Source organism: Quadrisphaera granulorum (assembly GCF_003149145.1).
Classification (GTDB): Bacteria; Actinomycetota; Actinomycetes; order Actinomycetales; family Quadrisphaeraceae; genus Quadrisphaera; species Quadrisphaera granulorum.
In genome coordinates this window covers 115,344-170,085 of the sequence record NZ_QGDQ01000003.1, presented here as the reverse complement: position 1 = coordinate 170,085, position 54,742 = coordinate 115,344, and the positions used below count along the sequence as shown (strand labels likewise).

The window sequence follows — 54,742 nt, the reverse complement described above, 5'->3', positions numbered from 1 at the left end:
GAACCGCTGCTCGGGTCCGTGCTGCCCCCGTCGCGGTGGGGAGCGGTCCTGGAGGGACTCCTGCCGGCTGCGGCAGCTTCCCGACTCGTGGCCGCGCCCCCGGTGGCGGCGGGCACGCCGTGGCTCGTCGGCTCCGCCGTCGCGGGGGGTGCCCTGCTGGCCGCGGTGAGCGCGCTCGTACTGCTCGCCGCCGTCCGCGGGGCCCGTCGCGACGCCTGAGCTCCGGCGACCGACGGGCCCGGCGGCTCAGGCGTCCTTGTCAGCCCTCGTTGTCCGCGGTCCTTGTCAGTGGTCGTTGTCAGTGGTCGCTGTCAGCGGTAGTTGACGAACTGCAGGGCGACGTCGAGGTCGGCCGCCTTGAGCAGCGCGATGACGGCCTGGAGGTCGTCGCGGCTCTTCGCCGAGACGCGCAGCTCGTCACCGGTGACCTGCGTCTTGACGCCCTTGGGGCCTTCGTCCCTGACGATCTTCCCGATCTTCTTCGCGTCCTCCTGGCTCAGTCCCTCCTTGAGGGAGGCGTCCAGGCGGTACTCCTTGCCGGACAGGCGCGGCTCGCCCGCGTCGAGGGCCTTGAGGGAGACGCCCCGCTTGATGAGCTTGGTCTGCAGGACGTCGAGGACGGCCTTGACGCGCTCCTCGCTGTTCGCCGTCATGGCGATGGCCTCGGTGCCGCTCCACTCCACCGAGGCGCCGGTGCCCTTGAAGTCGTACCGCTGGGCGATCTCCTTCGCGGCCTGGTTGAGCGCGTTGTCGACCTCCTGCCGGTCGAGCTTGCTGACGACGTCGAAGGACGACTCGCTGGCCACGTGGCCCACCTCTCTGGTGCGGTGCTGGTGCCGGGCCTCCGACGGGGGCGCGCCGCCGCGTCGGGGGAGCGCACCGCGCACGGCGGAGGGCTTGCTATCGTAGGCAGCCGCGGCAGGTTGCCCGAGCGGCCAATGGGAGCTGACTGTAAATCAGCCGGCAATGCCTTCGCAGGTTCGAATCCTGCACCTGCCACGCGAGTCCGCGGGTCTGCGCGGCCCCCCGCCAGGGGCCGTGTAGGCTCGCGGTAGCCGGCCCCGATAGCTCAGTCGGCAGAGCGTCTCCATGGTAAGGAGAAGGTCTAGGGTTCGATTCCCTATCGGGGCTCCACGGCTGGTCAGCGGCGCAAGCGGCAGGCCAGCTCCCCTGGCGGGGTAGCTCAGTCGGCGAGAGCGCACGACTCATAATCGTGAGGTCGAGGGTTCGAGTCCCTCTCCCGCTACGCGCTGCACGTCTCCCCTCGTGTGCTGGTTGGTCATCCGTGGCCGCGGCACCGCGTAGACTGCTGCGCCGAACCCGTGCCGCCGCACTCTGTGCGGACGGCTGTCGCAGATGTGAGAGGACGGCCTGCCGTGGCCAGCAAGTCGACCGACGTCCGGCCGAAGATCACCCTCGCTTGCACCGAGTGCAAGGAGCGGAACTACATCACCAAGAAGAACCGGCGTAACGACCCGGACCGCCTGGAGATGAAGAAGTTCTGCCCGCGCGACGGCCGCCACACCACCCACCGCGAGACCCGCTGACCCTGCTGTCGCACGACAGCAGCGACGCGCACACCGTCCCGCTCGACTGACGCGCACGCGGTGCCGAACCCCGCCGACCAGATCGGCCGCACGTGGCCGCCCGGAGACACCTACGAGGTGACCCGGGCGGCCATTGCTGCGTTCGCGGAGGCCACCGGCGCCACCCACCCCGCGTACGTCGACGTCGACGCCGCGCGGGAGCTCGGGTACGCCGACGTCGTCGCCCCGCCCACCTTCCTCGTGGGGTTCGCGCAGTCCAGCGACGCACGCTTCGTGGACGACCCGGCCTCCGGGGTCGACTTCTCCCGTGTCGTGCACGGCGAGCAGCGGTTCACCCACCACCGTCCCGCGGTGGCCGGTGACCGCCTCGTGGCCGCGCTCACCGTCGAGTCCGTGCGTCGGATGGCCGGCAATGACCTCGTGACCACCCGCAACGACATCACCACCGTCGACGGCGAGCCGGTGTGCACGTCCACGTCGATGCTGGTGGTCCGTGGCGAGTGAGCCGGGCGTGAGCGGGGGACTGGGCGTGCCGAAGCTGTCCGAGGTGTCCGTCGGTGACCAGATCGGATCGACGACGATCCACCTCACCCGCGCCGACCTGGTCCGCTACGCCGACGCCAGCGGTGACCAGAACCCGATCCACCAGTCCGACGAGGTCGCGCGATCGGTCGGACTGCCCGGTGTCATCGCCCACGGGATGCTGACGATGGGGGCGGCGGTCCGCGTCGTCGTCGACTGGTGCGGCGATCCGGGCGCCATCGTCGACTACGGCACCCGCTTCACCGGTCAGGTCCCCGTCGACGCCGAGACGGGCGCCGACCTCGAGGTCAGTGCAGTGGTCGGCGCCGTCGACGCCGAGGCCGGCACGGTCCGCGTCGACGTGTCCGCCACCTGCGGCGGCTCCCGCGTGCTCGGCCGCGCCCGCGCCGTCGTCCGCCTCCCCGCCTGAACTCCTCGGCCGACGTTTCGGTCGACGATCCGGTCGACGGTTCAGCCTCAGCTCATGACGGGCTGCCGACGAGCCGGTGTCACGCCAACGGTGCGTCGGCCGTCGTCGTCCCGATCACCAGCTGCACCGGCAGCTGTATCGGTTCCGGGAGCCCACCCGCGAGCAGCTCCGCCACCATCCGCCCGGCTGCCCGCCCCCGCTCAGCCGCCGGCTGATGGACGGTGGTGAGCCGGTCGGCGCCGAGCCAGGGCGTCTCCACACCGTCGTAGCCGGTCACGGACAACTCGCCCGGTACCCGCAGCCCGAGTGCGCGAGCGGTCGTGACCACGCCGACGGCGAGCAGGTCCGACTGCGCGACGACGGCGGTCGGGCGTCGTGCGGCGGGCAGCAGCTCGCCGCGGGCGTCGCAGAGGAGAGCGCGCGCTGCACGCTCGCCCTCCTGGCGGGAGTTGGTCGCGGTCTCCCATGCGGGGAGGGGTCCCGCGCCGTCGCCGCGGAGCACGTCCTCGGTGCCCGCGAGCCGCTCCCAGGCGTCGTTGTACCCGCGCTCCGCACGCCGGGTGCCCTCCAGCCACCCGCTGCGGCGCTGGGGTCCCCAGGGGAGTGCCACGACGGCGACCCGCGTGTGCCCCAGCTCCGCGAGGTGCTGTCCCACCGCGCGGGTGGCGCCGCGGTTGTCGAGGTCGATGAGGTGCACCCCCGCGCGGTAGGGCCCCTCGATGCCGACCACGGGCACCCGCCGGCGCAGCAGGAGGTCGAGGGCCGGGTCGTCGTCGCCGCCGCAGGTGGCGAAGACGACGGCGTCCAGAGGCGTCTGCTCGACGATCGCGAGGCGGGCCGCGTCGTCTTCCACGCCCCCGATGAGCAGCAGTCCCGCGCCCAGCGCGCCGACCTCGTCGGCGAGGGCGTCGAGCTGGACGACGGCGAGCGGATCGGCGAAGGCGTACCCGAGACGATCGCCGACGACGACGCCGACCACGCGCGAGCGGCCGCGCCGCAGCGAGCGCGCCAGCGGGTCCGGCCCGGCGTAGCCGAGCTCGGCGGCGGCGGCCAGCACCCGCGCACGCGTCCCGGGCAGCACGCGGGGGTCGCCGGCGAAGGTCAGGGACGCCGTCGACGTCGACACCCCCGCACGCGCGGCGACCGCCTTCAACGTCGGCTTGGGCGCCGGCGCGCCGGATGCCCCCGCGCCGGGTGCCTTCGCGTCGCCGTGACCTGCGTCGCCTTGACCCGTGTCGCGCACAGGTGCGAGCCTACTCATCGAATCGATTCGATCCGGGGTGTGCGCCGCGAGGCCGAGCCCCCGTCGCTGGAGCACCCGTGGACACCTCCCCCTCCGCCCACCACCGGAGCGCGCCGCCGCGCTCGGCGCCCACTCCGCAGGTCCGCGCCGCGCGCATCGCCGTCTTCGTCGTGTTCGCCCTCAACGGCATCGCCTTCGCCACCTGGGCCTCGCGGTTGCCCACCACCCGCGACGACCTGGGGCTCTCGCAGGCGCAGCTGGGCCTGCTGTTGCTGTGCATCGCGGTGGGCTCCGTGACCGCTCTGCCGACCGCCGGACCGTTGGCCGCGCGGATCGGCACCATGCGCCTCGTGCGGCTGGCCACGGTCGTCGGTCTCGGAGGGCTCGCCTGGGCCTCCTTCTCCGCCTCCGCGCTGCACTCCGTGCCGCTCACCGTGGTCGGCATGGTCCTCATGGGCGTCGGCATCGGAGGCTGGGACGTCGGCATGAACCTCGAGGGCGCGCTCGTCGAACAGCACCTGGGGCGCGCGATCATGCCCGCCTTCCACGCGGGCTTCAGCGGCGGCACCGTGGTCTCGGCGGGCCTGGGCGCAGCGATGGCTTGGGGCGAGGTGCCGGTCTGGGTGCACGCGCTCGGCGTCGTCGCCGTCTCCCTCGTGGTGCTCTGGTGGGCCAGCGGCCGGTTCCTGCCCGAGGCCGCCCCGGAGGGCGCAAACCCCACGACGACGGGCCGAGCCGCGACCAGCGACCGCGGACCCGACCAAGGGGCCACTGCGAGCCCCGCGGCCAGCGCCGTCCCCGCGCCGCTCAGCGCGCTCGGTGCCTGGTGTGAACCGCGCACCCTGCTGATCGGTGTCCTCGTGCTGTCGGCGGCGTTCACCGAGGGCACCGCCAACGACTGGATGGCCATCGCCCTCGTCGACGGCTACGGCGCCTCGGCGGCGGTCGGCGCGCTCGGCTTCGCGGTGTTCCTGTCCGCGATGACCGCCGCCCGCCTCGGCGGCCAGTGGGCGCTCGACAGGTGGGGCCGCGTACCGGTGCTGCGCGTCACTACCGGCCTGGGGGCCGTCGGCGCGCTGCTCGTCGTGTTCGGGGAGTGGCTGCCCCTGGCGCTCGTGGGCGCCGTCCTGTGGGGGGCCGGCGCGGCCCTGGGCTTCCCGGTGGGCATCAGCGCCGCTGCGGACGACCCCCAGCGCGCGGCCGTGCGCGTGAGCGTCGTCACCACCATCGGGTACACCGCGTTCCTCGCCGGACCACCCCTGCTCGGCTTCCTCGGTGAGCACGTGGGCGTCCTCGACGCGCTGCTCGTGGTGGCCCTGGTCGCCGTGCCCTCCCTGCTGGTGAGCCGCGTCGCCAGTCCCACGGCCGGATCCCCGGGACAGCGCCGCGACGAGGCCGCGCGCACCCCCTAGCCCGTTCCGCCTAGCCTGCTGCCGTGACCTCCCCCGCCCCCGTGCAGGGCTCAGCGCAGCATTCCGTGCAGGGCTCGACCCAGGGCTCCCCGCAGAGTCCCGAGCCGGAGCGCGCCCGCCTCGCCGACCTCACCACGCTGCGTGTGGGCGGCCCCGCCGCGCGCACCGTCGTGGCGACCACGCGCCAGCAGGTCATCGAGGCCGTCAGCAGCGCCGACGCCGCGGGCGAGCCGGTGCTCGTCGTGGGTGGCGGCTCGAACCTCGTGGTCGGGGACGACGGCTTCGACGGCACCGTCGTCGTCGTCCGCACCCGTGGGGTCGAGCTCGAGTCGGGAGACTGGTGCGGCGGCGCCTTCCTCCACGTGGATGCGGGGGAGGACTGGGACTCCCTCGTCGCCCGGGCCGTCGCGAACGGCTGGTCGGGCGTGGAGTGCCTCTCCGGTATTCCGGGCACCGTCGGCGCCACACCGGTGCAGAACGTCGGCGCCTACGGCCAGCAGCTGTCCGACGTGCTCGCCAGCGTGCAGACCTGGGACCGCAAGGACGGGCGCCTGCGCACCATCCCGGCCTTCAACTGCAAGCTCCGCTACCGCGACTCGCTCTTCAAGGACGAGCCCGGCCGCTACGTCATCCTCGACGTCGTCCTCCAGCTGCCCATCAACGACCTGGCCGCCCCCGTGAAGTACGCCGAGCTCGCCGCTCAGATGGGCGCCGAGCCGGGGGAGCGCCGCCCGCTGGCCGAGGTGCGCGAGGCGGTGCTGGCGCTGCGGCGCCGTAAGGGCATGGTGCTCGACGCCTCCGACCACGACACCTGGTCGACGGGATCCTTCTTCACCAACCCCCTGCTGACGCCCGCGCAGGCCGCGGCCCTGCCCGAGGACGCCCCCCGCCACCCCGACCCCGCCAGCGGGCTGGTCAAGACCTCGGCCGCCTGGCTCGTCGAGCGCGCCGGCTTCCCGCGAGGCTCCGGTCTCGACGGGGCGCTGCCCTCGTCGTCCCCGGCCACCCTGTCCACCAAGCACACCCTTGCGGTGACCAACCGCGGCTCTGCCAGCGCAGCCGACGTGCTCGGCCTCGCCCGCGCCGTACGCGACGGGGTCCGCGAGCGGTTCGGGGTGGAGCTCGTGCCCGAGCCGGAGCTCGTCGGCTGCGCCCTCTGACGCCGGGAGCCGCCTCCGCGGTCCGTCCCTGGTGGCGCGTCGCCCCTGCGGTGTTCGCCTGCGCGTGGGGCGGCAACCACTTCACGCCGCTGCTCCTGCTCTACCGCCAGGCGGAGGGCTACTCCGCCGTCGTCGTCGACCTGTTCTTCGGGGTCTACGTGCTCGGGCTCGTGCCGGGCTTCCTCCTCGCCGGGCCGCTGTCGGACCTGCTGGGCCGCAAGCGCCCGACCGTCGTCGCGGTGGTGGTCGGCATGGCGGCCAGCGCGGTGCTCGCCGCGGGGGCCGGCGGGGTGGTGCTCATGTGCGCCGGCCGCTTCCTCGCGGGCCTCAGCGTGGCGGCCGCGATGGTGGTGGGTACCTCCTGGGTCAAGGAGCTGTCGGCGCCACCGTTCGAGGACGGCGCCGACCCTGCCCGTCGGGCGCGCCGCGCCGCGCTGACGCTCACCGCCGGCTTCGGGGCCGGGGCCGGGGTCTCCGGGGTCCTTGCCCAGTGGGGGCCCGTGCCCACGGTGCTCCCGTATGCGGTGCAGTCCCTGCTGGCACTGGTGGCTCTGGTGCCGCTGCTCACCGCGCCCGAGACGCGCCCACCGCTCGTCCGCCCGGTCGGCCAGGCGCTCTCGGCGGCGGCGCTGCTCGCCGACCTGCGCATCCCGCCGCGGGCCCGGCGGCGGTTCGTGGGCGTGGTGCTGCCGGCCGCCCCGTGGGTGTTCGGCGCTGCGGCGCTCGCCTACGCCGTGACGCCGGCGCTGGTGGTCGGACGTGTGGGCGGGCTCGCCGTGGCGAACGCGGCGTTGCTGTGCGTGGTGGGGTTGGCGGTAGGGGCGCTCGTGCAGCCCTGGGTGCCGCGCCTGAGCGTGCTCACGGGCGGCAGGCAGCTGCTCGTGGGGCTGGGAGCCGCGGTGGTCGGGACGCTGCTGTGCGCGCTCGTCGCCGCACGGCCCTCGGTGCCGCTGGCGTTGCTGGCCTCCGCGGTGCTCGGCGTGGCGTACGGCGTGGTGCTCGTGGCCGGGCTGGTGGAGGTGCAGGCGGTGGCCACCCCGCGCGACCTCGGTGCGCTCACCGGCTGGTACTACAGCGCCACCTACCTGGGGTTCCTCCTGCCGGAGGCGCTGTCGCTGGCCGCCCCGTTCGCTCTCGCGCCGGTGCTGCTGCTCGGCGTGGCGGCGCTCGCGCTGGTCTCCGCCGGCCTCGCGGCGGCGGGCCTGCGCCGGCCCGCCGCCTGACGGTTGGTCTGTCGGCCCGCCCTCAGCGAGCCTCGCCGAGCACCCGCTGGATGCGGCTGACGCCCTCGACGAGGTCGTCGTCGCCCAGGGCGTAGGACAGCCGCAGGTACCCGGTCGGCCCGAAGGCCTCACCGGGGACGACGGCGACCTCGGCCTCCTCGAGCAGCAGCGTCGCCAGTTCCGCGCTCGTGGTGGGGACACGGCCGCGGATCGTGCGGCCCATCAGCGCCTTCACCGACGGGTAGGCGTAGAAGGCGCCGCGCGGGGTCGGGCAGTCGACCCCGTCGATGGCCGAGAGCATCTCCACCATCGTGCGGCGACGACGGTCGAAGGCCTCCCGCATCTGCGCCACCGCGTCGAGCGGCCCGGTGAGGGCAGCGATCGCCGCGCGCTGGGAGACGTCGGCGACGTTGCTCGTGAGGTGGCTCTGGAGGTTGGTGCCGGCCTTGACGACGTCGCGCGGGCCGATCAGCCACCCCACGCGCCAGCCGGTCATCGCGTACGTCTTGGCGACGCCGTTGAGCACGAGGGTCGTGTCGGCGAGCTCGGGGACGACGACCGGCATCGACGGCGCGGTGGCGCCGTCGTAGAGGAGGTGCTCGTAGATCTCGTCGGTGACCACCCAGACGCCGTGCTCGAGCGCCCACTCGCCGATGGCGCGCACCTGCGCCTCGTCGTAGACGGCGCCGGTCGGGTTGGATGGCGAGCAGAACAGCAGCGCCTTCGTGCGCGGCGTGCGGGCCGCCTCGAGCTGCTCCACGGTGACGAGGTAGTCCTGGTCCTCGCCGGCGAACACCTCGACCGGCACGCCGCCCGCCAGGCGCACGGCCTCGGGGTAGGTGGTCCAGTAGGGGGCCGGGAGGATGACCTCGTCGCCCGGGTCGCACAGCGCGGCGAACGCGGTGTAGACGGCCTGCTTGCCGCCGTTGGTGATGAGCACCTGCTCCGGGGCCACCTCGTAGCCGGAGTCGCGTGCGGTCTTCGCGACCACCGCGGCCTTCATCTCCGGCAGCCCGCCCGCGGGGGTGTACCGGTGGTTCTTCGGGTCGCGGCAGGCCGCGGCCGCCACCTCGACGATGTCGGCGGGAGTGGGGAAGTCGGGCTCGCCCGCGCCGAAGCCGATGACGGGCCGGCCCAGGGCCTTGAGTGCCTTCGCCTTCGCGTCGACGGCGAGCGTGGCCGACTCCGCGATGGCGGCCAGGCGGGCCGAGACCCGTCGCGGCTGGCCTGCGGGGTGACCGGAGGAGGGGGAGGACGGCTGGCTGGAGGCGACGGCACTCACGGAGACGATCCTCTCGCAGCCGGCCGAGCCGGTCACGCCCACCCTCGGCAGTGGGTATGCTTGCAGACCGGTAGTCGCGTGCTGCCTGCGTCCGGGCGTCCGACAGACCCGGATCCAGCACGAGCAGGGCCGGCCACCGAAGGGCAGTGGCGCAATTGGTAGCGCACCGGTCTCCAAAACCGGCGGTTGCGGGTTCGAGTCCCGCCTGCCCTGCGAGGAAGACAGCAAGACCAGCGAGCGAGACACAGCAGCACAGCAGCTAACGCGGAACGCCGGCGCACGCCGGCCGAGGAGGTGCGACCGACGTGACGGACACCCAGCCCGGCAGCGCCTCCGGGGCGACTGCGGCGACGAGCCGTCGCGGAGGTCCCTTCGCGCGGCTGCTCGTGTTCCTGCGCGAGGTGGTCGGCGAGCTCAAGAAGGTGGTCTACCCCACCCGGGACGAGCTCGTGACCTACACCTCGGTGGTGCTGGTCTTCGTCGCCGTCGTCATGACGTACGTGTCCCTGCTGGACCTCGGCTTCGGGCGCCTCGTGTTCTGGGTGCTCGGCGCCGGCTGAGCGCTTCCGCAGCGCGTCCGACCACCAGCAGCACCCGCAGACAGGAAGCAGGCCCTCCCATCGTGTCCCAGCAGTCCTACGACGCCCGCGAGACCTTCGACGCCGACGCCGCCGACGAGACCCTCGAGGTGGACGGCGCCTCGGCGCCCGCGCAGGACGAGGAGCAGGACCACACCGAGCCCGAGGCCGTCACGGACGAGGCCGCCGAGGCAGACTCCACCGACGAGGAGCCCGAGGTGTCGGAAGGCGCCGACGCTCCCGACGAGGACGACGACGTCGACCCCGTCGAGGAGTTCAAGGCGCAGCTGCGCCGCGCCCCGGGCGACTGGTTCGTCATCCACTCGTACGCGGGCTACGAGAACCGCGTGAAGAGCAACCTCGAGAACCGCATCGGCAGCCTCAACATGGAGGACTACATCTTCCAGGTCGAGGTGCCCATGGAAGAGGTCCGTGAGATCAAGAACGGCCAGCCGAAGCTCGTGCGCCGCGTGCGTATCCCGGGCTACGTGCTGGTCCGGATGGACCTCACCAACGAGTCCTGGGGTGCGGTGCGTCACACCCCCGGCGTCACCGGCTTCGTCGGCAACACCCACCAGCCGGTGCCGCTGAGCACCGACGAGGTCTTCTCGATGCTGGCGCCGGCCCTGGAGCCGAAGGAGGGCACCAAGGCCACGGCCAAGGCGGCCCCGGTCACCGAGGTCGACTTCGAGGTCGGCGAGTCGGTCACCGTCATGGAGGGCCCGTTCGAGACGATGCCCGCCACCATCTCGGAGATCAACACCGACCGTCGCACCGTGCAGGTGCTGGTCTCCATCTTCGGCCGGGAGACGCCGGTCGAGCTGTCCTTCGGCCAGGTCGCCAAGATCTGACCGGCTGCCGCACCGCGGCGCTCCGGCACCACGACGCCCCACGTCCACGAGGTAGAGAAGAGCCATGCCCCCCAAGAAGCGGGTCTCCGGACTCATCAAGCTCCAGATCAACGCTGGCGCGGCCACCCCGGCCCCGCCGATCGGCCCCGCGCTGGGCCAGCACGGCGTGAACATCATGGAGTTCTGCAAGGCGTACAACGCCGCCACCGAGTCGCAGCGCGGCAACGTGGTCCCCGTCGAGATCACCGTCTACGAGGACCGTTCGTTCACGTTCATCCTCAAGACCCCGCCGGCTGCGGAGCTCATCAAGAAGGCCGCTGGCGTGGCCAAGGGCTCCCCGACGCCGCACACCACCAAGGTCGCCTCGCTCACGAGCGACCAGGTGCGGGCGATCGCCGAGCAGAAGCTCCAGGACCTCAACGCCAACGACGTCGACGCCGCGATGAAGATCATCGCTGGCACCGCGCGCTCGATGGGCATCACCGTCCAGGGCTGAGCTCGCCCCTGCGTCACCCAGCGTCACCCCGGCAGGGCACTGCCGGCCCAGCACCCCAGCAGTCGTGGGAGGCCCGCAGCGAACCGGGCCGCCTGACCACAGAGAGAAGAGACCCGTGAAGCACAGCAAGGCCTACCGCGCCGCCGCCGAGAAGGTCGACCGCGAGGCGCTCTACAGCCCGCTCGACGCCGTGAAGCTGGCCAAGGACACCTCGGTCACCAAGTACGACGCCACCGTCGAGGTCGCCTTCCGCCTCGGGGTCGACCCCCGCAAGGCCGACCAGATGGTCCGCGGCACCGTCAACCTGCCCCACGGCACCGGCAAGACGGCCCGCGTCCTGGTCTTCGCGGTGGGGCCGCGCGCCGCGGCCGCCGAGGCTGCCGGCGCCGACATCGTCGGCGGTGACGAGCTCATCGAGCGCGTCGCCGGGGGCTTCCTCGACTTCGACGCCGCCGTCGCCACCCCGGACCTCATGGGCAAGGTCGGCCGCCTCGGTCGCGTGCTCGGTCCCCGCGGCCTCATGCCGAACCCCAAGACGGGCACCGTGACGATGGACGTCGCCAAGGCCGTCACGGAGATCAAGGGCGGCAAGATCGAGTTCCGCGTGGACAAGCACTCGAACCTGCACTTCATCATCGGCAAGACCTCCTTCTCCGAGGCCGCGCTGGTGGAGAACTACGCCGCCGCCCTCGACGAGGTGCTCCGTCTCAAGCCGGCCGCCTCCAAGGGCCGCTACATCAGCAAGGCCACCATCGCGACGACGATGGGCCCGGGTATCCCGGTGGACCCGGCCCGCACGCGCAACCTCCTCGAGGACGGCGCGGCCGTCTCGGCCTGACACCGCCTCGCGCCCTCATGGGCGCACGACGGCCCCGCGCTGGCATCTGCTGGCGCGGGGCCGTCGTCGTCCTCGGCTCCCTCCCGAAGGCCCCGGCGTGCTCGCGTGGTCCGGGACACCTGCCGTCGCGTAGTAGGCTTGACCTACCGAAGACCGCCGGTCGCGGCTGCCTGTTCCCAGTCAGTCGCCGAAGGTCCCGCTCTCGCGGGAGTCCAGCGCAGGTGAGCGAGATCCAGCAGCACCCCGACCACGCGTCGGGTCGTGCCGCCTGCGAGCCCCGTGCGCCGAGCGCCGGGGCTCTTGTCGTCTGTGGGCCGGGACCGCCGGCGGCCGGGTCGCGCCACCGGGAGACCGGTGGGTGGCCCGCCGCACGACTGACACGCACCCCCGGAAGGAGGATCGTGCCCACCGCTGAGAAAGAAGCAGCCGTCGCAGAGCTCACCGAGCTCTTCCGCGAGGCGAACGCCGGCGTGCTCACGGAGTACCGCGGCCTGACCGTTGCGCAGCTCAAGCAGCTGCGCCGCGCGATCGGCGACCACGGCAGCTACAACGTTGTCAAGAACACCCTCACGGCCATCGCCGCGAAGAACGCTGGCGTCGACGCGTTCGACGGCCAGCTCGCTGGCCCGACCGCGATCGCGTTCATCACCGGTGACCCGGTGGAGGCCGCCAAGGGCCTGCGCGCGTTCGCCAAGACCAACCCGGCGCTCGTCATCAAGTCGGGCTTCCTCGAGGGCAAGCCGCTCACCGCGGCCGAGGTCTCGGCTCTGGCCGACCTCGAGCCCCGCGAGGTGCTCCTGGCCAAGATGGCCGGCGCCCTCAAGGGCTCCCTCAACCGCGCCGCGTACGTCTTCAACGCGCCGCTGTCGAAGGCCGCCCGCACCGTCGACGCGCTCCGCGCCAAGGTCGAGGCCGGTACCCCGGCCGCGAGCGACGCGCCGGCCGCCGACGAGGCCGCCCCCGCGGCCGACGAGGCCTGACGGCCCCGAGCGAGGGGCCACGTGCCCTCCGCCCTGCACCACCCCAGACACGCACGACCAGACTGAACAAGGAGAGCCACCATGGCCAAGCTGTCCGCTGACGAGCTGCTCGACGCCTTCAAGGAAATGACCCTCATCGAGCTCTCGGACTTCGTGAAGAAGTTCGAGGAGGTCTTCGAGGTCACCGCCGCCGCCCCCGTCGCGATCGCCGCCGGTGGCGCCGCTGGTGGCGCTGCCGCCGCCGAGGAGGTCGAGGAGCAGACCGAGTTCGACGTCATCCTCGAGGCCGCCGGCGACAAGAAGATCCAGGTCATCAAGGAGGTGCGCGCCCTCACGAGCCTCGGCCTGAAGGAGGCCAAGGACCTCGTGGACGGCGCCCCCAAGCCCGTCCTGGAGAAGGTTGCCAAGGACGCCGCCGAGAAGGCCAAGGCGCAGCTCGAGGGCGCTGGCGCCACCGTCTCCGTCAAGTGAGACGGGTCTGGGTCGTCCTCGCGGGCGACCCGGACCACCCCGGTGCCTTCGCGGCGCCATCGCACCACCCTGCGCAGCGGCGCCGGCCCCCTGGGACCGGCGCCGCTGCCGCGTTCCGAGGCGTGACCAGCCCCCGGCGTGAGCCGCCCCACGCCGTGCTGGGGCCCGACGACCGCGCGCCTGCTTGACGGGGGGCAGTGGCGGGGGCATTCTCATCGCCGGAGCAGCTGCCGTGAACCGCCACGGGCCCCTCGATGAAGAGACTGACCCGTAGCGGCATCGCTCCGGGTAGCCGCTGGCGACGGCGGCTGGACTTGTGTGAGGCGGCGGTCTACGATAGCCCCTTGCGCACACTCTTGCATGCCCTGATTCCGGTCCACACCGGATAGGGGTTCGCTGGCATGCGCCCGCACCGTCCGCAGGCCCGTGGAAGGACTCCTCTTGGTCGCCTCGCGCACCTCGCTCCGCCCCAGCTCCAACGGTTCCACCTCGACCGCCCGCCGTGTGTCGTTCGCGAAGATTCGTGAGCCCCTCGACGTTCCCGACCTCCTGGCCCTGCAGACCGAGAGCTTCGACTGGCTCCTCGGCAACGAGCGCTGGCGTGAGCGTGTCGCCGCAGCCTCGAAGGAGGGGGAGGTTCCCAACACCTCCGGCCTTGAGGACATCTTCGAGGAGATCTCCCCGATCGAGGACTTCTCGGGCTCGATGTCGCTGAGCTTCCGCGACCACCGCTTCGAGCCGCCCAAGTACTCCCTGGAGGAGTGCAAGGAGCGGGACATGACCTACGCCGCGCCGCTGTTCGTGACGGCCGAGTTCATGAACGCCACCACCGGCGAGATCAAGAGCCAGACGGTCTTCATGGGCGACTTCCCGCTCATGACGCCCCGCGGCACCTTCGTCATCAACGGCACCGAGCGCGTCGTGGTGTCCCAGCTCGTTCGCTCCCCGGGCGTCTACTTCGAGCGCACCATCGACAAGACCTCCGACAAGGACGTCTACACGGCCAAGGTCATCCCCAGCCGCGGGGCCTGGCTGGAGTTCGAGGTCGACAAGCGCGACATGGTGGGCGTCCGCGTCGACCGCAAGCGCAAGCAGTCCGTCACGGTCCTCCTCAAGGCGCTCGGCTGGACCGACGCGCAGATCCTCGAGGAGTTCGGCCAGTTCGAGTCCATGCGCGCCACCCTCGAGAAGGACTCCACGTCCGGCCAGGACGAGGCGCTGCTCGACATCTACCGCAAGCTGCGTCCGGGCGAACCGCCGACGAAGGAGGCCGCCCAGACCCTCCTCGACAACCTGTACTTCAACCCCAAGCGTTACGACCTCGCCAAGGTGGGTCGTTACAAGATCAACCGGAAGCTGGGTCTCGAGGAGCCGCTGAAGGCGGGCACGCTCCGGGTCGAGGACGTCGTCGCGACGATTCGCTTCCTCGTGACGCTCCACGCCGGTCAGCGGACGATGAAGGGCACGCGGGGCGGCCAGGAGGCCGACATCCGCGTCGAGGTCGACGACATCGACCACTTCGGCAACCGTCGCCTGCGTGCTGTCGGCGAGCTCATCCAGAACCAGGTCCGCACGGGTCTGAGCCGGATGGAGCGCGTCGTGCGCGAGCGCATGACCACCCAGGACGTCGAGGCCATCACGCCGCAGACGCTCATCAACATCCGTCCCGTCGTGGCCTCCATCAAGGAGTTCTTCGGGACGAGCCAGCTGAGCCAGTTCATGGACCAGACCAACCCGCTTGCGGGCCTGACCCACAAGCGCCGCCTGTCGGCGCTGGGCCCGGGCGGTCTGAGCCGTGACCGCGCCGGCATGGACGTGCGTGACGTCCACCCCTCGCACTACGGCCGCATGTGCCCGATCGAGACCCCCGAAGGCCCGAACATCGGCCTCATCGGCTCCCTGTCGAGCTACGGCCGCATCAACCCGTTCGGCTTCGTCGAGACGCCGTACCGGCGCGTCGTCGAGGGCGTCGTCACCGACGAGGTGCACTACCTCACCGCTGACGAGGAGGACGAGCACGTCATCGCCCAGGCCAACGCGCCGCTGGGCGAGCGTGGCGAGTTCACCGAGGCCCGCGTGCTCGTGCGCGCCAAGGGCGGCGAGGCGGAGTTCGTGCCGGCCCTCGAGGTCGACTACATGGACGTCTCGCCGCGCCAGATGGTGTCCGTCGCCACCGCGATGATCCCGTTCCTCGAGCACGACGACGCCAACCGCGCGCTCATGGGCTCGAACATGCAGCGCCAGGCCGTCCCGCTGGTGCGCGCCGAGGCGCCGCTCGTGGGCACCGGCATGGAGCTGCACGCCGCGGTCGACGCCGGTGACGTCATCGTCGCCGAGAAGCCCGGGGCCGTGACCTCGGTCAGCGCCGACCTCGTGACCGTCGCCAACGACGACGGGACGACGTCGACCTACCGCCTCGCGAAGTTCCGCCGCTCCAACCAGGGCACCTCCTACAACCAGCGCGTGCTGGCGGTCGAGAGCACCCACGTCGAGCGCGGCACCGTGCTGGCCGACGGCCCGTCCACCGACCAGGGCGAGCTGGCGCTGGGGCGCAACCTCCTCGTGGCGTTCATGCCGTGGGAGGGCCACAACTACGAGGACGCGATCATCCTCTCCCAGCGGATCGTCCAGGACGACGTCCTGAGCTCGATCCACATCGAGGAGCACGAGGTCGACGCCCGCGACACCAAGCTGGGCCCGGAGGAGATCACCCGCGACATCCCCAACGTCGCGGAGGACGTCCTGGCCGACCTCGACGAGCGCGGCATCATCCGCATCGGCGCCGAGGTCGTCCCCGGCGACATCCTCGTCGGCAAGGTCACGCCCAAGGGCGAGACCGAGCTCACCCCCGAAGAGCGCCTGCTGCGCGCCATCTTCGGTGAGAAGGCACGCGAGGTGCGCGACACCTCGCTCAAGGTGCCCCACGGCGAGACCGGCACCGTCATCGGCGTCAAGGTCTTCGACCGCGAGGACGGCGACGAGCTGCCCCCGGGCGTGAACCAGCTGGTCCGCGTCTACGTGGCCCAGAAGCGCAAGATCACCGACGGTGACAAGCTCGCGGGCCGCCACGGCAACAAGGGCGTCATCTCCAAGATCCTGCCCATCGAGGACATGCCGTTCCTCGAGGACGGCACCCCCGTTGACATCGTGCTGAACCCGCTGGGCGTGCCCGGACGCATGAACGTCGGTCAGGTCCTCGAGCTGCACCTCGGGTGGATCGCCAAGCAGGGCTGGAAGATCGAGGGCAACCCGGAGTGGGCTGCGCGTATCCCCGAGGTCGCCCGCGAGGTGGCCCCGAACACTCCGGTCGCCTCTCCGGTCTTCGACGGTGTCTCCGAGGACGAGATCACGGGCCTGCTGGGCTGCACGACGCTCACCCGCGACGGCGAGCGTCTGGTCGACGAGTCGGGCAAGGCCCGGATGTTCGACGGCCGCTCGGGGGAGCCGTTCCCGTACCCGGTCTCGGTCGGCTACATGTACATCCTCAAGCTCCACCACCTGGTCGACGACAAGATCCACGCTCGCTCGACCGGTCCCTACTCCATGATCACGCAGCAGCCGCTGGGCGGTAAGGCCCAGTTCGGCGGCCAGCGGTTCGGCGAGATGGAGGTGTGGGCCCTCGAGGCGTACGGCGCCGCGTACGCGCTGCAGGAGCTGCTCACCATCAAGTCCGACGACGTGCTCGGCCGGGTCAAGGTCTACGAAGCCGTCGTCAAGGGCGAGAACATCCCGGAGCCGGGCATCCCCGAGTCCTTCAAGGTGCTCATCAAGGAGATGCAGTCGCTCTGCCTGAACGTGGAGATCCTCTCCAGCGACGGCACGAGCATCGAGATGCGGGAGACCGACGACGACGTCTTCCGCGCCGCGGAGGAGCTCGGCATCGACCTGAGCCGCCGCGAGCCGTCGAGCGTGGAAGAAGTCTGACGACCTCCTCTGCCTTCGACCCGGCGCGGCCCCCGCTGGGGGGCCGCGCCGGCGCCTCCCTCTCCCAGCACCCCAGCTCTGCTCCCCGGGGAGCACCCCTGAGCACCACCGAGAGGACATCCGTGCTCGACGTCAACTTCTTCGACGAGATCCGCATCGGCCTGGCCACCGCCGACTCGATCCGCACCTGGAGCCACGGCGAGGTCAAGAAGCCGGAGACCATCAACTACCGCACCCTGAAGCCGGAGAAGGACGGGCTCTTCTGCGAGAAGATCTTCGGCCCCACCCGTGACTGGGAGTGCTACTGCGGTAAGTACAAGCGGGTCCGCTTCAAGGGCATCATCTGCGAGCGCTGCGGCGTCGAGGTCACCCGCGCCAAGGTGCGCCGCGAGCGGATGGGCCACATCGAGCTCGCCGCTCCCGTCACCCACATCTGGTACTTCAAGGGCGTCCCGAGCCGGCTCGGATACCTCCTCGACCTGGCCCCGAAGGACCTCGAGAAGGTCATCTACTTCGCGGCCTACATGATCACCTGGGTGGACGACGAGTCGCGCTCGCGCGACCTGCCGTCGCTGCAGGCCCAGATGGAGGTCGAGAAGAAGCAGGTCGCCGACCGTCGCGACAGCGACGTCGAGGCCCGCGCGCAGAAGCTCGAGGCGGACCTGGCCGAGCTCGAGGCCGAGGGCGCCAAGGGCGACGTGCGCCGTCGCCTCCGTGAGTCCGCCGAGCGCGAGATGAACGCCATCCGTCGTCGCGCCGACGCCGAGATCGAGCGCCTCACCCAGGTGTGGGACCGCTTCGCCAAGCTCAAGGTCGCCGACCTCGAGGGCGACGAGGTGCTCTACCGCGAGCTGCGCGACCGCTACGGCCTCTACTTCGAGGGCGGCATGGGCGCTGCGGCGATCCAGAAGCGCCTGGCCTCCTTCGACCTGGAGGCCGAGGCCGAGTCCCTGCGCGAGACCATCGCCACGGGCAAGGGGCAGCGCAAGACCCGCGCGCTCAAGCGCCTCAAGGTCGTCTCGGCGTTCCTCACCACGACCAACTCGCCGCTCGGCATGGTGCTGGACGCGGTCCCGGTGATCCCGCCGGACCTGCGCCCGATGGTCCAGCTCGACGGTGGCCGCTTCGCCACCTCCGACCTCAACGACCTGTACCGCCGTGTCATCAACCGCAACAACCGCCTCAAGCGGCTGCTCGACCTCGGCGCGCCCGAGATCATCGTCAACAACGAGAAGCGGATGCTGCAGGAGGCCGTCGACGCGCTGTTCGACAACGGCCGCCGCGGCCGCCCGGTCACGGGCCCCGGCAACCGTCCGCTGAAGTCGCTGTCGGACATGCTCAAGGGCAAGCAGGGTCGTTTCCGCCAGAACCTGCTCGGCAAGCGCGTCGACTACTCGGGCCGTTCGGTCATCGTGGTCGGCCCGCAGCTCAAGCTGCACCAGTGCGGTCTGCCCAAGCCGATGGCGCTGGAGCTGTTCAAGCCCTTCGTCATGAAGCGCCTGGTCGACCTCAACCACGCCCAGAACATCAAGTCGGCCAAGCGCATGGTCGAGCGCGCCCGCCCTGTGGTGTGGGACGTCCTCGAAGAGGTCATCACCGAGCACCCGGTGCTGCTCAACCGCGCGCCCACGCTGCACCGTCTGGGCATCCAGGCCTTCGAGCCCCAGCTGGTCGAGGGCAAGGCCATCCACCTGCACCCGCTCGTCTGCGGCGCGTTCAACGCCGACTTCGACGGTGACCAGATGGCGGTGCACCTGCCGCTGAGCGCCGAGGCGCAGGCCGAGGCCCGCGTGCTCATGCTCTCCAGCAACAACATCCTCAAGCCGGCGGACGGCCGCCCCGTGACGATGCCCACCCAGGACATGGTCATCGGCCTGTTCCACCTCACCTCTGTGGTCGAGGGCGGCGTCGGCGAAGGCCGCATGTTCGGCTCGGTGGCCGAGGCGATCATGGCCTTCGACGCCAAGGTGCTCGACCTGGGCGCGAAGGTGCGGATCCGCCTGGAGGGCGTCGTCCCGCCGGCTGGCACGGTGCTGCCGGACGGCTGGACCCAGGGCGACCCGCTGGTCCTCGAGACCACGCTGGGCCGCACGCTCTTCAACGAGGCGCTGCCGACGGACTACCGGTTCGTCGACGCGGTGGTCGACAAGAAGCAGCTGTCCGCCATCGTCAACGACCTCGCCGAGCGCTACCCCAAGGTGCAGGTCGCCGCGACGCTGGACGCCCTGAAGGCGGCCGGCTTCCACTGGGCCACCCGCTCGGGGACGACGATCGCCATCTCCGACCTGGTGTCGCCGGACAACAAGCAGGCCATCCTCGAGGAGCACGAGGCACGGGCCGAGAAGGTCCAGCAGCAGTACGAGGCCGGTCTCATCACCAACGACGAGCGCCGCCAGGAGCTCATCGAGATCTGGACCGTCGGCACCAACCGCGTCGCGGAGGACCTCGAGTCCTCGATCGACCCGAAGAACACCATCTTCCGGATGGTCACCTCGGGAGCGCGAGGCAACTGGATGCAGATGCGCCAGATTGGTGGCATGAAGGGCCTCGTGGCCAACCCCCGCGGCGAGATCATCCCGCGGCCGGTGAAGTCCTCCTTCCGTGAGGGCCTGTCGGTGCTGGAGTTCTTCATCTCCACGCACGGTGCCCGCAAGGGCCTGGCCGACACGGCGCTGCGCACCGCCGACTCGGGCTACCTGACCCGTCGTCTGGTGGACGTCTCCCAGGACGTCATCGTCCGCGAGGACGACTGCGGCACCTCGCGCGGCCTCACGCTGCCGATCGGCACCCGTGGTCAGGACGGCGTCCTGCGCCTGCTCGACACGGTGGAGACCAGCGTCTACGCCCGCACCCTGGCCGCCAGGGTCACTGTCGACGGCGAGGTGCTGGCCGAGGCCGGCGCCGACGTCGGCGACGTCCTCATCGACGCCCTCGTCGCCCGCGGCGTCGAGGAAGTGAAGATCCGCTCGGTCCTCACCTGCGAGTCCAAGGTGGGCACCTGCGCGCTCTGCTACGGCCGCTCGCTGGCCACCGGCAAGCTCGTGGACATCGGCGAGGCCGTCGGCATCATCGCCGCGCAGTCGATCGGTGAGCCCGGCACGCAGCTGACGATGCGTACCTTCCACGTCGGTGGTGTCGCGTCCGAGGGCGGTGACATCACCCATGGTCTGCCGCGTGTCCAGGAGCTCTTCGAGGCGCGCACCCCGAAGGGCCAGGCGCCGATCGTGGAGGCAGTGGGCCGGGTGTCCATCGAGGACGCCGAGCGCACCCGCCGCATCACGGTCACGCCGGACGACGGCTCCGAGGAGGTCTCGCACCTCGTCAGCAAGCGCGCACGTCTGCTCGTGGCGGACGGTCAGCGCGTCGAGGTGGGCCAGCAGCTCGTCCAGGGCTCGGTCGACCCCAAGCAGGTGCTCCGCATCCTGGGCCCGCGAGCGGTGCAGAAGCACCTCGTCGACGAGGTCCAGGCGGTGTACCGCAGCCAGGGCGTGGGCATCCACGACAAGCACATCGAGGTCATCGTGCGGCAGATGCTGCGCCGCGTGACGATCATCGAAGCCGGTGACGCCGAGCTGCTGCCCGGTGAACTGGCAGAGCGTGGTCGCTTCGAGGCGGAGAACCGTCGCGTCGTCGCCGAGGGTGGTACGCCGGCGGCTGGCCGTCCGGAGCTCATGGGCATCACCAAGGCCTCCCTGGCCACGGAGTCGTGGCTGTCCGCGGCCTCCTTCCAGGAGACGACCCGGGTGCTCACCGAGGCGGCGCTCAACGGCCGCAGCGACCCGCTGCTCGGCCTCAAGGAGAACGTCATCCTGGGCAAGCTCATCCCGGCGGGTACCGGTCTGGCGCGCTACCGCGACGTCAAGGTCGAGCCCACGGAGGAGGCGAAGGCCGCGATGTACGCGATCCCGAGCTACGACGACACCGACTACGAGGGCTACTTCGGCGCCGGCTCCGGCCAGGCCGTGCCCCTGGAGGAGTACGACATCGGCGGCTACGGCCGCTGAGCCAGCACCCTGCGGCGGTTCCCCTGGTGAGAGGGGCCGCCGCCGGGGTGATGTCGGGACGCCCCCGACGACGGGACACCCCGTCGTCGGGGGCGTTTTGACTGGTGTATCGGGCACCGCGTAGTCTCGTCAGAAGCCCGGGCGCGCCCGGGCCTCCGTGCGCCAAGACCGTGTCGCTCTTCCAGGGCCCGCTGTCCGGGCCGGGTCCGGCGGGTCGACCCCGCCAGGCAGTCGGACGTGCCCGACCACGGGGGCCAGGCAGTACGAGCGGTGGTGGGAGTCATCTCCAGCCGCCGGCAGCCCGCGACACAGCCAGACGCACGTCACTACCCACGGAGACTCAGTGCCCACCATTCAGCAGTTGGTCCGCAAGGGCCGCCAGGACAAGGCCACCAAGACGAAGACACCGGCCCTCAAGGGGAGCCCGCAGCGGCGCGGGGTGTGCACGCGCGTGTACACGACCACCCCGAAGAAGCCGAACTCCGCGCTGCGCAAGGTCGCGCGCGTGCGCCTGTCGAGCCAGGTCGAGGTCACCGCCTACATCCCGGGCGAGGGCCACAACCTCCAGGAGCACTCCATCGTCCTGGTCCGTGGTGGTCGTGTGAAGGACCTCCCGGGCGTCCGTTACAAGATCGTGCGCGGTGCGCTCGACACCCAGGCCGTCAAGAACCGCAAGCAGGCCCGCAGCCGCTACGGCGCCAAGAAGGGGAACTGATGCCTCGCAAGGGACCGGCCCCGAAGCGGCCGCTCGTCGTCGACCCGGTCTACGGGTCCCCGCTGGTCACCCAGCTCGTCAACAAGATCCTCGTGGACGGCAAGAAGTCCGTCGCCGAGCGCATCGTCTATGGCGCTCTCGAGGGCACTCGTGAGAAGACCGGGCAGGACCCGGTCGTCGCGCTGAAGAAGGCCATGGACAACGTCCGTCCGGCCCTCGAGGTCAAGTCCCGCCGCGTCGGTGGTGCGACCTACCAGGTCCCGATCGAGGTGCGCGCCGGTCGCTCCACGACGCTCGCGCTGCGCTGGCTCACCAGCTACGCGCGGTCGCGTCGTGAGAAGACCATGACCGAGCGCCTGATGAACGAGATCATCGACGCCAGCAACGGCCTGGGAGCCGCGGTCAAGCGCCGCGAGGACACCCACAAGATGGCCGAGTCGAACAAGGCGTTCGCGCACTACCGCTGGTGATCTTCCGTCCGCGCCGCCCACCGGGCGGCGCGGACGTCCTCCACCACTCCCTAGGGCCCCTTGCGGGCCGGACAGGCAGGACCACAGCGTGGCACTCGACGTGCTGATGGACCTCACGAAGGTCCGCAACTTCGGCATCATGGCGCACATCGACGCCGGCAAGACCACGACGACCGAGCGGATCCTCTTCTATACGGGGATCAACTACAAGATCGGCGAGGTCCACGACGGGGCCGCCACGATGGACTGGATGGAGCAGGAGCAGGAGCGCGGCATCACCATCACGTCCGCCGCGACGACCTGCTTCTGGGAAGGCACCCAGCTCAACATCATCGACACGCCCGGTCACGTCGACTTCACGGTCGAGGTCGAGCGCAACCTCCGCGTCCTCGACGGCGCTGTCGCCGTCTTCGACGGCAAGGAGGGCGTCGAGCCCCAGTCCGAGACCGTGTGGCGCCAGGCGGACAAGTACGACGTTCCGCGCATCTGCTTCGTCAACAAGATGGACAAGCTCGGTGCGGACTTCTACTACACGGTGCAGACCATCAAGGACCGCCTCGGCGCGACGCCCCTGGTGATCCAGCTGCCGATCGGCTCCGAGAGCACCTTCATCGGCTGCATCGACCTGGTGCGCAACAAGGCACTCGTCTGGCGCGGCGAGGTCGACAAGGGTGCCGCCTACGAGGTGGAGGAGATCCCCGCCGAGCTCGCCGAGAAGGCGGCGGAGTACCGCCACCAGCTCATCGAGACGGTGGCCGAGTCCGACGAGGCGCTGCTCGAGAAGTACCTCGGCGGCGAGGAGCTCACGATCGACGAGATCAAGGGCGCCATCCGCAAGCTGACGATCTCCTCGACCCTCTACCCCGTCCTGTGCGGATCGGCGTTCAAGAACAAGGGCGTCCAGCCCATGCTCGACGCCGTCGTCGACTACCTGCCGACCCCGCTCGACGTGCCGAGCGTCGAGGGTCACAAGCCGAACGACGAGGAGACCGTGCTCACCCGCGCGGCGAAGTACGAGGAGCCCTTCTCGGCCCTCGCCTTCAAGATCGCCTCGCACCCGTTCTTCGGCAAGCTGACCTACATCCGCGTCTACTCGGGGCGGATCTCCTCCGGTGCTCAGGTCGTCAACTCGACCAAGGGCAAGAAGGAGCGCATCGGAAAGATCTTCCAGATGCACTCCAACAAGGAGAACCCCGTCGACGAGGCGGCAGCGGGTCACATCTACGCCGTGATCGGCCTCAAGGACACGACGACCGGTGAGACGCTGTGCGACCCGTCGGCGCCCATCGTGCTCGAGTCGATGACGTTCCCCGAGCCGGTCATCTCCGTGGCCATCGAGCCCAAGACGAAGGCCGACCAGGAGAAGCTGGGCACCGCGATCCAGAAGCTTGCCGAGGAGGACCCGACCTTCCAGGTCCAGCTCGACGAGGAGACCGGTCAGACCATCATCAAGGGGATGGGCGAGCTCCACCTCGACATCCTGGTCGACCGGATGCGTCGCGAGTTCAAGGTCGAGGCGAGCGTCGGCAAGCCGCAGGTCGCCTACCGCGAGACCATCCGCCGCACCGTCGAGAAGATCGACTACGTGCACAAGAAGCAGACCGGCGGCTCGGGCCAGTACGCGAAGGTCCAGATGAAGTTCGAGCCCCTGGACACCTCCGACGGCCAGATGTACGAGTTCACGAACGCCGTGACCGGCGGTCGCGTGCCTCGCGAGTACATCCCCAGCGTCGACGCCGGCATCCAGGACGCGATGCAGCTCGGCGTGGTGGCCGGCTACCCCCTCGTGGGCATCAAGGCCACCCTGCTCGACGGCGCCTACCACGAGGTCGACTCGTCGGAGATGGCCTTCAAGGTGGCTGGTTCGATGGTCCTCAAGGAGGGTGTTAAGAAGGCCGACCCGGTGCTTCTGGAGCCGGTCATGGCCGTCGAGGTGCGTACGCCCGAGGACTACATGGGCGAAGTCATCGGCGACCTCAACTCCCGCCGTGGCCAGATCCAGGCCATGGAGGACATCAGCGGCGCCAAGATCGTGCGTGCGCAGGTCCCGCTGTCGGAGATGTTTGGCTACGTCGGTGACCTGCGTTCCAAGACGCAGGGACGCGCCGTCTACACCATGACGTTCGACAGCTACGCCGAGGTCCCGCGCAACGTGGCCGAGGAGATCATCAAGAAGGCCCGCGGCGAGTGACCTGACGGCTTCGTCAGGTCGCCCGTTAGCATCAGCATCAGACAGCTCTCGAGGAGGAACACCCAGTGGCCAAGGCCAAGTTCGAGCGGACCAAGCCCCACGTCAACATCGGGACGATCGGGCACATCGACCACGGCAAGACGACGCTCACCGCGGCGATCTCCAAGGTCCTGCACGACAAGTACCCGGACCTGAACCCCTTCACGCCGTTCGACCAGATCGACAAGGCGCCTGAAGAGAAGCAGCGCGGCATCACGATCTCGATCGCTCACGTCGAGTACCAGACCGAGTCGCGCCACTACGCGCACGTCGACTGCCCCGGGCACGCCGACTACATCAAGAACATGATCACCGGTGCTGCCCAGATGGACGGCGCGATCCTCGTGGTCGCGGCGACCGACGGCCCGATGCCGCAGACCAAGGAGCACGTGCTCCTGGCCCGCCAGGTCGGCGTCCCCTACATCGTGGTGGCCCTGAACAAGGCCGACATGGTCGACGACGAGGAGATCCTCGAGCTCGTCGAGATGGAGGTCCGCGAGCTGCTGTCCTCCTACGAGTTCCCCGGTGACGACCTGCCGGTCGTCCGCGTCTCGGCGCTGAAGGCGCTCGAGGGCGACGCCGAGTGGGGCGCCAAGCTCCTCGAGCTCATGGACGCGGTGGACTCCTCCATCCCGCAGCCGGAGCGCGAGGTCGACAAGCCGTTCCTCATGCCCATCGAGGACGTCTTCACGATCACCGGCCGCGGCACCGTGGTGACCGGCCGCATCGAGCGCGGCATCCTCAAGGTCAACGAGACCGTCGAGATCGTCGGCATCAAGACCGCGTCGCAGTCCACGACCGTGACCGGCATCGAGATGTTCCGCAAGCTGCTCGACGAGGGCCAGGCCGGCGAGAACGTCGGGCTCCTGCTCCGCGGCCTCAAGCGCGAGGACGTCGAGCGCGGCCAGGTCGTCTGCAAGCCGAAGTCGATCACGCCCCACACCGACTTCGAGGCGCGCGTCTACATCCTGTCCAAGGACGAGGGTGGCCGTCACAACCCGTTCTACTCGAACTACCGTCCGCAGTTCTACTTCCGGACGACCGACGTGACCGGCGTCATCACGCTGCCCGAGGGCACCGAGATGGTCATGCCGGGCGACAACACCGAGATGACCGTGGCCCTGATCCAGCCGATCGCCATGGAGGAGGGCCTGCGCTTCGCCATTCGCGAGGGTGGCCGCACCGTGGGCGCCGGCCAGGTCGTCAAGATCATCAAGTAATCTCAGCCCCGCGAGGGGCGAGGTCGACACGAGAGGCCCGGGAGCATGGCTCCCGGGCCTCTCGTGTGTTGCCCGGGGGAGCGCCGTGGAGGTTCCCTGCCGCGCTCCGCGCCCACCCCACTGGCTGTACGCCTGTCGCTCCTGCCGCCGGCCCTCTGGGTCGCCTCGCCCGGATTGGACCGGGGAGGGGGGAGTCTGGCAAGATAAGTGGGTCGTCCGGCGTGCGCGCCCCTCGCTCTTGAGCGGGGGGCGCCCCGTTGCTGGCCCCCACGGGCCGCAGCTGCGGATCGCCGACGCCCGGGAAGCCGGGCACGACAGCAGACCTCCACAGGTGGCAGCGCGCCAGTGCGCTCGAGGCAGGGCGACACGCCCGACCTCGGGGGCCGGTGGCCGCCCCGTGGCACAGCGGGACGAGAGAGGGACGGGCCATGGCGGGACAGAAGATCCGCATCCGGCTGAAGTCGTACGACCACGAGGTCATCGACAGCTCCGCGCGCAAGATCGTCGACACGGTCAGCAACGCCGGCGCCACGGTGGTCGGCCCCGTGCCGCTGCCGACCGAGAAGAACGTGTACGTCGTCATCCGCTCGCCGCACAAGTACAAGGACAGCCGCGAGCAGTTCGAGATGCGCACGCACAAGCGGCTGATCGACATCATCGACCCGACGCCGAAGGCGGTCGACTCGCTGATGCGCCTCGACCTCCCCGCCGACGTCAACATCGAGATCAAGCTCTGAGCCTGGTCACGGAACAGACAGAGCTGCGAGGAGAACGACGATGAGCACGACCACCGACGCGCGCCGCCGCGTCGCGGGCCTGCTGGGCACCAAGCTCGGGATGACCCAGGTCTGGGACGAGGCAGGCCGCCTCGTCCCGGTGACCGTCATCCAGGCCGGCCCGTGCGTGGTGACGCAGGTGCGCACCCCCGAGACCGACGGCTACGACGCGGTACAGATCGCCTTCGGGGCGATCGACCCGCGCAAGGTGAACAAGCCGCTGTCCGGCCACTTCGAGAAGGCCGGCACCACGCCCCGACGTCACGTCGCGGAGCTGCGCACGCCCGACGCGGGCCAGTACGAGGCCGGCCAGGAGCTGACCGTCGAGCTGTTCAGCGCGGGCCAGCGCATCGACGTCGCGGGGACCACCCGCGGCAAGGGCTTCGCGGGTGTCATGAAGCGCCACGGCTTCGCCGGTGTCTCGGCCAGCCACGGTGCGCACCGCAACCACCGCAAGCCGGGGTCCATCGGCGGGTGCGCCACCCCCGGTCGCGTCTTCAAGGGCCTGCGCATGGCCGGCCGCATGGGCGGCGAGCGCCAGACCACGCAGAACCTGCTCGTCCACGCCGTCGACGCCGAGCGCGGCTACGTGCTCGTCAAGGGCGCCGTCCCGGGGCCGCGTGGCGCCGTCGTCGTCCTCAAGACCGCGGCCAAGGCCGCTCAGGAGGGCTGAGCCCCATGACCACCACCACTGAGACCCTGGACGCGGCCCCAGCGGACCGCACGGTCGACGTCATCGGCCCCGACGGCTCCGCCGCCGGTTCCGTGACCCTTCCGGGCGCCGTCTTCGACGTCCAGACCAACGTGCCGCTCATCCACCAGGTCGTGGTGGCGCAGCTGGCCGCCGCTCGTCAGGGCACCCACGCCACGAAGACCCGCGGTGAAGTCCGCGGCGGTGGCAAGAAGCCCTACAAGCAGAAGGGCACCGGCCGCGCCCGCCAGGGCTCGACCCGCGCCCCGCAGTTCGCCGGCGGTGGCGTCGTCCACGGCCCGCAGCCGCGCGACTACTCGCAGCGGACGCCCAAGAAGATGAAGGCTGCCGCCCTCCGCGGTGCCCTCTCCGACCGGGCCCGTCACGAGCGCGTGCACGTCCTCTCCACCGTCGTGGCGGGCGAGGCGCCGAGCACCAAGAGCGCCATTGGGCTGCTCTCGGGCCTGTCCCAGCGCACGCAGCGCCTCGTGGTGCTGGAGCGCGGCGACGAGCTCAGCTGGAAGAGCCTGCAGAACGCCGCCGGCGTCCACCTGCTGTTCGCTGACCAGCTCAACACCTACGACGTCCTCTGCTCGGACGACGTCGTGTTCACCTCCGGCGCGCTGGAGGCCTTCCTGGCCGGCGCCACCCGCAGCGAGGAGGCCGCGCGATGAGCGAGACCACCACGACGACCGCCACGGCCAGCCCGTTCGCCGGCGTCGGCAAGGACCCGCGCGACGTGCTCGTCGCCCCGGTCGTCTCCGAGAAGAGCTACGCGCTGCTCGACCAGGGCAAGTACACGTTCCTGGTCGACCCGCGCGCCAACAAGACCGAGATCAAGGTCGCCGTCGAGAAGATCTTCGGCGTCAAGGTGGACTCGGTCAACACCCTCAACCGCGAGGGCAAGAAGCGCCGCACGCGTACCGGCACCGGTAAGCGCAAGGACACCAAGCGCGCCATCGTCACCCTGCGCGAGGGCACCATCGACATCTTCGGGGGAGGGGCCTGACATGGGCATCCGCCAGTACAAGCCCACGACGCCGGGCCGCCGCGGCTCATCGGTCGCCGACTTCGTCGAGATCACGCGCAGCGAGCCCGAGAAGTCCCTCGTGCGCCCGCTGCCGAAGAAGGGCGGCCGCAACTCCAGCGGTCGTATCACGACGCGGCACCAGGGCGGCGGCCACAAGCGCGCCTACCGCGTCATCGACTTCCGCCGTCACGACAAGGACGGCGTACCGGCGACGGTCGCTCACATCGAGTACGACCCCAACCGCACGGCTCGTCTCGCGCTGCTGCACTACATCGACGGCACGAAGCGCTACATCCTGGCGCCGACGAAGCTGAAGCAGGGCGACCGGATCGAGAACGGCCCCGAGGCCGACATCAAGCCGGGCAACAACCTGCCGCTGCGCAACATCCCCGTCGGCACCGTGGTGCACGCCGTGGAGCTGCGTCCCGGTGGCGGCGCCAAGATGGCCCGCTCTGCCGGCGCCTCGATCCGCCTCGTGGCCCGCGAGGGCGGCACCGCGCAGCTGCGCATGCCCTCCGGTGAGGTCCGCACGGTGTCGGTCGAGTGCCGCGCCACCGTTGGCGAGGTCGGCAACGCCGAGCAGTCCAACATCAACTGGGGCAAGGCCGGCCGTATGCGCTGGAAGGGCAAGCGCCCGACCGTCCGCGGTGTCGCGATGAACCCGATCGACCACCCGCACGGTGGTGGTGAAGGCAAGACCTCCGGTGGTCGCCACCCGGTCAGCCCGTGGGGCCAGGCCGAGGGCCGCACCCGCCGCCCCGGCAAGGCCAGCGACCGCCAGATCGTCCGTCGGCGCACCGCCGGCAAGAAGCGCTGAGCGCGCAGAGACTGAGGAGCAGCTGAGCTATGCCGCGCAGCCTGAAGAAGGGCCCGTTCGTCGACGACCACCTGGTCAAGAAGGTGGACGCCCAGAACGAAAAGGGCACCAAGAACGTCATCCGCACGTGGTCGCGTCGTTCGATGATCATCCCGGACATGCTCGGGCACACGATCGCTGTCCACGACGGCCGCAAGCACGTGCCGGTGTTCGTCACCGAGGCGATGGTCGGGCACAAGCTCGGCGAGTTCGCCCCCACCCGCACCTTCCGCGGGCACGAGAAGGACGACCGCCGGGGCCGTCGCCGCTGACGCAGGTCAGCAGGTGACGAACTCCCCGACACAGCCGAGACACGAGGCAGGACGAGACATGGAAGCCAAGGCGCAGGCGCGGTACGTCCGCGTGACGCCGCAGAAGGCGCGGCGCGTCGTGGATCTGATCCGCGGACGTCGCGCCAGCGAGGCGCTGGCGGTGCTGAGCTTTGCTCCGCAGTCAGCCAGCGAGCCGGTGCTCAAGGTCGTGCAGAGCGCGATCGCGAACGCCCGCGTCAAGGCCGACCGCGCGAGCGAGGCCTTCGACGAGCGCAGCCTGGTCATCAGCGCTGCGTACGTCGACGAGGGCGTCTCGCTGAAGCGGTTCCGTCCGCGGGCCCAGGGCCGCGCGGGCCGGATCATCAAGCGCACCAGCCACATCACCGTGGTGGTCGCCCCCGAGGCCGAGAAGGCCGGCGCGGGCGCTGGCCACAGTGAGCAGTCGCAGACGAGGAGGGCCCGCTGATGGGGCAGAAGGTCAACCCGAACGGGTTCCGCCTCGGCATCACCACCGACCACCGGTCGCGTTGGTTCGCCGACAGCACCCGTCCCGGTCAGCGGTACCGCGACTACGTCAAGGAGGACGTGGAGATCCGCCGGCTCATGTCGAAGGGCATGGACCGGGCCGGCATCGCCCGCGTCGAGATCGAGCGCACCCGTGACCGTGTGCGCGTCGACATCCACACCGCACGCCCGGGCATCGTCATCGGTCGCCGCGGCGCCGAGGCCGACCGCCTGCGCGGCGAGCTGGAGAAGCTCACGGGCAAGCAGGTGCAGCTGAACATCCTCGAGGTGAAGAACCCCGAGGCCGAGGCGCAGCTGGTGGCCCAGGGCATCGCCGAGCAGCTCGCGAGCCGGGTGTCCTTCCGCCGTGCGATGCGCAAGGGCATGCAGTCCGCGCAGCGCGCCGGCGCCAAGGGCATCCGTGTGCAGTGCTCGGGCCGCCTCGGCGGCGCCGAGATGAGCCGCTCGGAGTTCTACCGCGAGGGTCGTGTGCCGCTGCACACGCTGCGCGCGTACATCGACTACGGCTTCTACGAGGCCAAGACCACCTTCGGCCGCATTGGCGTGAAGGTCTGGATCTACAAGGGTGACCACACCCAGCGCGAGCTCGCCGCCCAGGCTGCGACCGCCCCTCGCGGCGCGCGTCCCCCGCGCGGTGACCGTCCCCAGCGTGGCGACCGTCCCCAGCGCGGTGACCGTCCCCAGCGTGGCGAGGGCCAGCCCGCCGCCACCACCGCTCCGGCCGAGGCCGGGGCGTCCGCACCCGGATCGGAGGGCTGACCCGTGCTGATTCCTCGGCGCCTCGCGCACCGCAAGCAGCACCACCCCACCCGCCGTGGCCAGGCCACGGGCGGCACCGCGATCACGTTCGGTGACTTCGGCATCCAGGCGCTGGAGCACGGCTACGTGACCAACCGCCAGATCGAGTCCGCTCGTATCGCCATGACCCGCCACATCAAGCGTGGCGGCAAGGTCTGGATCAACATCTACCCGGACCGCCCGCTGACCAAGAAGCCCGCCGAGACCCGCATGGGCTCCGGCAAGGGCTCGCCCGAGTGGTGGATCAGCAATGTCAAGCCCGGACGCGTCATGTTCGAGCTCTCCGGCGTCCCGGAGGACATCGCCCGCGAGGCCATGCGCCGCGCGATCCACAAGCTGCCGATGAAGTGCCGCTTCATCACCCGTGAGGGAGGGGTGGCCTGATGGCCGTCGGTTCGAAGGGCCTCGAGCCCACCGCCCTGCGCGGTTTCGAGGACGAGCGCCTCGTCGAGGAGCTGCGCAAGGCCAAGGAGGAGCTGTTCAACCTCCGCTTCCAGTCGGCCACCGGGCAGCTCGAGAACCACGGGCGGCTGCGCGCCGTCCGCCGGGACATCGCCCGGATCTACACGACGATGCGCGAGCGCGAGCTCGGCATCGGGGAGGTCGACGCCCAGTGAGTGACGCAGTGAACGAGACCACCACCGAGGCAGCGCAGACAGCTGCTCGCGGTTACCGCAAGACGCGCCGCGGCTACGTGGTCAGCGACAAGATGACCAAGACCGTGGTCGTGGCCGTCGAGGACCGCGTGAAGCACCCGCTCTACGCGAAGGTCATCCGCCGCACCGTCAAGGTGAAGGCGCATGACGAGAACGAGACCGCCGGTATCGGCGACCTCGTGAGCATCGCCGAGACCCGTCCGCTGTCGGCCACCAAGCGGTGGCGTGTGGTCGAGGTCCTCGAGCGGGCCAAGTAAGCCCAGCCAGACGTCCCATCGAGTTCCGCGAGGCTCGACCCCCGGGCTTGCCGGCAGACAGCCGGTGACCACCGCGGGGCGAGGACCGGCGTGACGACAGGAGAGAAGCAGTGATCCAGCAGGAGTCGCGACTGCGTGTCGCCGACAACACGGGTGCCAAGGAGATCCTCTGCATCCGCGTGCTCGGCGGCAGCGGGCGGCGCTACGCCGGCATCGGTGACGTCATCGTCGCCACCGTCAAGGACGCCATCCCCGGGGGTGCCGTCAAGAAGGGCGACGTCGTCAAGGCCGTCATCGTCCGCACCACCAAGGAGAACCGCCGCCCGGACGGCTCCTACATCCGCTTCGACGAGAACGCCGCGGTGATCCTGCGCAACGACGGTGACCCGCGCGGCACCCGCATCTTCGGCCCCGTCGGCCGCGAGCTGCGCGACAAGAAGTTCATGCGGATCATCTCGCTGGCCCCGGAGGTGCTCTGAGCCATGGCTGCCAAGACCCGCATCAAGAAGGGTGACCTGGTCCAGGTCATCACCGGGAAGACGCAGGCCCGTGGTGGAGACCGCGGCAAGACCGGACGCGTCCTCGAGGTCTACCCCGAGCGCGGCCGCGTCCTGGTCGAGGGCATCAACCGGGTCACGAAGCACGTGAAGGCCGGCCAGACCGCCCGCGGTTCGCGTACCGGTGGCATCGAGACGCACGAGGCGCCGCTGCACATCAGCAACGTCGCCCTCGTCGACCCCAAGACCAAGAAGCCCACGCGCGTGGGCATCCGCACCGAGACCGTCGAGCGCGACGGCGTGCAGCGCACCGTGCGCGTGCGCGTCGCCCGCCGCTCGGGCGAGGACATCGCATGAGCACCGACACCGCAGCCAGCACGACCGGCACCAAGGTGCCGCCGCGCCTGAAGACCCGCTACGCCGAGGAGATCGCCCCGGCGCTGCGCGAGCAGTTCAAGCACGACAACGTGATGCAGGTCCCGCGCCTGGTGAAGGTCGTCGTGAACATGGGCGTCGGCGAGGCCGCACGCGACTCCAAGCTGATCGACGGAGCCGTCCGCGACCTGACGCTGATCACCGGTCAGCGTCCGGCGATCACCAAGGCCCGCAAGTCCATCGCACAGTTCAAGCTGCGCGAAGGCATGCCGATCGGCGCCCACGTCACGCTCCGCGGCGACCGCATGTGGGAGTTCCTGGACCGTCTGGTCAGCCTCGCGCTGCCCCGCATCAGGGACTTCCGCGGCCTCTCGCCCAAGCAGTTCGACGGGCGCGGCAACTACACCTTCGGTCTCGACGAGCAGTCGATGTTCCACGAGATCGACCAGGACAAGATCGACCGCGTCCGCGGCATGGACATCACGGTCGTGACCACCGCGACGAGCGACGACGAGGGCCGGGCGCTGCTGCGCCTGCTCGGCTTCCCGTTCCGCGAGAACTGACCGAGGACTGAGGCAGACACCCATGGCCAAGACCGCTCTGATCGTCAAGGCGTCGCGCAAGCCGAAGTTCGCAGTGCGCGCCTACACCCGCTGCCAGAAGTGCGGTCGCCCGCACTCGGTGTACCGCAAGTTCGGCCTGTGCCGCGTGTGCCTGCGTGACATGGCCCACCGCGGCGAGCTGCCGGGTATCACCAAGAGCTCCTGGTAGTCCCGGGTCACCCCGGCGAGCCAGCACTCACTCTCCTGAAGAACCACTGCGCCGCAGGCCCCGTACCGCGGGGGACCACGGCGAGGAAGGGCGGACGAGCCCGATGACGATGACTGACCCGATCGCGGACATGCTGACGCGCCTGCGGAACGCCAACTCGGCGTACCACGACGACGTCGCCATGCCCTACAGCAAGCTGAAGTCCCGCGTGGCGGAGATCCTCAAGAGCGAGGGCTACATCTCCTCCTGGCGCGTCGAGGAGGCCGAGGTGGGCAAGCGCCTCGTGCTGGACCTCAAGTACGGCCCGAACCGTGAGCGCTCCATCGCCGGCCTCCGGCGTGTGAGCAAGCCCGGTCTGCGGGTGTACGCCAAGTCGACCAACCTGCCGCGCGTGCTGGGTGGCCTGGGGGTGGCGATTCTGTCGACCTCCTCCGGCCTGCTCACGGACCGCCAGGCGAGCAAGCAGGGCGTGGGTGGGGAAGTCCTCGCCTACGTCTGGTGAGGGGGTAGAGCATGTCGCGCATCGGAAGGCTCCCCGTGGCCGTGCCGGCCGGGGTGGACGTCACCATCGACGGCGCCGAAGGCCGCACCGTCACCGTCAAGGGCCCCAAGGGGACCCTCTCGCACGTCGTGCCCGCACCGCTGTCGGTTGACCGCAGCGAGGACGGCACCCTGGCGGTCACCCGCCCGAACGACGAGCGCCTCTCCAAGTCGCTGCACGGGCTGACCCGCACGCTGCTGGCCAACATGGTCACCGGCGTGACGCAGGGCTTCGAGAAGCAGATGGAGATCGTGGGTACCGGGTACCGCGTGCAGGCCCGCGGCTCCGACCTGGAGTTCGCCCTCGGCTTCAGCCACCCCGTGCTCGTCAAGGCGCCGGAGGGCATCACCCTCACGGTGTCCGCCCCGAACCGCTTCGCGGTGGCGGGCATCGACAAGCAGCGCGTCGGCGAGGTCGCCGCGAACATCCGCAAGCTGCGCAAGCCTGACCCGTACAAGGGCAAGGGCGTGCGCTACGCCGGCGAGGTCGTCCGGCGCAAGGTCGGGAAGGCTGGTAAGTAGTCATGGCTCTCGCCAGTAGGACGAAGCTGCTCCGCAAGGGAGCTGCCAAGACGGGCTCTGCCGCCCGCGCCCGCCGCCACCTGCGCGTGCGCAAGAAGGTCACCGGCACCGCGGCTCGCCCGCGCCTGGTGGTCATCCGCTCCGCGCGGCACATCGCCGTCCAGGTCGTGGACGACAGCGTGGGCCGCACCCTGGCGTCGGCCTCCACCATGGAGGCCGACCTGCGCGGGCACGACGGCGACAAGACCGCCAAGGCCCGTCGCGTCGGCGAGATCGTCGCCGAGCGCGCCAAGGCCGCCGGTATCGAGGCCGTGGTCTTCGACCGCGGCGGCAACCGCTACCACGGTCGTGTGGCCGCTGTAGCCGAGGGCGCGCGCGAGGGCGGTCTGGCCCTGTGAGCACCCGTACGAACATGGACAACGGAAGGAACGCCTGATGCCCGGACCACAGCGCAGGGGCGCCGGCGGCCCCCCCAGCGGGACCGGCGGCCCGGGGAACGACCGCGGCCAGCGCGGCGGTAACGACCGCGGCGGGCGCGGCGGCGGTAACGACCGCGGCGGCCGCGGCGGCGACGCCGAGCGCAGCCAGTTCCTGGAGCGCGTCGTCACCATCAACCGCGTCGCGAAGGTCGTCAAGGGCGGCCGCCGCTTCAGCTTCACCGCGCTCGTCGTGGTGGGCGACGGCGACGGCACGCTCGGCGTCGGCTACGGCAAGGCCAAGGAGGTGCCCGCGGCGATCGCCAAGGGCGTGGAGGAGGCGAAGAAGAACTTCTTCCGCGTCCCCCGCATCCAGGGCACCATCCCCCACCCCGTGCAGGGTGAAGAGGCCGCTGGCGTGGTGCTGCTGCGTCCGGCGAGCCCCGGTACCGGTGTCATCGCCGGTGGTCCGGTGCGCGCCGTGCTCGAGTGCGCCGGTATCCACGACGTGCTGAGCAAGTCCCTGGGATCCTCCAACGCGATCAACATCGTGCACGCCACGGTGGCCGCGCTGAAGGGCCTCGAGCAGCCCGAGTCCGTCGCGGCCCGTCGTGGCCTCACGGTCGAGGAGGTCGCTCCGGCGGCCCTCCTGCGGGCCAGGGCGGCGGCCGTCTGATGGCGCAGCTCAAGGTGACCCAGGTCAAGTCGGAGATCGGTGGCAAGCAGAACCACCGCGACACGCTGCGCACCCTCGGCCTGAAGCGGATCGGCCAGTCGGTCGTCCGTGAGGACCGTCCCGAGGTGCTCGGCATGCTGCGCGCGGTACGCCACCTCGTGACCGTGGAGGAGGTCGAGGCTCGATGAGCAACGAGACCACTGAGCACACGCTGAAGGTCCACCACCTGCGGCCCGCCCCGGGGGCGAAGACCGCGAAGACCCGCGTGGGTCGTGGCGAGGCCAGCAAGGGCAAGACCGCGGGCCGCGGCACCAAGGGCACGAAGGCCCGTTACCAGGTGTCGGCGCGCTTCGAGGGTGGCCAGATGCCGCTGCACATGCGCCTGCCCAAGCTGCGCGGCTTCACGAACCCCGCCAAGGTCGTGTCGCAGGTCGTCAACCTCGACCGCATCTCCGAGCTGTTCCCCCAGGGCGGCGAGGTCGGTGTGGACGAGCTGGTGGCTGCTGGTGCTGTGCGCGCCGGCCAGCGCGTCAAGGTGCTCGGCACCGGCGACATCAGCGTGCCGGTCCAGGTGACCGCGCACGCGTTCTCGGCCTCGGCCGAGGCGAAGATCGCCGCCGCTGGCGGCACCACGACCCGGCTCTGACCGGGCGGCAGCCCCAAGGCGTCCCCTGTCGGGGGCGATGAGGCATCGTGAGGGCCCGGACCAGCAGGTCCGGGCCCTCACCGCTTCCGGGGGGCGGTGACCGGAGCTCGACCGCTGAGGCCCGTGCCGGCCGGTGGCACCCCTTGCCCAGAGCTCCCAGACCCGGTGAGCGGCCACGGGCGCCCACCACGGCGGGTAGCCTCGCGGGGTCGGCACCCGGACGTTTCCGGGGCGGGCCCGGTGGTGGGCTTTCATGAGCGGAGCTCGGCGCATGCCGCCGAGACCGCGCCGCCCGTCGCCCCGCGAGACCCGCGGGGAAGCCGCGCTCGCAGCCGAGCCCCGGACGGGGTGCCGGCGGAGACTGACCAGGAGGACACGTGCTAGGTGCGTTCGTGCGGGCGTTCAAGACGCCCGACCTACGACGCAAGATCGTCTTCACGTTGGCGATCATGGCGGTGTTCCGCCTCGGGTCCTTCGTGCCGGCGCCGGGCGTCAGCTACACCAACGTGCAGCAGTGCCTCAACGGGCTCGACACCCAGAGCGACCTGCTGGGTCTGGTGAACCTCTTCAGCGGTGGTGCGCTGCTGCAGCTGAGCGTCTTCGCGCTCGGGATCATGCCCTACATCACCGCGAGCATCATCATCCAGCTGCTGCGCGTGGTCATCCCCCGCTTCGAGGAGCTCCACAAGGAGGGGCAGTCCGGCACCGCCAAGCTCACGCAGTACACGCGATACCTGACAATCGCCCTGGCGGTGCTCCAGTCGACCACCTACGTGGCCGTGGCCCGCTCCGGCAACCTCTTCCCCTCGTCCTCCGGCGCCTGCTCGCAGGTCATCCCCGATGACTCCGTCGTCATCCTCCTGCTCATGGTGCTGACGATGACCGCAGGCACGGGCCTGGTCATGTGGATGGGCGAGATGGTGACCGAACGCGGCGTCGGCAACGGCATGTCGCTGCTCATCTTCACGTCGGTCGCTGCGACCTTCCCGACCTCCGTCCTCGCCATCGGCCGCGAGCGGGGCTGGGGAACGATGGCCATCGTCATCCTCGTCGGGCTGCTCATCGTGGCCGCCGTCGTCTTCGTCGAGCAGTCCCAGCGCCGCATCCCGGTGCAGTACGCCAAGCGCATGGTCGGCCGTCGCATGTACGGCGGGACGAGCACCTACATCCCCATGAAGGTCAACATGGCCGGCGTCATCCCGGTCATCTTCGCGTCGTCGCTGCTGTACCTGCCGGGCCTGGTGGCGCAGTTCGGTGACCCCACGTCCGACTGGGTGACCTTCATCCGCAACACCTTCACGCGGGGCGACCATCCGGCGTACATCGTCGCGTACGTACTGCTCATCATCTTCTTCACGTACTTCTATGTGGCCATCACGTTCAACCCGGACGAGGTCGCGGACAACATCAAGCGGGTCGGCGGGTTCATCCCCGGCGTCCGTGCCGGCCGCCCGACGGCGGAGTACCTGGACCACGTTCTGACGCGCATCACCCTGCCGGGTGCTCTCTACCTGGGGCTGGTGGCGCTGGTGCCCCTCGTCGCCCTGGTGGCGGTCGGGGCCAACCAGAACTTCCCCTTCGGTGGTACATCCATCCTCATCGTCGTCGGCGTCGGGCTGGAGACGGTGAAGCAGATCGAGTCCCAGCTCCAGCAGCGCCACTACGAGGGGTTCCTCCGTTGACCAACAGCTCTGACGTCCGCACTCCCGCGACCGCCGCGCCCTCGCGTGTCGTCCTGCTCGGCCCGCCTGGCGCAGGCAAGGGCACCCAGGCGGCGCTCCTGGCCCAGCGTCTGGGCGTCCCCGCCATCTCCACCGGTGACATCTTTCGCGCCAACAAGGCGGCCGGAACCCCGCTGGGCCGCGAGGCACAGCGCTACATGGACGCCGGCGAGTACGTACCCGACGAGCTGACCAACCGGATGGTCGCCGACCGCCTCGCCGAGCCCGACGCCGCCACGGGCTTCCTCCTGGACGGCTACCCCCGGACCACCGCCCAGGTGCGCACCCTCGACGAGGTGCTCGCGGCGCACGGCACCGGCCTGGACGCCGTCCTGGAGATCACCGCGGACGTCGACATCGTCGTCGCCCGCCTCCTCAAGCGCGCCAGCGAGCAGGGTCGCAGCGACGACACCGAGGACGTCGTCCGCCGCCGGCTCGAGGTCTACGCCGAGCAGACCGCTCCCCTGGCCGCCGCCTACGCCTCCCGGGGCCTGCTGGTCACCGTGGACGGCGTTGGCAGCGTCCAGGACGTGCAGCAGCGCATCGTCACCGCGCTCCTGAGCGCCGGTGACGGCCTTGGCGGCGCCGCCGCAGCCGGCGCCTGAGGCGGGAGCGTTTCGGTGCTCGGGCGCGAGCGGATCGAGTACAAGAGCCCCGAGCAGGTGCTGGTGATGCGGCGTGCGGGGCTCGTCGTCGCACAGGCGCTGGCTTCGGTGCGCGCGGCCGTGCGGCCGGGCGTGACCACCGCCGACCTGGACGACGTGGCCGCTGCGGTCATCCGCGACGCCGGCGCCGTGCCCTCGTTCCTCGGCTACCACGGCTACCCGCGCACGCTGTGCACCTCGGTGGGGGCTGAAGTCGTGCACGGCATCCCCGGTGACCGCGCGCTCGTCCCGGGCGACCTGCTCAGCGTCGACTGCGGCGCCGTCGTCGATGGGTGGCACGGCGACGCGGCCTTCTCGGTCCTGGTCGGCGACCCAGAGGACCACGACCCTGCTGACGCGGCCCTCGTCGAGACGACCCGCTGCGCGATGTGGGAGGGCATCGCGGCCCTGGCGCGCGGCCTGGCGACGCGGCAGCGGCTGGGCGTGGTCGGTGACGCGGTGGAGGGCTTCGTGGAGCGCACCGCCGCTGCGGGGGGAGCGCCGCTCGGGATCGTCGACGGGTACGTCGGCCACGGCATCGGCACGGCGATGCACCAGGCGCCGGAGGTCCTCAACCACCGCAGCCGCGCGCGCGGACCGAAGCTGCGTCCGGGGCTGTGCGTCGCCGTAGAGCCCATGCTCGTGCGCGGCGAGGCCGACACGGACGTCCTCGAGGACGGCTGGACCGTGGTCACCACAGATGGCAGCACGGCCGCCCACTGGGAGCACACGGTGGCCCTGGGGGAGCGCGGGGCCTGGGTCCTCACGGCTGAGGACGGCGGCGCGGCCGAGCTCGCGGCACGCGGCGTCGAGGTGGCGCCGCTCGTCTGAAACTCGTCTGGCTCGGGGCGATTTCACCGTGGGTGCCGGCGTGGCTTAGCATGGAGGGTCGCTCCCGTGCGTCCGCCGCTCTCGGTAGACGCCGCTGGGAGCCCGTCCGGCCCTCACGGCCGGACGACGACCAGTTGCAAGGGCCGGTGGCGCGAGAGTGCCACCGGTCGGTGAGCGGAGGACATGCCCAAGAAGGACGGCGTCATCGAGATCGAGGGCGCGGTGGTCGAGGCTCTGCCGAACGCCATGTTCCGCGTGGAGCTCTCGAACGGCCACAAGGTGCTCGCGCACATCTCGGGAAAGATGCGGCAGCACTACATCCGCATCCTCCCGGAGGACCGCGTGGTCGTGGAGCTCAGCCCCTACGACCTCTCCCGCGGTCGCATCGTCTACCGCTACAAGTGAGCTGCTGACCCACCGGTCAGCAGCTCGACCCCGCAGCCGCCACCCGCACGACAGGACGATCATGAAGGTCAAGCCGAGCGTCAAGCAGATCTGCGACAAGTGCAAGGTGATCCGCCGGCACGGACGCGTGATGGTCATCTGCGAGAACCTGCGCCACAAGCAGCGCCAGGGCTGAGCAGAGCCTCACGGGCCGGTCCCCCTGGGGGCAGCCAGCACCACCCGGGTCACATGACCCGTCAGCACCACGCAGCACGGCTCCACGCACACGCACCGCACGAAGAGCAGTCCACGGCCCACCACGGGCCGACACCCCCGGCCCGGAGGCCGGGGACCCGCCACCCCGGCGGGGTGGGACTGCCCCAGACCTCCGGATGACGGACAGGACAGCAGTGGCACGCATTGTCGGCGTCGACCTCCCCCGCGAGAAGCGGCTCGAGGTTGCGCTCACCTACATCTTCGGCATCGGCCGGACCCGCGCGCACGAGGTGCTCGCGGCCACCGGTATCAGCGGCGACGTCCGCGTCCGCGACCTCGGCGAGCCCGAGCAGGTCGCACTGCGCGAGTACATCGAGGCGAACTTCCGGGTCGAGGGCGACCTGCGCCGCGAGGTCGCCGCCGACATCCGCCGCAAGGTGGAGATCGGCACCTACGAGGGCCTGCGGCACCGTCGCGGCCTGCCCGTGCGCGGCCAGCGCACCAAGACCAACGCGCGTACCCGTAAGGGCCCGAAGCGCACGGTCGCCGGCAAGAAGAAGGCCGGGCGCAAGTGACGCGCGGCTGAGCGGCGCCTGCCCCCGGACGACGGGACCAGCACAGCGCCTGCCCAGCCGCCCCACGGCCCCCGCGGCCCGCCGCACACGAGACCCTCGGACCCAGGAGAACAGCCATGCCCCCCCAGACCCGTCGCGCCGCTGCCGGCGCCGCCCGCCGCCCGCGCCGCAAGGAGCGGAAGAACGTCACCGTCGGCCAGGCGCACATCAAGAGCACCTTCAACAACACCATCGTCTCGATCACCGACCCCTCGGGCGCTGTGATCTCGTGGGCCTCTGCCGGCCAGGTCGGCTTCAAGGGCTCGCGCAAGTCGACCCCCTTCGCCGCGCAGATGGCCGCCGAGGCCGCCGCCCGCCGCGCCCAGGAGCACGGCATGCGCAAGGTCGACGTCTTCGTCAAGGGCCCGGGCTCGGGCCGCGAGACCGCGATCCGCTCGCTGCAGGCCACCGGCCTCGAGGTCGGGCAGATCTCCGACGTCACCCCGGTCCCCCACAACGGCACGCGCCCCCCGAAGCGTCGCCGCGTCTGACTTTCCCCGACCCGGTGGTGCTCCGGCACCACCGGGTCAGCTCCACCAGCTCCACCCCCCGAGCGGCAGACCGACGCCGCCCGGGGTGACCGTGCGCCGCGGGGTCATATGGCGGACCCCCGGCAGGAAGGCAACCACCCGTGCTCATCGCACAGCGCCCCACGCTCCTCGAGGAGCCGATCGCCGAGCACCGCTCCCGGTTCATCATCGAGCCGCTCGAGCCCGGATTCGGCTACACCCTCGGCAACTCGCTGCGCCGCACCCTGCTGTCGTCCATCCCGGGCGCGGCCGTGACGAGCATCCGCATCGACGGCGTGCTCCACGAGTTCTCCACGGTGCCGGGCGTCAAGGAGGACGTGACCGAGCTCATCCTCGGGATCAAGGGCCTCGTCGTCTCCAGCGAGCACGACGAGCCCGTGGTGATGTACCTGCGCAAGCAGGGCCCGGGCGTCGTGACCGCGGCTGACATCGCCCCGCCGGCCGGCGTCGAGGTGCACAACCCCGAGCTGGAGCTCGCCACGCTGGACGAGACTGCCCGCCTCGAGGTCGAGCTGACCGTCGAGCGCGGCCGTGGTTACGTCTCGGCGGCTCAGAACAAGGACGCCGACGCCGAGATCGGCCGGATCCCGGTCGACTCGATCTACTCGCCGGTCCTCAAGGTGACCTACAAGGTCGAGGCGACCCGCGTCGAGCAGCGCACCGACTTCGACCGCCTGGTCGTCGACGTCGAGACCAAGCCGTCCACGCGTCCGCGCGACGCGATGGCCAGCGCCGGTAAGACCCTCATGGAGCTCTTCGGCCTGGCCCGCGAGCTCAACGTCGAGGCCGAGGGCATCGACATCGGCCCGTCGCCGTCGGACGCCGCCCTGGCGGCCGACCTGGCGCTGCCGATCGAGGAGCTCGAGCTCACGGTCCGCTCCTACAACTGCCTCAAGCGCGAGGGCATCCACACCGTGGGTGAGCTCACCGCGCGCAGCGAGGCAGACCTCATGGACATCCGCAACTTCGGCGCGAAGTCCATCGACGAGGTCAAGGTCAAGCTGCAGGGCATGGGCCTGCAGCTCAAGGACAGCCCGCCCGGGTTCGACCCCGGGCTCGCGGTCGACAGCTACGGCGCGGACGACGACTCCGCGTTCGCCGAGACCGAGCAGTACTGAGGACCCCAGCAGTTCTGACCTACTGAGCGCCTTCCGGACATCGGGCCCACCTGGGTGCGGTGTCCGGAAGGCGCGGCAGCACCGACGCACGACTGACGATCACTGGAGACGAGATGCCCACCCCCACCAAGGGTCCGCGGCTCGGCAGCGGCCCGGCGCACGAGCGCCTGCTGCTCGCCGGCCTGGCCACTCAGCTGTTCGAGCACCGCAGCATCACGACCACGGAGGCCAAGGCCAAGCGCCTGCGCCCCCTGGCCGAGCGCCTGGTGACCTTCGCGAAGCGCGGTGACCTGGCGGCTCGCCGTCGCGTGCTCTCGACGGTCAAGGACAAGGGCGTCGTGCACGCCCTGTTCACCGAGATCGGCCCGGCCATGGCCGAGCGGCCCGGCGGCTACACGCGCATCACCAAGATCGGCCCGCGCAAGGGCGACAAGGCCCCCATGGCCGTCATCGAGCTCGTGATGGAGCCGCTGACCGCGCGTGCCGCCACGGTGCGCGAGGCCGAGGCCGCCACCGCACGCTCCGCGCGCGGCAACCAGCCCGCTCCCGCGGCCGAGGCGTCCTCGGAGGAGGTCGCTGAGTCGACCACCGAGCCGACCGCACAGGCCGCTCCGGCCGCCGAGGCGGGCGAGACGACTGCGGTCACCCCCGCCGAGTCCCAGGTGGACGACGCTGCCGGCTCCGCCGAGGCCCCCAAGGCCTGAGCCTCCCCGCTCCCCGAGGGCCCCTGCACCGGAAGGTGCGGGGGCCCTCGTCGTCTTCGTGGCCGGCATCGTCCTCATGGCAAGGTCGAGTCGTGGACGACGTGAGCGATGCTCCGAGTGTGCCCGGAGGGGGCTCCGCGAGGGCCCCGGTACGGATCCGCCTCGACCTCGGCTACGACGGCACCGACTTCGCCGGGTGGGCGCGCCAGCCCGGGCTGCGGACCGTGCAGGGAGAGCTGGAGGCGGCTCTGGCGCGCGTGGTACGGCTGCCGGGCCCCCCGCAGACCGTCGTGGCCGGGCGCACCGACGCAGGGGTCCATGCCCGCGGCCAGGTGGTGCACGTCGACGTCCCCAGGGACGCCTGGGAGGCCGTTCCGGGGCGTTCACAGCGCAGCCCCGGGGAGGCCCTCGTCACGCGCCTGGCGGGCGTCCTGCCGCCCGACGTCGTCGTCGTCGGTGCCTCCGAGGCCCCGCCTGGCTTCGACGCCCGCTTCGCGGCCCTGCGGCGCCACTACGCCTACCGGCTGAGCGACGCGGCCGCCCCGGTGGACCCGCTGCGGCGGCGCGACGTCGTCGACGCCCGCCGCGCCGGCGCCGCCCGCGGCAGGCTGGACGCGGCGGCGATGGACGAGGCCAGCGCCGCCCTGGAAGGCCTCCGCGACTTCGCCGCGTTCTGCCGTCCCCGGGAGGGCGCCACGACCACGCGCACGCTGCTGCGGTACCGGTGGCGCCGGGTCGAGCCGCAGGCACCGGCCGGGGAGGGGGGGCTGCTCGTCGCCGAGGTGGTGGCCGACGCGTTCTGCCACTCGATGGTCCGTGCACTCGTGGGCGCGGCACTGGCAGTGGGATCCGGCCGCCGCCCTGTCGGCTGGCCGGCGCAGGTGCTCGCCGCTGCTCGCCGCGACCCGGGCGTCACCGTCGCCCCGGCGCACGGGCTGGTGCTGGAGCAGGTCGACTACCCGGCGCCCGAGCGGCTGGCCGAGCGTGCCGCCCAGGCGCGTTCGCGCCGCGACGTCGCCGGGTGCGAAGGGCCCCTCGACCGGCTCCCGCAGTTCCCGGGGTAGGTCGCCGCCTCGGCACCTCTCGACGGGCCGGACGAGACAGCCCGTGGCAGCCTCGGGAGGCATGAGTACCCCCGGCGCCGCGCCCGAGCAGGACCCCGTGACCGCGATGGCGGACACCGAGGACGACGCCTACGCCAGCGAGCTGCTGGACGAGGGCCACTCCCCGCGCGAGCGCGAGGTCCACGTCGGGCGCTACGGCCTCACCGCCGACGAGGAGCTGGCCGGGGAATCCCTCGAGGAGCGCCTGGCGGAAGAGGAGCCCGACCCGTCGGCCTCCCTGGTGCTGGACGGCTCCGCCGACGACGGCGACCTACCGGCCGACCAACCGGCGGACGGCGACCTCGACGGGGAACTGCTCGACGACGAGGTTGGCGACCTGCGCGCCGGGCGGCTCGTGGAGCCCGACCAGGGCGCCTCGGAGGACCGCGAGAAGAGTGCCGTGGCGAGTGACGCGGGCATCGACGGGGGAGCTGCCTCCGCCGAGGAAGCCGCGGTGCACGTCGTGCCCGACGGCCCCGACCGCGGCTGACCGGGGACTGACCGGGGGCTGACCGGGGGCTGGCCTGCCAGCGAGCCCGCGTTTTGACCTGCCGCCGCGACGCCGAGTAGTCTGCTGGCCGTCGTGCGTTCGACGTCGCCGTGAACGGTGGGCACACCTGCGGCACAGGTCGTCGAACAGCACCCCCGAGCAGTACCCAGCACCACCCCCTGAACCACTGTCCACAGAGCGAAGGTCCGAGCGTGCGCACGTACACCCCCAAGCCCGGCGAAGTCGACCGCGCCTGGCACGTCATCGACGCCTCGGACGTCGTCCTGGGCCGTCTGGCCAGCCAGACCGCGCGTCTGCTGCGCGGCAAGCACAAGCCCGTGTTCGCGCCGCACGTCGACACCGGTGACTTCGTCATCATCATCAACGCCGACAAGGTGGTCCTCACGGGCAGCAAGTCGGAGCAGAAGCGGGTCTACCGCCACTCCGGCTACCCGGGCGGTCTGAAGTCGGAGCGGTACACCGACCTCCTCGCCCGCGACCCCGAGCGCGCCATCGAGCGCGCCGTGCGCGGCATGATCCCCAAGAACTCCCTGGGTCGCGAGGTCCTCGGCAAGCTCAAGGTCTACGCGGGCCCTGAGCACCCCCACGCCGCCCAGAAGCCCACGCCGTACACCCTGACCCAGGTCGCGCAGTAAGCGCGCAGGAGGACTTCCGTTGAGCACCGACACCGCTCCCGTCGACGCCCCCCTCGAGGACGGCTACGACGAGGAGGAGCTGAGCAGCTACTCCACCACCAGCACCGGCCCTGCCGGTGGCGGTGCCAGCATCACCGCCCCCGGCGGCGCCACGGGTCGCCGCAAGGAGGCCGTCGCTCGTGTCCGCCTCGTGCCGGGCTCCGGGCAGTGGACCATCAACGGGCGCGACCTTGAGTCGTACTTCCCGAACAAGGTCCACCAGCAGATGGTGAACGAGCCCTTCCGCGTCACCGAGGTCGAGGGCCGCTTCGACGTCATCGCCCGCATCGACGGCGGCGGCGTCTCCGGCCAGGCCGGTGCGCTGCGCCTGGGCATCGCCCGTGCGCTCAACGGCATCGACGTCGAAGCCAACCGCCCCTCCCTCAAGAAGGCCGGCTTCCTCAGCCGCGACGCGAGGATCAAGGAGCGCAAGAAGGCCGGCCTCAAGAAGGCCCGCAAGGCTCCTCAGTACAGCAAGCGCTGACCCTGCTCATCGGGCTGCGCCTTCCCCGCAGCACGAGAAGCAGAGGCTGACACATGGGTCGCTACTTCGGCACCGACGGCGTGCGCGGTCTCGCGAACGTCGACGTCACAGCGGAACTCGCCCTCGACCTCTCGGTCGCTGCGGCGCACGTTCTCGGTGACGCCGGCGTCTTCAGCGGGCACCGTCCGCGCGCCGTCGTGGGCCGGGACCCGCGGGCGTCGGGAGAGTTCCTCTCCGCGGCGGTCGTCGCCGGGCTCGCCAGCGCCGGCGTGGACGTCTCCGACGTGGGGGTCCTGCCGACGCCGGGGATCGCCCACGTCGTGACGGCCACCGGCGCCGACCTCGGGGTGGTCCTGTCCGCCTCCCACAACCCGATGCCGGACAACGGCATCAAGTTCTTCGCCCGCGGCGGCCACAAGCTGCCCGACGAGGTGGAGGACGCCATCGAGGCGCGCCTGCGTGAGCCGTGGGCGCGCCCCACGGGCGCCGACGTCGGACGGGTGACCTCCGACGTCGGCGCCGGCGGGCAGTACGTGGAGCACCTGCTCTCCACGCTCCCGCACCGGCTGGACGGGCTGCGCGTCGTCGTCGACTGCGCCCATGGAGCCGCCTGGAGCGTCGGGCCGGAGGCCCTGCGCCGCGCCGGGGCCGACGTCGTCGTCATCGGGGCCTCCCCGGACGGCCTCAACACCAACGACGGTGTGGGGTCGACGCACCTCGAGCCCCTACAGCGCGCGGTGCTCGAGCACGGCGCTGATGCCGGGATCGCCTTCGACGGAGACGCCGACCGGTGCCTCGCCGTCGACGCGACCGGCGCCGTGGTCGACGGAGACCAGATCATGGGCGTGCTCGCCCTTGCCCTCGCCAGCCGTGGTCAGCTGCCGGGATCGGTGCTCGTCGCGACCGTCATGAGCAACCTCGGGCTGCTGCTCGCCATGCGCGCCGCAGGCGTCGAGGTGGTCCAGACCGCCGTGGGCGACCGGTACGTGCTCGAGGCGATGCGCGAGCACGGCTACGTCCTCGGTGGGGAGCAGTCCGGCCACGTGGTGATGCTGGACCACCAGACCACCGGGGACGGCGTCCTGACCGCTCTGCACCTGCTCGCGCGGGTCGCCGAGCTCGGCCAGCCGCTCGCGGAGGTCGCCTCCGTGGTGCAGCGGCTGCCCCAGGTGCTCGTCAACGTGCCGCGGGTCGACAAGGCGCGCGCGTCCACCGACCCCCACGTGGCGGCAGCGGTGGCCGAGGCCTCCGCAGAGCTGGGCGACACCGGGCGGGTGCTGCTGCGCCCCTCCGGCACGGAGCCCCTCGTGAGGGTCATGGTCGAGGCCGCTGAGGAGACGCAGGCCCGGGCGGTGGCAGACCGGCTCGCGGCCGTCGTGCAGGAGCACCTCGCCCTCTGACGGCCCCCTCCGACGGGTCAGTCGTCAACCGAGCGCGAGTCCCGCGGTGAGACCTGCGGCGAGGGCCGCCAGGCTGCCGATCAGGTGCGCTGCCGTCGTCGTCGCCGCGGCACCCCAGCGTCCGGCCTGCGCGAGCCGCACCGCCTCGAGGACGGCGCTGCTGAACGTCGTGAAGGACCCGCAGAAGCCCGTCGCCCCCGCGACGAGCCACAGCGGGCCCTGGGACGTCGACGCACCGGGTGGGGCCAGGCCGGCGAGCACCCCGAGCACGAAGGCGCCCAGCAGGTTGACCACGAGGGTCCCTGGCGGGACCACAGCGCTGGGGCCCTGAGCCGCGGGAGAGGCGCGACGGCGCAACCGGGACGTGATGGCGCCGTCGACGAGGAAGCGCGCGGGAGCTCCGACGATGCCTCCCAGGACCACCAGGAGCAGCGCTGTCCCGTTCATGAGCCGCTCACCGGCGCCCACCGCCAGCCGCGCCGGTCCGGCGGACCAGCGAGCCCACCGCGACCCCCGCGGCCGCGGCCGCGAGCCCGCCCGCCACGGTCGCGGCGGCATACCCCGCACCGAGCGCGACGTTCCCGGCGCGCAGGTAGCCGTCGACCTCCAACGCGAAGCTGCTGTACGTCGTGAAAGCGCCGAGGAATCCGGTACCGACAGCTAGGCGGGTCCCTCGACGTGCGCCGGTGTCCGGTCCGAGCCGCGCCAGCGCCTCCACCACGAGACCCAGCGCGAACGCCCCCGCGAGGTTGGTGAGGAACGTGGCGGTCGGCCACCCCGAGGAGGCGCCCTGCAGGTTCAGCGCGAGCGCCCAGCGCGCCGGAGCCCCCAGCGCACCGCCGAACGCCACGAGCGCGAGCAGCCGCCACGACGTGTGTGGGGGCCCGCCGTCACCGTCACCGGACTTCACAGGTCACCCGAACTTCACAGGTCACCCGAACTTCACAGATCACGGGGCCTCACAGTTTGCGCAGCCGCACGCGCGTCACGGCGTGGTCTGCGGCCTTGCGGAGCACGATGGTGGCGCGCCCGCGCGTGGGCAGCACGTTCTCGACGAGGTTCGGTTCGTTGATGCTGGTCCAGATCGAGCGGGCCCGGGCCCGCGCTTCCTCGTCGGACAGGTCCGCGTAGCGCCGGAAGTAGGACTCCGGGCGCGAGAAGGCCGTCCGGCGCAGCCGCAGGAAGCGCTCCTCGTACCAGGTGGCGACATCCTCGGTGCGGGCGTCGACGTAGAGCGAGACGTCGAAGAAGTCGCTCACCGCCAGGCCCGTGCGCCCGTCGCTGCGGGGACGGGCCGGCTGCAAGACGTTGAGCCCTTCGACGATGAGGACGTCGGGGGAGCGGACCACCACCTCCGCGCCGGGCACGATGTCGTAGACGAGGTGGGAGTACAGCGGCGCGCGCACCTCCGGCGCGCCGGATTTCACGGCCGTGACGAAGCGCAGCAGCGCGCGCCGGTCGTAGGACTCCGGGAAGCCCTTGCGGCCCAGCAGACCACGCCGTTCCAGTTCAGCGTTGGGCATGAGGAAGCCGTCGGTGGTGACCAGCTCCACGCGCGGGGTGTCGGACCAGTGCGAGAGCAGCTCGCGCAGGAGACGCGACACCGTCGACTTGCCGACCGCCACCGAGCCGGCGACGCCGATGACGAACGGCGTGCGCGGCCGGGGGGCGGTGCTCGAGGCGTCTCCCAGGAACGTCGAGGTCACCGCGTGCATGCGCGCCGCCCCCGCCGCGTAGAGGTTGAGCAACCGCGACAGCGGCAGGTAGACCTCCTCGACCTCCCGCAGGTCGATGCGCTCGCCCAGGCCCCGCACCCGCTCCAGGTCGGAGGCCGTGAGGTTCATCGGCGTCGAGGCGCGCAGGCGGCTCCAGGACGCCCGGTCGAGGTCGACGAAGGGCGACGCCGCGGAGCGTCCCGCGGCCAGCGAGCCCGTCGGCGGGCCGGTACGCGGCGGGGCGGGTTCCACGGGTCGCCATCATGCCTGCCGCGGGAGCCGTAGCCTTCCGGACATGTGCGGCATCGTGGGCTACGCAGGTCCTCGCCCGACGGCTCGGCCCGACGCCTCCAACGGCGGCGAGGCCGTCGCGGTGGTCCTGGAGGGCCTGAGGCGGCTGGAGTACCGCGGCTACGACAGCGCGGGCGTCGCCGTCGTCGTCGAGTCCGAGGGCAGGCCCGAGAGCAGTCTCGGCAGCAGCGATCAGGTCAGCGATCAGGTCAGCGAGCAGGGCACCCACGAGCTGCGGGTGGCCAAGCGCGCCGGCCGCCTGGCGCGCCTCGAGGAGGCCCTCGAGGCCGAGCCGGTGCCGGACGCGGGCGCCGCGATCGGCCACACGCGCTGGGCCACGCACGGCGGCCCCACCGACGCCAACGCCCACCCGCACACGAGCGCCGACGGCCGCCTGGCGGTCATCCACAACGGCATCATCGAGAACTACGCGGTGCTCAAGGCGGAGCTGCTCGAGCAGGGCGTGCCGTTCACGTCGCAGACGGACACCGAGGTGGTGGCGCACCTGCTCGGCCGCGCGATGGACGGCTCCAGCGGCGGCCCCGTCGACCTGGCCTCGGCGATGCGGCAGGTGTGCCGCGAGCTCGAGGGTGCGTTCACGCTGCTCGCCGTCCACGTCGACGCTCCCGGCACTGTGGTCGGCGCTCGCCGCAACTCCCCGCTCGTGGTGGGCCTGGGCGAGGGCGCCAACTACCTCGGCTCCGACGTCGCGGCCTTCATCGGCCGCACCCGCCGGGCCCTCGAGCTCGGCCAGGACCAGGTGGTGACGATCACGGCAAGCAGCGTCGAGGTCACGGACTTCGACGGCGCTGCGGTGACGCCCCGCGCCTTCACCGTCGACTGGGACGCCGCGGCCGCCGAGAAGGGCGGCTACCAGTGGTTCATGGACAAGGAGATCCACGAGCAGCCGAAGGCCGTGGCCGACACGCTGCTCGGGCGTACCGACGCGAGCGGCGCGCTGATCCTCGACGAGCTGCGCATGGACACCGCCGTGCTGCGCCGCACCGACAAGATCATCGTCATTGCGTGCGGTACGTCCGCCTACGCCGGTCACGTGGCCAAGTACGCCGTCGAGCACTGGTGCCGGATCCCGGTGGAGGTGGAACTCGCCAGCGAGTTCCGCTACCGCGACCCCGTGCTCACCGAGCGCACGCTCGTCGTCGCCATCTCCCAGTCGGGGGAGTCGATGGACGTCGTCATGGCGGTCCGCCACGCCCGCGAGCAGGGCGCCAAGGTGCTCGCCATCTGCAACACGCAGGGCTCGACCATCCCTCGCGAGGCCGACGCGGCGCTCTACACGCACGCCGGGCCGGAGGTGGCCGTGGCCTCCACCAAGGCCTTCCTCGCGCAGATCACCGCCTGCTACCTGCTGGGTCTGTACCTGGCGCAGCTGCGCGGCAACATGTTCGCGGACGAGGTGCGAGGCGTCCTGCGGCAGTTGCACCAGATGCCCGAGGCCGTGCAGACCGTGCTCGACCGCACCGAGGACGTGCGCAAGCTTGCCCGCGAGCTGGCGGACGCGAAGTCGGTGCTCTTCCTGGGGCGCCACGTCGGCTTCCCGGTGGCCCTCGAGGGTGCGCTCAAGCTCAAGGAGCTGGCCTACCTGCACGCGGAGGGCTTCGCCGCGGGCGAGCTCAAGCACGGCCCGATCGCGCTCGTGGAGGACGGCCAGCCGGTGTTCGTCATCGTGCCCTCGCCGGACAGTCGCGACTCCCTGCACGCCAAGGTGGTCTCCAACGCGCAAGAGGTCCGGGCGCGCGGCGCCCGCACCATCGTCATCGCAGAGGACGGCGACGACGCGGTGCTCGGCTCCGCCGACGTCGTCATCCGCGTGCCGAGGGTGCCCACGCTCATGGCCCCGCTGGTGACGGTGGTGCCGCTGCAGGTCTTCGCCATGGAGGTCGCCAGCGCCAAGGGCCTGGACGTCGACCAGCCGCGCAACCTCGCCAAGTCCGTCACCGTCGAGTGAGCCGGCCGGTGGACGCACTGGCGGTCGAGCTGGCGGTCGAGCTGGCGGTCGAGCTGGCGGTCGAGCTGGCGGTCGAGCTGGTGGTCGAGGCGTGATCGTCGGCGTGGGCATCGACGTCGTCGGGGTGGAGCGGTTCGGGCGCACGCTGGAGCGCACGCCCGCGCTGCGGACGAGGCTGTTCACTCCCGCCGAGCGCGACCTGCCCCTGGAGTCGCTCGCGGCCCGGTTCGCCGCGAAGGAGGCCGTGGCCAAGGCCCTCGGGGCGCCGCAGGGTCTGGCCTGGCACGACGCAGAGGTGGAGAAGTCACCGTCGGGGCGCCCCGTGCTGCGCGTCTCCGGGACCGTGGCTGCCGCTGCGGCGGCGCTCGGGGTCACCTCCTGGCACGTCTCGCTGACCCACGACGCGGGCGTGGCCTCCGCCGTCGTCGTCGCCGAGGGACTGGGGCAGGCTGGGCCCCTGTGACCGCAGCGCACGCCGTCGAGGCCGTCCGGCGCGCCGAACAGGCCGCCGACCCCGACCTGGCGGCGCGCCCGGCCGGGCAGGACGGCCCGCTCATGCTCCGTGCGGCCGCGGGCATCGCCGCGGTGGTGGCCTCAGAGGTGCGGCGGCGGCGCGGAAGGCTCTACGGCGCGCGCGTGGTGCTGCTCGTGGGGTCGGGCAGCAACGGGGGTGACGCCCTGCACGCGGGCGCCCGACTGGCCGCCGGCGGCGCGCAGGTGGTGGCCCTCCTGTCCGGTTCGCGCGCACACGCCGGGGGGCTGGCCGCCCTGCGCGCCGCCGGGGGGAGGGTGCTGGACGACGACGACGCGGGCCCCACCCGGGCAGCGCTGGCCGCACCTTCGGTGCTGTCGGCCGCTGACGTCGTCGTCGACGGACTGCTGGGCATCGGCGGCCGCCCCGGGCTACCGCCGGCCGCGGCGGCGCTGGTCGCGGCCGTGCCCCCCAGCGCGCTGGTCGTCGCCGTCGACGTCCCCAGCGGCGTCGCCGCGGACAGTGGCGACCTGCCCCGCGACCCCTCCGGGCGTCCCGCGTGCGTGCACGCCGACCTCACCGTGACCGTCGGCACCGCCAAGCCCGCGCTGCTCCTGCCGCCCGCGGCGCGCGCGGCCGGGCGCATCGTCGTCGTCGACATCGGGCTCGACCCCGCCGTGCTGGGACCTGCCGCCGTCGAGGAGCTCGATCCCGAGCAGGCCGCGCTGCTGTGGCCCGTGCCAGGCCCCGACGACGACAAGTACTCCCGCGGCGTTCTCGGCGTCGTCGCAGGGGGAGACACGTACACCGGCGCCGCCCTGCTGTGCACCACGGCCGCCGTGCTCGCGGGAGCGGGGATGGTCCGCTACGTCGGCCCGCCGCGGCCGACCGACCTCGTGCGCCAGCGGCTGCCCGAGGTGGTGCCGGGTCCGGGCCGCGTCCAGGCGTGGGCCGTCGGCTCCGGAGTGGATCCGGACGACGATGCCCAGGCGGCACCGGTGACCCGGGCGCTCGCCGCGGCGGCGGACGACGGCGTGCCGAGCCTGCTCGATGCCGGCGCCCTGCCCGGCCTCGCGGCGCGCGTGCGCGGGCGCGGGCCGCTGGACCCCCGGCGCAGCGCGGTGCTGCTCACGCCGCACGCCGGCGAGCTGGCCCGGTTGCTCACCGATCTCGGTGTCGAGGCCGACGGTGAGCCCGTGGAACGCGCCGCCGTCGAACAGCGCCCCTTGGAGCACGCGCGCGCCGCGGCCCGCGCGACCGGCGCCGTCGTCCTGCTCAAGGGCTCCACCACGCTGGTCGTCACCCCCGGCGGGCGCGTGCGCGCCCAGACCGACGGACCCGGCTGGCTCGGCACCGCCGGAGCCGGTGACGTCCTCGCCGGCATCGCGGGGACCCTCCTGGCGGCCGGGCTCGCGCCGTTCGACGCCGGCGCCCTGGCCACCGCCGTTCACGGACGCGCCGCCGCGGCCGCCAGCGCGGGCGGCCCGCTGCATGCCGAGGCGGTGGCCCAGGCGGTGCCCGGGGTCGTCGCGCACCTGCTCACCCGACGGGAGTGGCCCTCATGACCGACGCCTCACGCGAAGATCTGCGCGGGGATCTGCAGGGGGATCTGCGCGGGGACCCGCGCGAGGACCTGTTCGCCCCGACCTGGACCGGTCAGGTGGTGGTGGACCTCGACGCCATCGCCGCCAACACGGCGCTGCTCGTCGAGCGCGCCGCGCCGGCCGCGGTCATGGCGGTGGTCAAGGCCGATGCCTACGGCCACGGCCTGGTGCCCGCGGCCCGTGCTGCGCTCGCGGGCGGCGCGACGTGGCTGGGGGTGGCGCAGCTCGCAGAGGCCCTCGCGCTGCGCGCGGCGGGCGTGACCGCGCCCGTGCTGTGCTGGCTGTGGGCACCCGGGCAGGACGTCGCGTCGGCCGTGGCCGCCGGGATCAACCTGTCGGCCTCCTCGCAGCAGGCGGTGGAGATCCTCGCGGACGCCGCCCGCGCGACCGGGCGGCCCGTGCGGCTGCACCTGGAGGTGGAGACGGGGATGGGCCGTGGGGGCGCAGCGCCCCAGGACTGGCCGGGCGCGGTCCGCGCCGCCCTGGTGGCTCGCGCGGAGGGCCTGGCGGACCTCGTCGGAGCCTGGTCGCACCTCGCGCGCTCCGACGAGCCCGCCGACCCCTGCACGACGCGGCAGCGCGGCGCCTTCACCGAGGCGCTCGCCGTCGCCGAGGGGCTGGGAGCGACGTTCTCGCTGCGGCACCTCGCCAACTCGGCCGCGCTCCTCACCGCCCCGGAGACCCACTTCGACCTCGTGCGGCCCGGGATCGCCGTCTACGGCCTGTCCCCCGGGCCCGAGGTCGGCACGTCCGAGCTGCTGGGCCTGCGCCCGGCGATGTCCGTGCGGACGCGCCTGGCGCTCGTCAAGGACGTCGGCGCGGGGCAGGGGGTCTCCTACGGCCACACCTACACCACCGACCGTCCGACCCGACTGGGCCTGGTGCCGCTGGGCTACGCCGACGGCGTGCCGCGGGCCGCCAGCGGCGTCGGGCCCGTGGTGGTGGCCGGGGGCCGCACCACGGTGGCGGGGCGGGTGTGCATGGACCAGTTCGTCGTGGACCTCGGCGGGTTACCGGGGGCCGACCGGGCCGCCGCGGGTGACCTCGTGGAGCTCTTCGGTGACGGCGCCCTGGGCGGCCCCACCGCTGAGGACTGGGCGCATGCGTGCGGCACCATCGGCTACGAGGTGCTGGCGCGGATGTCGGCGCGGTTGCCGCGCCGGTACACCGGCACGGCCGGCGTGCAGCAGGCCGTCGGGGCCGTCGAGGCAGCAGAGGCCGCCGAGGTCAGCGCCTTCGCCGAGGCCAGCGTGACCGCCGAGCTGGAGAGGGGACAGCGGTGAACGACGTGGATCAGGTGCCGTCAGCGCAGTCGGTGGTGTCGGTACCGACCACCGAGGACATGCACGCGCTGGGGCGCGCCCTCGCCGGGCTCCTGCGCGCGGGAGACCTCGTCGTGCTCGTAGGGGACCTCGGGGCGGGCAAGACCACGCTGGCGCAGGGCCTGGGCGACGGTCTGGGCGTGCGCGGCCCGGTGACGTCGCCGACGTTCGTCATCTCCCGGGTGCATCCCTCGCTGGTCGGCGGCCCCGCCATGGTGCACGTGGACGCCTACCGCCTCGGCTCGGCCGACGAGGTCGACGACCTCGACCTGGACGCCTCACTGGAGGAGTCGGTCACCGTCGTCGAGTGGGGCGCGGGACTGGTGGAGCAGCTGGCCGCCGACCGGCTCGTCGTCGAGCTGGAGCGACCCTCGACGGCGGACGAGGGCGAGGGACGACGGGTGGTGCTGCGCGGCCTCGGAGCGCGGTGGGACGGCGTGGCGCTGCCCGCCCCGTGACCGGACTGCGCACTGACCGGACTGCCCCGTGACCGGAGTGCGCCGTGACCGGACTGCGCCCGTTAATCATGCAGAAG

At 71.7% G+C, this 54,742-nt stretch carries 65 protein-coding genes and 4 tRNA genes (1 of these 69 running past the window's edge); 63 read left to right on the top strand and 6 right to left on the bottom strand.

From position 1 onward, the window contains the following. On the top strand, window positions 1-219 hold the 3' end of the coding sequence (locus BXY45_RS04555) for a hypothetical protein (RefSeq protein ID WP_109773111.1). The gene continues 576 nt to the left of window position 1, outside the view; 219 of the gene's 795 nt are visible here — the last part of the coding sequence; the start codon falls outside the window, past its left edge; its stop codon occupies window positions 217-219. Window positions 220-311: 92 nt separating this feature from the next. Here the strand turns inward: BXY45_RS04555 and BXY45_RS04550 are convergent, their stop codons facing one another. Beyond that, window positions 312-806: a YajQ family cyclic di-GMP-binding protein gene (locus BXY45_RS04550; protein WP_109773110.1), complete on the bottom strand. Its 495-nt coding sequence runs from the start codon at window positions 804-806 to the stop codon at window positions 312-314. Between the two features lie 111 nt (window positions 807-917). Between BXY45_RS04550 and BXY45_RS04545 the strand changes: the two genes are divergently transcribed. The 6 genes from BXY45_RS04545 (at window position 918) to BXY45_RS04520 (ending at window position 2,499) form a co-directional block, all read left to right on the top strand. Beyond that, window positions 918-999: transfer RNA gene (locus BXY45_RS04545), tRNA-Tyr, on the top strand. Window positions 1,000-1,058: 59 nt separating this feature from the next. Further along, window positions 1,059-1,134, top strand: a tRNA-Thr gene (locus BXY45_RS04540). Window positions 1,135-1,172: 38 nt separating this feature from the next. Next, window positions 1,173-1,246 (top strand) — tRNA-Met (locus BXY45_RS04535). Between the two features lie 130 nt (window positions 1,247-1,376). After that, window positions 1,377-1,547 carry a 50S ribosomal protein L33 gene (gene rpmG, locus BXY45_RS04530; RefSeq protein ID WP_109773109.1) on the top strand — a complete coding sequence of 57 codons (171 nt, stop codon included), beginning with the start codon at window positions 1,377-1,379 and terminating at the stop codon, window positions 1,545-1,547. A gap of 60 nt (window positions 1,548-1,607) precedes the next feature. Further along, complete coding sequence (locus tag BXY45_RS04525; protein ID WP_109773108.1) at window positions 1,608-2,051, top strand: FAS1-like dehydratase domain-containing protein; 444 nt, start codon at window positions 1,608-1,610, stop codon at window positions 2,049-2,051. Next, window positions 2,041-2,499: a MaoC family dehydratase gene (locus tag BXY45_RS04520; protein WP_245961647.1), complete on the top strand. Its 459-nt coding sequence runs from the start codon at window positions 2,041-2,043 to the stop codon at window positions 2,497-2,499. The genes BXY45_RS04525 and BXY45_RS04520 overlap by 11 nt, the downstream gene beginning before the upstream one ends. Window positions 2,500-2,578: 79 nt before the next feature. Here BXY45_RS04520 and BXY45_RS04515 read toward each other — a convergent pair whose 3' ends face one another. Continuing rightward, complete coding sequence (locus BXY45_RS04515) at window positions 2,579-3,742, bottom strand: LacI family DNA-binding transcriptional regulator (protein ID WP_211319223.1); 1,164 nt, start codon at window positions 3,740-3,742, stop codon at window positions 2,579-2,581. Window positions 3,743-3,819: 77 nt separating this feature from the next. On the opposite strand from BXY45_RS04515, the gene BXY45_RS04510 reads away from it, so the two are divergent. Genes BXY45_RS04510 through BXY45_RS04500 form a run of 3 tightly spaced genes read left to right on the top strand, consistent with a single transcriptional unit; the run spans window position 3,820 to window position 7,537 of the window. Further along, window positions 3,820-5,154, top strand: coding sequence for an MFS transporter (locus BXY45_RS04510; protein ID WP_211319222.1), 1,335 nt, complete (start codon window positions 3,820-3,822; stop codon window positions 5,152-5,154). A 23-nt stretch (window positions 5,155-5,177) separates the two neighbouring features. Further along, a complete protein-coding gene (locus tag BXY45_RS04505) occupies window positions 5,178-6,314 on the top strand; it encodes a UDP-N-acetylmuramate dehydrogenase (protein ID WP_245961646.1) in 1,137 nt (378 codons plus the stop codon). A 50-nt stretch (window positions 6,315-6,364) separates the two neighbouring features. Continuing rightward, a complete protein-coding gene (locus tag BXY45_RS04500) occupies window positions 6,365-7,537 on the top strand; it encodes an MFS transporter (protein WP_170131307.1) in 1,173 nt (390 codons plus the stop codon). A gap of 22 nt (window positions 7,538-7,559) precedes the next feature. On the opposite strand, the gene BXY45_RS04495 is transcribed toward BXY45_RS04500, so the two are convergent. After that, a complete protein-coding gene (locus BXY45_RS04495) occupies window positions 7,560-8,819 on the bottom strand; it encodes a pyridoxal phosphate-dependent aminotransferase (RefSeq protein WP_170131306.1) in 1,260 nt (419 codons plus the stop codon). 140 nt (window positions 8,820-8,959) lie between these two features. Between BXY45_RS04495 and BXY45_RS04490 the strand changes: the two genes are divergently transcribed. The 48 genes from BXY45_RS04490 (at window position 8,960) to glmM (ending at window position 46,834) form a co-directional block, all read left to right on the top strand. Further along, window positions 8,960-9,032, top strand: a tRNA-Trp gene (locus tag BXY45_RS04490). 92 nt (window positions 9,033-9,124) lie between these two features. Next, on the top strand, window positions 9,125-9,379 hold the full coding sequence (gene secE / locus BXY45_RS04485; protein WP_109773103.1) for a preprotein translocase subunit SecE: 255 nt from the start codon (window positions 9,125-9,127) through the stop codon (window positions 9,377-9,379). A gap of 62 nt (window positions 9,380-9,441) precedes the next feature. Beyond that, complete coding sequence (nusG, locus tag BXY45_RS04480; RefSeq protein ID WP_170131305.1) at window positions 9,442-10,248, top strand: transcription termination/antitermination protein NusG; 807 nt, start codon at window positions 9,442-9,444, stop codon at window positions 10,246-10,248. A gap of 64 nt (window positions 10,249-10,312) precedes the next feature. Continuing rightward, window positions 10,313-10,744, top strand: coding sequence for a 50S ribosomal protein L11 (rplK, locus tag BXY45_RS04475; RefSeq protein WP_109773101.1), 432 nt, complete (start codon window positions 10,313-10,315; stop codon window positions 10,742-10,744). Between the two features lie 115 nt (window positions 10,745-10,859). After that, window positions 10,860-11,582, top strand: coding sequence for a 50S ribosomal protein L1 (rplA, locus tag BXY45_RS04470; protein ID WP_109773100.1), 723 nt, complete (start codon window positions 10,860-10,862; stop codon window positions 11,580-11,582). A 401-nt stretch (window positions 11,583-11,983) separates the two neighbouring features. Further along, window positions 11,984-12,562, top strand: a complete 579-nt coding sequence (gene rplJ / locus BXY45_RS04465) for a 50S ribosomal protein L10 (RefSeq protein ID WP_109773099.1) — start codon at window positions 11,984-11,986, stop codon at window positions 12,560-12,562. Window positions 12,563-12,643: 81 nt separating this feature from the next. Beyond that, entirely contained in the window at window positions 12,644-13,033 is a 390-nt protein-coding gene (gene rplL / locus BXY45_RS04460; protein WP_109773098.1) for a 50S ribosomal protein L7/L12, read from the top strand. A 441-nt stretch (window positions 13,034-13,474) separates the two neighbouring features. Continuing rightward, complete coding sequence (gene rpoB / locus BXY45_RS04455) at window positions 13,475-16,957, top strand: DNA-directed RNA polymerase subunit beta (RefSeq protein ID WP_109773097.1); 3,483 nt, start codon at window positions 13,475-13,477, stop codon at window positions 16,955-16,957. Window positions 16,958-17,079: 122 nt separating this feature from the next. After that, window positions 17,080-20,961 carry a DNA-directed RNA polymerase subunit beta' gene (locus BXY45_RS04450; RefSeq protein ID WP_109773096.1) on the top strand — a complete coding sequence of 1,294 codons (3,882 nt, stop codon included), beginning with the start codon at window positions 17,080-17,082 and terminating at the stop codon, window positions 20,959-20,961. A gap of 343 nt (window positions 20,962-21,304) precedes the next feature. Next, window positions 21,305-21,676: a 30S ribosomal protein S12 gene (rpsL, locus tag BXY45_RS04445; protein ID WP_109773095.1), complete on the top strand. Its 372-nt coding sequence runs from the start codon at window positions 21,305-21,307 to the stop codon at window positions 21,674-21,676. Further along, window positions 21,676-22,146 carry a 30S ribosomal protein S7 gene (gene rpsG, locus BXY45_RS04440; protein ID WP_109773094.1) on the top strand — a complete coding sequence of 157 codons (471 nt, stop codon included), beginning with the start codon at window positions 21,676-21,678 and terminating at the stop codon, window positions 22,144-22,146. Before rpsL ends, rpsG begins: the two co-directional genes overlap by 1 nt. Before the next feature lie 88 nt (window positions 22,147-22,234). After that, window positions 22,235-24,337 carry an elongation factor G gene (gene fusA / locus BXY45_RS04435; RefSeq protein ID WP_109773093.1) on the top strand — a complete coding sequence of 701 codons (2,103 nt, stop codon included), beginning with the start codon at window positions 22,235-22,237 and terminating at the stop codon, window positions 24,335-24,337. Window positions 24,338-24,402: 65 nt separating this feature from the next. Then, window positions 24,403-25,596, top strand: coding sequence for an elongation factor Tu (gene tuf, locus BXY45_RS04430; protein ID WP_109773092.1), 1,194 nt, complete (start codon window positions 24,403-24,405; stop codon window positions 25,594-25,596). Between the two features lie 428 nt (window positions 25,597-26,024). Next, the gene (gene rpsJ / locus BXY45_RS04425) at window positions 26,025-26,333 is read left to right on the top strand and encodes a 30S ribosomal protein S10 (protein ID WP_109773091.1); all 309 of its coding nucleotides are present in this window, start codon (window positions 26,025-26,027) and stop codon (window positions 26,331-26,333) included. Window positions 26,334-26,373: 40 nt separating this feature from the next. Beyond that, entirely contained in the window at window positions 26,374-27,045 is a 672-nt protein-coding gene (gene rplC, locus BXY45_RS04420; RefSeq protein WP_172601921.1) for a 50S ribosomal protein L3, read from the top strand. Between the two features lie 5 nt (window positions 27,046-27,050). Further along, entirely contained in the window at window positions 27,051-27,737 is a 687-nt protein-coding gene (rplD, locus tag BXY45_RS04415; protein ID WP_109773090.1) for a 50S ribosomal protein L4, read from the top strand. After that, window positions 27,734-28,072 carry a 50S ribosomal protein L23 gene (gene rplW / locus BXY45_RS04410; RefSeq protein ID WP_109773089.1) on the top strand — a complete coding sequence of 113 codons (339 nt, stop codon included), beginning with the start codon at window positions 27,734-27,736 and terminating at the stop codon, window positions 28,070-28,072. Before rplD ends, rplW begins: the two co-directional genes overlap by 4 nt. A 1-nt stretch (window position 28,073) precedes the next feature. Beyond that, window positions 28,074-28,910, top strand: coding sequence for a 50S ribosomal protein L2 (rplB, locus tag BXY45_RS04405; RefSeq protein ID WP_109773088.1), 837 nt, complete (start codon window positions 28,074-28,076; stop codon window positions 28,908-28,910). A 29-nt stretch (window positions 28,911-28,939) separates the two neighbouring features. Continuing rightward, entirely contained in the window at window positions 28,940-29,221 is a 282-nt protein-coding gene (gene rpsS, locus BXY45_RS04400; RefSeq protein ID WP_109773087.1) for a 30S ribosomal protein S19, read from the top strand. A 58-nt stretch (window positions 29,222-29,279) separates the two neighbouring features. Further along, the gene (rplV, locus tag BXY45_RS04395; protein ID WP_109773086.1) at window positions 29,280-29,687 is read left to right on the top strand and encodes a 50S ribosomal protein L22; all 408 of its coding nucleotides are present in this window, start codon (window positions 29,280-29,282) and stop codon (window positions 29,685-29,687) included. Beyond that, window positions 29,687-30,505 carry a 30S ribosomal protein S3 gene (gene rpsC / locus BXY45_RS04390; protein ID WP_109773085.1) on the top strand — a complete coding sequence of 273 codons (819 nt, stop codon included), beginning with the start codon at window positions 29,687-29,689 and terminating at the stop codon, window positions 30,503-30,505. The genes rplV and rpsC overlap by 1 nt, the downstream gene beginning before the upstream one ends. Before the next feature lie 3 nt (window positions 30,506-30,508). After that, window positions 30,509-30,928: a 50S ribosomal protein L16 gene (gene rplP, locus BXY45_RS04385; RefSeq protein ID WP_109773084.1), complete on the top strand. Its 420-nt coding sequence runs from the start codon at window positions 30,509-30,511 to the stop codon at window positions 30,926-30,928. After that, window positions 30,928-31,161 (top strand): 50S ribosomal protein L29, encoded by a 234-nt coding sequence (rpmC, locus tag BXY45_RS04380; protein ID WP_109773083.1) that lies wholly within the window; start codon window positions 30,928-30,930, stop codon window positions 31,159-31,161. Before rplP ends, rpmC begins: the two co-directional genes overlap by 1 nt. Next, window positions 31,158-31,457 (top strand): 30S ribosomal protein S17, encoded by a 300-nt coding sequence (gene rpsQ, locus BXY45_RS04375; protein WP_109773082.1) that lies wholly within the window; start codon window positions 31,158-31,160, stop codon window positions 31,455-31,457. The genes rpmC and rpsQ overlap by 4 nt, the downstream gene beginning before the upstream one ends. Window positions 31,458-31,567: 110 nt before the next feature. After that, window positions 31,568-31,936 carry a 50S ribosomal protein L14 gene (gene rplN / locus BXY45_RS04370; RefSeq protein WP_109773081.1) on the top strand — a complete coding sequence of 123 codons (369 nt, stop codon included), beginning with the start codon at window positions 31,568-31,570 and terminating at the stop codon, window positions 31,934-31,936. A gap of 3 nt (window positions 31,937-31,939) precedes the next feature. Further along, the gene (gene rplX / locus BXY45_RS04365; protein ID WP_109773080.1) at window positions 31,940-32,311 is read left to right on the top strand and encodes a 50S ribosomal protein L24; all 372 of its coding nucleotides are present in this window, start codon (window positions 31,940-31,942) and stop codon (window positions 32,309-32,311) included. Beyond that, window positions 32,308-32,892 (top strand): 50S ribosomal protein L5, encoded by a 585-nt coding sequence (gene rplE / locus BXY45_RS04360; protein ID WP_109773079.1) that lies wholly within the window; start codon window positions 32,308-32,310, stop codon window positions 32,890-32,892. The genes rplX and rplE overlap by 4 nt, the downstream gene beginning before the upstream one ends. A 22-nt stretch (window positions 32,893-32,914) precedes the next feature. Beyond that, the gene (locus BXY45_RS04355) at window positions 32,915-33,100 is read left to right on the top strand and encodes a type Z 30S ribosomal protein S14 (protein ID WP_109773078.1); all 186 of its coding nucleotides are present in this window, start codon (window positions 32,915-32,917) and stop codon (window positions 33,098-33,100) included. A gap of 103 nt (window positions 33,101-33,203) precedes the next feature. Then, on the top strand, window positions 33,204-33,602 hold the full coding sequence (gene rpsH / locus BXY45_RS04350) for a 30S ribosomal protein S8 (protein WP_109773077.1): 399 nt from the start codon (window positions 33,204-33,206) through the stop codon (window positions 33,600-33,602). Window positions 33,603-33,613: 11 nt separating this feature from the next. After that, window positions 33,614-34,162: a 50S ribosomal protein L6 gene (rplF, locus tag BXY45_RS04345; RefSeq protein WP_109773076.1), complete on the top strand. Its 549-nt coding sequence runs from the start codon at window positions 33,614-33,616 to the stop codon at window positions 34,160-34,162. Between the two features lie 2 nt (window positions 34,163-34,164). Then, window positions 34,165-34,560, top strand: coding sequence for a 50S ribosomal protein L18 (gene rplR / locus BXY45_RS04340; RefSeq protein ID WP_109773075.1), 396 nt, complete (start codon window positions 34,165-34,167; stop codon window positions 34,558-34,560). Window positions 34,561-34,597: 37 nt separating this feature from the next. Then, complete coding sequence (rpsE, locus tag BXY45_RS04335; RefSeq protein WP_109773074.1) at window positions 34,598-35,254, top strand: 30S ribosomal protein S5; 657 nt, start codon at window positions 34,598-34,600, stop codon at window positions 35,252-35,254. After that, window positions 35,254-35,442 carry a 50S ribosomal protein L30 gene (gene rpmD, locus BXY45_RS04330; RefSeq protein WP_109773073.1) on the top strand — a complete coding sequence of 63 codons (189 nt, stop codon included), beginning with the start codon at window positions 35,254-35,256 and terminating at the stop codon, window positions 35,440-35,442. Before rpsE ends, rpmD begins: the two co-directional genes overlap by 1 nt. Next, on the top strand, window positions 35,439-35,900 hold the full coding sequence (gene rplO / locus BXY45_RS04325; RefSeq protein ID WP_109773072.1) for a 50S ribosomal protein L15: 462 nt from the start codon (window positions 35,439-35,441) through the stop codon (window positions 35,898-35,900). Before rpmD ends, rplO begins: the two co-directional genes overlap by 4 nt. 377 nt (window positions 35,901-36,277) lie before the next feature. Further along, window positions 36,278-37,582, top strand: a complete 1,305-nt coding sequence (gene secY, locus BXY45_RS04320; protein ID WP_109773071.1) for a preprotein translocase subunit SecY — start codon at window positions 36,278-36,280, stop codon at window positions 37,580-37,582. Next, window positions 37,579-38,226, top strand: coding sequence for an adenylate kinase (locus tag BXY45_RS04315; RefSeq protein WP_109773070.1), 648 nt, complete (start codon window positions 37,579-37,581; stop codon window positions 38,224-38,226). Before secY ends, BXY45_RS04315 begins: the two co-directional genes overlap by 4 nt. A 15-nt stretch (window positions 38,227-38,241) precedes the next feature. Beyond that, window positions 38,242-39,096, top strand: a complete 855-nt coding sequence (map, locus tag BXY45_RS04310; RefSeq protein ID WP_109773069.1) for a type I methionyl aminopeptidase — start codon at window positions 38,242-38,244, stop codon at window positions 39,094-39,096. A 183-nt stretch (window positions 39,097-39,279) separates the two neighbouring features. Next, window positions 39,280-39,501: a translation initiation factor IF-1 gene (infA, locus tag BXY45_RS04305; protein WP_109773068.1), complete on the top strand. Its 222-nt coding sequence runs from the start codon at window positions 39,280-39,282 to the stop codon at window positions 39,499-39,501. A 61-nt stretch (window positions 39,502-39,562) separates the two neighbouring features. Then, entirely contained in the window at window positions 39,563-39,676 is a 114-nt protein-coding gene (gene rpmJ, locus BXY45_RS04300; protein ID WP_109773067.1) for a 50S ribosomal protein L36, read from the top strand. Between the two features lie 214 nt (window positions 39,677-39,890). Beyond that, the gene (rpsM, locus tag BXY45_RS04295; RefSeq protein ID WP_109773066.1) at window positions 39,891-40,271 is read left to right on the top strand and encodes a 30S ribosomal protein S13; all 381 of its coding nucleotides are present in this window, start codon (window positions 39,891-39,893) and stop codon (window positions 40,269-40,271) included. 116 nt (window positions 40,272-40,387) lie between these two features. Beyond that, window positions 40,388-40,801, top strand: coding sequence for a 30S ribosomal protein S11 (rpsK, locus tag BXY45_RS04290; protein WP_109773065.1), 414 nt, complete (start codon window positions 40,388-40,390; stop codon window positions 40,799-40,801). A 140-nt stretch (window positions 40,802-40,941) separates the two neighbouring features. After that, a complete protein-coding gene (locus BXY45_RS04285) occupies window positions 40,942-41,958 on the top strand; it encodes a DNA-directed RNA polymerase subunit alpha (RefSeq protein WP_109773064.1) in 1,017 nt (338 codons plus the stop codon). 113 nt (window positions 41,959-42,071) lie between these two features. Then, the gene (rplQ, locus tag BXY45_RS04280) at window positions 42,072-42,662 is read left to right on the top strand and encodes a 50S ribosomal protein L17 (protein ID WP_109773063.1); all 591 of its coding nucleotides are present in this window, start codon (window positions 42,072-42,074) and stop codon (window positions 42,660-42,662) included. 92 nt (window positions 42,663-42,754) lie between these two features. Continuing rightward, entirely contained in the window at window positions 42,755-43,726 is a 972-nt protein-coding gene (gene truA, locus BXY45_RS04275) for a tRNA pseudouridine(38-40) synthase TruA (RefSeq protein ID WP_245961645.1), read from the top strand. Window positions 43,727-43,787: 61 nt separating this feature from the next. Continuing rightward, the gene (locus BXY45_RS04270; protein ID WP_109773161.1) at window positions 43,788-44,255 is read left to right on the top strand and encodes a DUF5709 domain-containing protein; all 468 of its coding nucleotides are present in this window, start codon (window positions 43,788-43,790) and stop codon (window positions 44,253-44,255) included. A gap of 212 nt (window positions 44,256-44,467) precedes the next feature. Next, window positions 44,468-44,911 carry a 50S ribosomal protein L13 gene (rplM, locus tag BXY45_RS04265; RefSeq protein WP_109773062.1) on the top strand — a complete coding sequence of 148 codons (444 nt, stop codon included), beginning with the start codon at window positions 44,468-44,470 and terminating at the stop codon, window positions 44,909-44,911. 19 nt (window positions 44,912-44,930) lie between these two features. Beyond that, entirely contained in the window at window positions 44,931-45,434 is a 504-nt protein-coding gene (rpsI, locus tag BXY45_RS04260) for a 30S ribosomal protein S9 (RefSeq protein ID WP_109773061.1), read from the top strand. 53 nt (window positions 45,435-45,487) lie between these two features. Then, window positions 45,488-46,834, top strand: a complete 1,347-nt coding sequence (glmM, locus tag BXY45_RS04255; protein ID WP_109773060.1) for a phosphoglucosamine mutase — start codon at window positions 45,488-45,490, stop codon at window positions 46,832-46,834. A gap of 24 nt (window positions 46,835-46,858) precedes the next feature. Here the strand turns inward: glmM and BXY45_RS04250 are convergent, their stop codons facing one another. The 3 genes from BXY45_RS04250 to coaA are packed head-to-tail and all read right to left on the bottom strand — an operon-like array spanning window position 46,859 to window position 48,801. Further along, window positions 46,859-47,281, bottom strand: coding sequence for a fluoride efflux transporter FluC (locus BXY45_RS04250; protein WP_109773160.1), 423 nt, complete (start codon window positions 47,279-47,281; stop codon window positions 46,859-46,861). 7 nt (window positions 47,282-47,288) lie between these two features. Beyond that, window positions 47,289-47,744, bottom strand: coding sequence for a fluoride efflux transporter FluC (locus tag BXY45_RS04245; RefSeq protein WP_109773059.1), 456 nt, complete (start codon window positions 47,742-47,744; stop codon window positions 47,289-47,291). A 49-nt stretch (window positions 47,745-47,793) separates the two neighbouring features. Then, window positions 47,794-48,801: a type I pantothenate kinase gene (gene coaA, locus BXY45_RS04240; protein WP_245961644.1), complete on the bottom strand. Its 1,008-nt coding sequence runs from the start codon at window positions 48,799-48,801 to the stop codon at window positions 47,794-47,796. A gap of 43 nt (window positions 48,802-48,844) precedes the next feature. Here coaA and glmS point away from each other — a divergent pair, with 43 nt between their 5' ends. From glmS to tsaE, 5 genes are all read left to right on the top strand, one after another. Then, on the top strand, window positions 48,845-50,809 hold the full coding sequence (glmS, locus tag BXY45_RS04235) for a glutamine--fructose-6-phosphate transaminase (isomerizing) (RefSeq protein ID WP_109773058.1): 1,965 nt from the start codon (window positions 48,845-48,847) through the stop codon (window positions 50,807-50,809). Window positions 50,810-50,900: 91 nt separating this feature from the next. After that, a complete protein-coding gene (locus tag BXY45_RS04230; RefSeq protein WP_109773057.1) occupies window positions 50,901-51,272 on the top strand; it encodes a holo-ACP synthase in 372 nt (123 codons plus the stop codon). Further along, a complete protein-coding gene (locus tag BXY45_RS04225) occupies window positions 51,269-52,846 on the top strand; it encodes a bifunctional ADP-dependent NAD(P)H-hydrate dehydratase/NAD(P)H-hydrate epimerase (RefSeq protein ID WP_109773056.1) in 1,578 nt (525 codons plus the stop codon). Before BXY45_RS04230 ends, BXY45_RS04225 begins: the two co-directional genes overlap by 4 nt. Then, window positions 52,843-54,168: an alanine racemase gene (gene alr / locus BXY45_RS04220; protein WP_109773158.1), complete on the top strand. Its 1,326-nt coding sequence runs from the start codon at window positions 52,843-52,845 to the stop codon at window positions 54,166-54,168. Before BXY45_RS04225 ends, alr begins: the two co-directional genes overlap by 4 nt. A 59-nt stretch (window positions 54,169-54,227) precedes the next feature. Further along, on the top strand, window positions 54,228-54,665 hold the full coding sequence (gene tsaE, locus BXY45_RS04215; RefSeq protein WP_109773157.1) for a tRNA (adenosine(37)-N6)-threonylcarbamoyltransferase complex ATPase subunit type 1 TsaE: 438 nt from the start codon (window positions 54,228-54,230) through the stop codon (window positions 54,663-54,665). The last annotated feature ends 77 nt before the right edge of the window (window positions 54,666-54,742 follow it).

Excerpts from the sequence above, each read along its gene's own strand:
- rplK (WP_109773101.1), top strand. The coding sequence starts at position 10,313 with ATGCCCCCCAAGAAGCGGGTCTCCGGACTCATCAAGCTCCAGATCAAC.
- rplL (WP_109773098.1), top strand. The coding sequence starts at position 12,644 with ATGGCCAAGCTGTCCGCTGACGAGCTGCTCGACGCCTTCAAGGAAATG.
- rpsG (WP_109773094.1), top strand. The coding sequence starts at position 21,676 with ATGCCTCGCAAGGGACCGGCCCCGAAGCGGCCGCTCGTCGTCGACCCG.
- rpsJ (WP_109773091.1), top strand. The coding sequence starts at position 26,025 with ATGGCGGGACAGAAGATCCGCATCCGGCTGAAGTCGTACGACCACGAG.
- rplC (WP_172601921.1), top strand. The coding sequence starts at position 26,374 with ATGAGCACGACCACCGACGCGCGCCGCCGCGTCGCGGGCCTGCTGGGC.
- rplD (WP_109773090.1), top strand. The coding sequence starts at position 27,051 with ATGACCACCACCACTGAGACCCTGGACGCGGCCCCAGCGGACCGCACG.
- rplW (WP_109773089.1), top strand. The coding sequence starts at position 27,734 with ATGAGCGAGACCACCACGACGACCGCCACGGCCAGCCCGTTCGCCGGC.
- rplB (WP_109773088.1), top strand. The coding sequence starts at position 28,074 with ATGGGCATCCGCCAGTACAAGCCCACGACGCCGGGCCGCCGCGGCTCA.
- rpsS (WP_109773087.1), top strand. The coding sequence starts at position 28,940 with ATGCCGCGCAGCCTGAAGAAGGGCCCGTTCGTCGACGACCACCTGGTC.
- rplV (WP_109773086.1), top strand. The coding sequence starts at position 29,280 with ATGGAAGCCAAGGCGCAGGCGCGGTACGTCCGCGTGACGCCGCAGAAG.
- rpsC (WP_109773085.1), top strand. The coding sequence starts at position 29,687 with ATGGGGCAGAAGGTCAACCCGAACGGGTTCCGCCTCGGCATCACCACC.
- rpmC (WP_109773083.1), top strand. The coding sequence starts at position 30,928 with ATGGCCGTCGGTTCGAAGGGCCTCGAGCCCACCGCCCTGCGCGGTTTC.
- rplX (WP_109773080.1), top strand. The coding sequence starts at position 31,940 with ATGGCTGCCAAGACCCGCATCAAGAAGGGTGACCTGGTCCAGGTCATC.
- rplE (WP_109773079.1), top strand. The coding sequence starts at position 32,308 with ATGAGCACCGACACCGCAGCCAGCACGACCGGCACCAAGGTGCCGCCG.
- BXY45_RS04355 (WP_109773078.1), top strand. The coding sequence starts at position 32,915 with ATGGCCAAGACCGCTCTGATCGTCAAGGCGTCGCGCAAGCCGAAGTTC.
- rpsH (WP_109773077.1), top strand. The coding sequence starts at position 33,204 with ATGACGATGACTGACCCGATCGCGGACATGCTGACGCGCCTGCGGAAC.
- rplF (WP_109773076.1), top strand. The coding sequence starts at position 33,614 with ATGTCGCGCATCGGAAGGCTCCCCGTGGCCGTGCCGGCCGGGGTGGAC.
- rplR (WP_109773075.1), top strand. The coding sequence starts at position 34,165 with ATGGCTCTCGCCAGTAGGACGAAGCTGCTCCGCAAGGGAGCTGCCAAG.
- rpsE (WP_109773074.1), top strand. The coding sequence starts at position 34,598 with ATGCCCGGACCACAGCGCAGGGGCGCCGGCGGCCCCCCCAGCGGGACC.
- rpmD (WP_109773073.1), top strand. The coding sequence starts at position 35,254 with ATGGCGCAGCTCAAGGTGACCCAGGTCAAGTCGGAGATCGGTGGCAAG.
- rplO (WP_109773072.1), top strand. The coding sequence starts at position 35,439 with ATGAGCAACGAGACCACTGAGCACACGCTGAAGGTCCACCACCTGCGG.
- infA (WP_109773068.1), top strand. The coding sequence starts at position 39,280 with ATGCCCAAGAAGGACGGCGTCATCGAGATCGAGGGCGCGGTGGTCGAG.
- rpmJ (WP_109773067.1), top strand. The coding sequence starts at position 39,563 with ATGAAGGTCAAGCCGAGCGTCAAGCAGATCTGCGACAAGTGCAAGGTG.
- rpsK (WP_109773065.1), top strand. The coding sequence starts at position 40,388 with ATGCCCCCCCAGACCCGTCGCGCCGCTGCCGGCGCCGCCCGCCGCCCG.
- rplQ (WP_109773063.1), top strand. The coding sequence starts at position 42,072 with ATGCCCACCCCCACCAAGGGTCCGCGGCTCGGCAGCGGCCCGGCGCAC.
- BXY45_RS04270 (WP_109773161.1), top strand. The coding sequence starts at position 43,788 with ATGAGTACCCCCGGCGCCGCGCCCGAGCAGGACCCCGTGACCGCGATG.
- glmM (WP_109773060.1), top strand. The coding sequence starts at position 45,488 with ATGGGTCGCTACTTCGGCACCGACGGCGTGCGCGGTCTCGCGAACGTC.
- BXY45_RS04250 (WP_109773160.1), bottom strand. The coding sequence starts at position 47,281 with ATGAACGGGACAGCGCTGCTCCTGGTGGTCCTGGGAGGCATCGTCGGA.
- glmS (WP_109773058.1), top strand. The coding sequence starts at position 48,845 with ATGTGCGGCATCGTGGGCTACGCAGGTCCTCGCCCGACGGCTCGGCCC.
- alr (WP_109773158.1), top strand. The coding sequence starts at position 52,843 with ATGACCGACGCCTCACGCGAAGATCTGCGCGGGGATCTGCAGGGGGAT.
- tsaE (WP_109773157.1), top strand. The coding sequence starts at position 54,228 with ATGCACGCGCTGGGGCGCGCCCTCGCCGGGCTCCTGCGCGCGGGAGAC.